The organism is Carnobacterium sp. 1290_CSPC, assembly GCF_001053265.1.
Classification (GTDB): Bacteria; Bacillota; Bacilli; order Lactobacillales; family Aerococcaceae; genus Aerococcus; species Aerococcus urinaeequi.
In genome coordinates, this window is the sequence record NZ_JVVG01000058.1 from 1 (window position 1) to 50,377 (window position 50,377).

Below are 50,377 nucleotides of genomic sequence, written 5' to 3' on the forward strand. Positions count from 1 at the left end.
AAGTGGAACAAGTCATGAGTGTTCCTAGAAACACGCCATTTTAATGGCGTTGTAGTTCATCAATAAGGGAATGGGTTGGATCTTGCGTGATTATGCGAAAACCAACCAAAATTGGGTGGAAAATTTCTTAAAAAACCATGAGAGTGACTTATCTAACTTAACCTGGCGCGAGGCCACAAAATACTTTTACGTAGAAAAAAACCAGATATAATGCCGTTTTTCAACGGGTAAGCCTTTAAATTATTATTAAAATACAAAATATGGTACAATGGTGATTAGAAGGCGCATGGTTAACTAGGAGGCTATATATGAGTATTAAAGTCACAGATGAAATGCAAGAACTAGTTGGAACTGAATTACGTCGTGGTACAAGTAAGTCGAGAATTGCATCATTATTAGATTTACCCTACGATGAGGCAGTAGAAGTTATTAATACTGTAAAAGAGTCTGTACGACCAGATATAGGAGACGAAATACGCTTCACCTTCCGTGAACGCAACATGGTAGGAAGAATTGAAAAATTATTAACAAACTCAGCAGTTGTTAAAATTTATTGGGATTATTCTGATGAAGAGATGCGAGAAATTTGCGAATCAAAAACAATTGTCAATTTTAAAGACATCGATGAGTATGTTAAAGTGCCTTCTAGCTAATACATACACGTATAAATAGTAAGAAAGAGAGTCGGGGTGAAAATCTCGGCTTTTTCTTTTTTTGTCCAATGACCATCACTAAAATGATGACGCATATGTGATGCAATGGGTATATAAAGTTTTTTGCTTGCTATCCATATTTCTATAAGCTAGGTGACTTGCTAATAGAAATAGCAATTTAGCAAAATTCCGGGTAAACTTTTATGAGGGATAAAAATGGAAAGATTTTTGACTACAAAATAAAAATGTATACGTCGCTATTGTTATTGGCATATATCTTGCTTATCATTTTATCAGCTGTATGGGTGACCAATTCACAATGTCAACCTTTCGCCAGTGTGTATATCGCTGCTAATATATCATATATCTGTATTGGTTATCTATTCTATCAGAAAGATTTTCTTAGCAAAAATCCGCAACAAAAATTTGTTGTGATGATTATTCTAGTGCAGCTTTTCCTCCATTTTGCCTTTGAGGCAATAGGTAATTTGTTTGCTATCTAAATAAGGCCAATTGATTGCCTTGTAAGCAACCAGTAATATACTAGAGAATATTGAAATAACAACAGGGATTTTAAAGGCTCTAAGACAAACATTTTTTTGTCTTAGAGCTTTTTTACGTATTTAGTTCTTTACTAGGAAAGCTAACTAGACTTTTGCGTGACAGAATCTTCTTTCTTCTTGTCCTTTATAGATAGCAGTATTTTTGAAGCTGATGATAGTAAGAAAATCCCAGTTTATTTTCTAGAGCAAGTAACCATCCGATTACCATCAAATCATTAGAATAAATAGTCGAAATACAATTTTTGTTTCACAAAAAATCAAGTTTTTAAGCGCCTGCCATAATCTTAAAGGCTTGAATACAAGTTTCGTAGCGCTTACAACGGATTTGTTTCTTAAAAATGAATAAACTAGTTTCGATAACTAGTTGACAAAGTTATATATATAATTTAATATCTCGTTATTGACTTTATTACATGTCAAACAAAATTAAACTTTATCGTATTCATAAATCGATATCCTTTTTATAGGGATAAGTGACCTAATATATGATTACGCAAATTATGGAGGAATATAAAATAATGACAACTTTTGAAAAAATCCAAGAATTAATCACTGAACAATTAGACTTAGAGGCTGGCGAAGTGAAAGCAACTACAAATATTCGTGAAGATATTGACGCTGACTCTTTAGACTTATTCCAAATCATTAATGACATCGAAGACGAATTCGATATCGAAATTGAAGATGAAGAAAAAATTAACACTGTTCAAGATTTAGTTGACTACGTAGAAGCAAACAAATAATTTCTGCCTACAAACTAGTCGATTAAGAGAGGAAGTAATCCTTTAGTGAAAACAGATTTTTGGGAACGCATAGGTGTTGAATACCCAATTATCCAAGGTGCTATGGCTTGGGTTGCCGATGCGGATTTAGCATCAGCAGTTTCCAATGCTGGGGGGATTGGTGTAATTGGTACTGGACATGACCGTGTAGACGTAGTACAAGCCAAAGTTGAAAAGATGCAACAATTAACAGATAAACCATTCGCTGTAAATGTCATGTTGTTAAATGAACATGTCGAGGAAGTGGTGGATTACATCTGTCAATCTGGTGTGAAGACAATTACAACTGGTGCTGGATCTCCAGGTAAATATATGGATAGATTCAACGCAGCGGGTATTTCAGTCATTCCAGTGGTCGCTTCTGTCGGACTTGCAAAACGTATGGAACGTGAAGGCGTGCATGGGGTGATTGTTGAGGGGATGGAATCAGGTGGTCACGTGGGGCGACAAACTACCATGGCTTTATTACCACAAGTAACAAAAGCTTTGGATATCCCAGTCATTGCGGCTGGTGGTATTGGTGACGGTCGAGGAATGGCAGCAGCACTTATGTTAGGTGCGGTTGGTATTCAAGTAGGGACACGTTTTGTTGTTGCAGATGAATCAAATGCCCATGATAACTTTAAAGAGCGTATCATTAAGGCAAAAGATATCGACACTGTATTAACTGGCGAATCTACTGGACATCCAGTCCGTGTATTACGGAACAAACTGACCAAAGAATATCTTAAAGTAGAAAAAGAAGAAGCAAGTAAGGCTAATCCTGATTGGGACAGACTTGAAGCGCTTGGATCAGGTGCTTTACGTCGTGCTGTTGTTGAAGGGAATTTAGACACGGGTTCATTTATGGCCGGCCAAATTGCCGGATTAGTGGATAAACGTGAAACAGTTTCAGAGATTATTCAATCATATATGACGGAATGTAAAGAAACAATTGCTGCTCGAGCAAGTGAATGGCTTTAAAGCTGAGAATTAAATTGACATATGTGAGCAGTGAGATGGTTTGTGCATTTCACTGCTTTTCTATTAAGAGGAGACGAACATGGCAATAGCTTTTTTATACGCTGGTCAAGGCGCACAGTATTCAGGGATGGGGCAAGACTTACTCAACCATCATCCTGAGATTGCAACTTACTTTGACAAAGCCTCAGAAGTTCTAGGCTATTCAATGAAAGACCTATGCTTTCAAGAAGATACAGAATTAAATCAAACAGAATACACACAACCCGCTATTTTAACCGTATCAACAGCCTTTGCAGCCCTTCTAAGGGAGGCAGGCATTACAGCCGACTACCTAGCTGGATTAAGCTTAGGCGAGTACACAGCCCTTGTTGAAGCGGGCGTATTGTCCTTTGAAGATGCGGTTGATTTAGTGAGCCATCGTGGTCGTTTCATGCAAGCAGCTGCGCCTGCAGGTGCCGGCAAAATGGTAGCCGTGATGAAAGCTGAACGCGCTTTAATAGAAGATATCTGCCAGCAAGTGCGCGAAGCTTCTGGTCAATACGTTGCACCAGCAAACTACAATACACCAAAGCAAATCGTAATCGGTGGTGACGCTTCGGCAGTAGATACTGCAGTTGCTAAGTTGACTGAAGCAGGCGTGAAGAAAATGGTGGAATTAAACGTTTCTGGTCCTTTCCACACGGCCTTATTATCACAAGCAAGTGACCAATTAGCTGATTATTTAGACAAATTTGATTTAAATCCATTAGCGGTACCAGTGATATCAAATACCACCGCTGTAGCTCATGTGGACGGGCAAGTGAAAGACTTATTGATCCAACAAGTGATGAAACCGGTCAAATGGTCAGATTCCATTGAATATCTTATTGCACAAGGTGTGGATACAGTCATTGAAATTGGCCCTGGTAAAACTTTATCTTCCTTTATGAAACAAATTAACAAAGAAATTAAAGTTTACCGAGTTGAAGATGAAGAGACCCTGCAGGCAACGATTGCAGGATTGAAAGGATAGCTTATGACAGAGAATACTCAAGAATTAAAGAAAACAGCCTTAATCACAGGCGGTAGTCGTGGAATCGGTGCAAGCATTGCTCATAAATTTGCAGACCAAGGCTACAACATTGTGATAGTTTCGCGTTCTGGCTCAACTGATGACCATATAAAAGCCTTAGAAAGTAAGGCTATCACTGTAAAAGATTTTAAAGGTGATGTTACGGATGCCGAATTTTCAAAAGAAATCATGACTTTCATCAAAGCAAATTTCCAAACCATCGATGTATTAGTGAATAATGCTGGTATTACCCGCGACACGCTACTAATGCGTATGAAAGAAGCAGATTTCGATGCAGTGATCGATATTAACTTAAAAGGGACATTCAATTTCATTCAAGCAGCTAGCAAACTAATGATGAAGCAACGTCAAGGTGCCATTATTAATATTGCATCAGTGATTGGTCAAATGGGTAACGTTGGTCAAGCTAACTATGCAGCTTCAAAAGCAGGGATTCTTGGTTTAACGAAGGCTGCAGCACGTGAATTAGGTATGCGTGGTGTCACAGTTAATGCCATTGCACCAGGCTACATTGAAACAGAAATGACAGATGAAATTCCAGAAAAAGCCAAAACGGCTATGCTGGAAAATATTCCTTTACAGAAACTTGGACAACCATCGGACATCGCTGAAGCCGTGTACTTCTTAGCTAACCAAAGCTATATCACAGGTACAACGCTTGATGTCAACGGTGGCTTGTATATGAATTAGGAGGCAATAAATATGACAAACAGAGTAGTCGTAACAGGTATGGGTGCTATTACACCTATCGGAAATGACGCAAAAACATTTTGGACCAATTTAAAAGCCGGCGAGCACGGCTTTGGGCCAATCACAAAATTTGATGCCAAAGATTTAAATGCGAAATTAGTGGCTGAAGTAAAAGACTTCAATCCAAAAGATTTCATGGACCGTAAAGAAGCAAAACGTATGGACTTATACAGTCAATACGCAGTAGCTGCAGCCATCGAAGCTGTTGCGGACGCGAATCTAGACGTTGAAAATGCTGACGTTGACCGTATCGGGGTTTACTTAGGTACTGGTATCGGTGGTATTCAAGAAATCGAAAAAGGTGTGTTAAAAATGCAAGATAAAGGGATCAAACGAGTGAATCCTTTATTCGTACCTGTTTCTATTTCAAATATGGGTGCTGCCAATATCTCTATGCACTTTGGCTTAAAAGGGCCAGCTTTAACTATGGTTACAGCTTGTGCTTCTGCTAACAATGCCATTGGTGAAGCTTTCCGTTATATTAAACATGGTTATGCAGATGTCATGATTGCTGGTGGTGCTGAAGGTGCGATTAACGAAATCGGTTTAGGTGGTTTCGACAACCTAACAGCGACAAGTGATTCAACTGATCCAAACCGCGCTTCAATCCCATTCGATAAGGACCGTAATGGTTTTGTGATGGGTGAAGGTGCTGGTATCTTGGTATTAGAATCCTTAGAATCAGCGCAAGCTCGTGGCGCAAACATCTATGCTGAAATTGGTGGTTACGGTTCTACTTCAGACGCTTACCACTTAACTGCGCCATCTGAAGATGGTTCTGGTGCAGCGAAAGCGATGTTAAACGCTTTAGAAGAAGGTAACATCGCTAAAGAAGAAGTTTCTTACATAAATGCTCACGGTACAAGTACTCCAGCAAATGATTCTTCTGAAACAGTTGCGATTAAACGTGCATTTGGTGAAGAATTGGCTTATAAAATTCCAGTTTCTTCTACAAAATCATCAGTTGGTCACTTACTAGGTGCTGCTGGTGCTGTTGAAGCCATTGCAAGTATCATGGCTATCCAAGATTCATTTATTCCAGCTACATTAGGCTACAAGAATCCAGATCCATTATGTGATTTAGATATCGTACCGAATGTTGGACGCGAACAAGAAGTAAACGTTGTTGTCAGCAACACTTTAGGTTTTGGTGGACACAACACAGTTATTGCCTTTAAAAAGGTTGGTGAATAAGGCTTGAAACACGAAGAAATTAAAGATTTAATCAGCCAGATTGATTCGTCTACGATTCAAGAATTTTCATTCCAAACACAAGCGGATTCTTTATATATTTCAAAAATTAAAGAACGCCAAACACAAACTGAAAACACTGTAAACACAAGCGCGAATCAACAAGCTACCACAAACGCAGAAGCTACACCTCCTGCAGTAGCCCAAGAGACGAAGAGTAAAGAAATCATAGCGCCTGCCACAGAAGCAGCAGCAACACCTAGTGCACCGGCCGCGCTAGCTGGCAAAACGATTGACAGTCCTTTAGTTGGTGTTGTTTATCTAGCTAAGAACCCTGATCAACCAGCCTTCAAGAAAGTAGGCGACAGCGTTGAAGCTGGTGAAACTGTTTGTATCGTTGAAGCGATGAAAGTGATGAACGAAATTCCAGCTGATATTTCTGGAACAGTCGTGAACGTCTTAGTTGAAGACGGCCAAATTGTTGAATTCGGCCAACCATTATTTGAAATTAGCGAATAATTATTCTAAAGGAGTATTAAAAAATGACTGAATATGCAGAACGTAAAGAACCTGTTCTAACAGCTATGCAGGTACAAGAAATCATCCCTAACCGTTTCCCAATCTCATTTGTGGACCGAGTGGATGAAATTATCCCAGGTGAAAAAGTTGTTGCCCGTAAAAACGTGACGATCAACGAAGAATTCTTTGTTGGTCACTTCCCAGGAAACCCTGTAATGCCTGGTGTTTTACAAGTAGAAACAATGGCACAAGTGGGCTCAATTCCATTATTATCTCAACCAGACTTTAAAAATAAAATCGCTTATTTAGCTGGTTTAAACAACGTGAAATTCCGTAAAAACGTTGTACCTGGTGACGTACTTGAAATCACAGTTGAAATTGTGAAATTGAAGAAACGTATGGGTATCGGTAAAGGAACTATCCGTAATGAATACGGCGAGGTTTGTTCAGAAGCAGAAATGACCTTTATCATTTCTAACGTAGATAAAGTCGACTAGTTTGCTGGTCCAACCTGAAATAGGGCGAACGGCATAGAATAAGAGGTATTTGATGATTAATAAAGTATTAATAGCGAATAGGGGCGAAATTGCCGTCCGCATTATTCGTACATGTATTGAATTGGGAATCGAAACAGTGGCTGTGTATTCAACCGCTGATAAGGATGCCCTACATGTGAAATTGGCTGACGAAGCAGTCTGCATCGGAGGGCCAAAATCAGTCGATTCTTATTTGAATATGCAAGCCATTCTTTCGGCAGCTGTGGTCACGAACGTGCAAGCTATCCACCCAGGTTTTGGTTTCCTAGCAGAAAACAGCAAATTTGCCAAATTATGCGCAGAAATGAATATTGAGTTTATCGGGCCAAGCCCAGAAGTGATTGACTTGATGGGGGACAAGCAAAATGCTAGAGATACCATGAATGCAGCCAAAGTACAGACCGTTCCTGGTTCTGATGGTATCTTGGAAAGTCCTGGAGCTGGAATTGAGATTGCCAAAAAAGTTGGCTACCCAGTCTTATTGAAAGCAACTTCTGGTGGTGGTGGTAAAGGGATGCGGATGGTATATGAAGAAAGCCATTTCGCAGATGCATACTATGAGGCATCACGTGAAGCAAAAAATGCTTTTGGTGATGATCGCTTATACATGGAGAAAGTTATTTTCCCAGCCCATCATATCGAGGTTCAAATCTTAGGGGATAAATTCGGCAACGTCATCCATTTAGGTGAACGTGAGTGTTCAATGCAACGGAACCATCAAAAGGTGATTGAAGAGACGCCAAGTCCCTTTATTACTGAAAAGACGCGGGCACAAGTGACTCAAGCAGCGGTTCGAGCGGCTGAGCAATTAAATTATGAATCTGCTGGTACCATTGAGTTTTTAGTGGATGCAGATCAAAATTATTATTTCATGGAAATGAATACGCGTATTCAAGTTGAACATCCAATTACGGAAATGGTTACGGGTGTTGATATTGTAGCTCAACAGCTACGGATTGCTTCTGGCTTACCTTTAGCCTATGAACAAAAAGACATTACCTTTACTGGTCATGCCTTGGAGTGCCGGATCAATGCAGAAATGCCAGAGAAAAACTTTATGCCATCTTCAGGTACGTTTGACTTTGCGCATTTTCCAGCGGGTGGTTTAGGTATTCGTGTGGATTCTGGTATTTATGCTGGCTACAAGTTGCCACCTTACTATGATTCTATGGTAGCGAAACTGATTACGCATGGTGATAATCGTCCACAAGCCATCAACCGTATGCTACGTGCGGTTTCAGAAATGACTATTAAGGGTGTGGCGACAAACCAACAATTCCAATACGACCTAATATTTGATGAGGCCTTTGTAAAAGGGAACTATACCAATGATTACCTGGAAGCTAAATTCTTACCTGAATGGGCGAAGAGTCATCAAGCATAAATTAGCACGAAAGAAAGTAGATGAATTATGGCATTAAAACGCAGAAAAGCATATATTCCTATGCCAGAGGAAGATCAAGCAAAATCGAGCTTGCCTACAGATCCAAATAACCAAGCCTTCGTGCCAGATGGCATGTGGCAAAAATGTCCGCAGTGTCACCAAACGATTCTAACGGATGACTTGGGTGCTGAAAAAATCTGTCCACATTGCCAATACCACTTTAGAATTTCATCTAGTGAGCGATTAGCAAACGTAGTGGACAAAGGCACTTTTGTTGAAATGTTTCAACTAAGGGATAACCGCAATGAAGATCCTCTTGGTTTTCCAAAGTATCTGGAAAAGAAAGAAAAAGCGCGCGCTACAACTGGTTTAGACGAAGCTGTCGTAACTGGTGTGGGCGAAATCTTCGGCTACCGAACTGCCATTGGTGTGATGGACTCATTTTTCATGATGGGGTCTATGGGGACTGGTTTAGGTGAGAAAATTAAAAACTTGTTCAACTATGCAACTGAACACCAGTTACCAGTCGTCCTGTTTACCGCTTCTGGTGGTGCCCGGATGCAAGAAGGAACACTGTCTTTAATGCAAATGGCTAAGATTTCCATTGCTGTTCAAAATCATTCTAAGGCTGGTTTATTATATATTCCCGTCTTAACTGACCCAACGACTGGTGGTGTAACGGCATCGTTTGCTATGGAGGGGGATATTACCATTGCTGAACCAGGGGCCTTAATCGGTTTCGCTGGTAAACGGGTAATTGAACAGACGATTAGACAACAATTGCCTGAAGGTTTCCAAACGGCAGAACACCAACTGCAACACGGTTTTATCGATATGATTGTTGAACGTTGGCGCCAAAAAATCGTAATTGCTGAGCTATTACAAATGCACGGTGTCGCTAAAGGAGGTGCTCGATTTGAGAGTTAGTATGAAACAATTATTAAAAACCGTTGAGCAACCTAATGCGAAAATTACGCAAAAAATCCCTGCAGAAGTGGTAACAGCTTCACGTGATATCAACCGATTAACCACGTCTGAATTGGCTAAGAAAATCTGTGACGTCTTTTATGAGATGCATGGTGACCGTCGTTATGGTGATGACGGCGCGATTGTTGGTGGTGTCGGACAAATTAATGGCCGCGCAGTTACAATTGTTGGAACTGAAAAAGGCCACTCGGTTCAAGAAAATATCAAGCGTAACTTTGGGTCGCCTCATGCTGAGGGTTACCGTAAAGCCATTCGTTTGTTTGAACAAGCTGAAAAATTCAACCGTCCGGTGATTACCATTGTTAATACTTCCGGCGCCTTTTGTGACGTTGAAGCAGAAGACCGGGGGATTGGACAAGCAATTGCTGAATCTATGCAAACAATGGCTGGCTTAACTGTACCAACTATCACGATTTTAATGGGTGAAGGTGGATCTGGTGGCGCGTTAGCCCTAGCTGTTTCAAATAAGGTATGGATGATGGAGAATGCCATGTATTCAGTCTTATCGCCAGAAGGGTTTGCAACAATTTTATGGAAAGACCCGAGTCGTGTACCTGAAGCTGCTGAATATATGAAATTCACGGCGCCTGACTTGCTGGATTTTAAGGTTATCGACCAAATTATCCCAGAGCATTACGGGAAAAAGGCTTTAGACCACGATGTTCAAGCACAATTGATTAAAGAAATGGTCTTGGAAGAATTTGACCAGCAATTGGCCATGTCAAAAGCAGATTTAATTGCTGCCAAAGAAGCACGCTTTAATCAATTCTAGTCAACTGACATCTTGAAAAAAACTACTATTGAAGGAAGGTGTGTCCTATGGTCGCATCTTCTTTTTTAATTATTGGATAAAAATTTTCATGGATATGATATTGTGATAAGATAGGCTTAGAAGGAAGGGCGTTTACAGCCTGCATTCCAACAGAAAATAAGATTTAAGAGGACCTACAATGAGAAACCAAGATAATGATTTTGAACGATCATTTAAATTAGATATTGAAGAAGCGATTCAGCGTATTAAAGCGGGCGAAATGAGTGAATCGCTTAAATTGTTGCTGATTGCCCGTAAGAAAAGAAAGAGTGTCGTTGATTTTAGAAATTATATCATCGGCGTTTTATATGAAGAAGAATTAGAAAATGATTTGGTGGATATTTTCTCATTATTGATAGAATTTTATGGCGAAGGGGTTATGGCTAATCCTGATTTAATCGATGTCGAGGCAGAAATTGACTGGAAGTCTTTCTACCAATTTGTACAAAAAGCTATTCAAGGACAAGTCAAATTGAACCTCCCTCAACATGGTCAAATGACACCTATTATGCAAATTATCATTGTGCCAGAAATGATGGAAAAGTTGGCCCAATTTGAGGCGACTTCAGATGATGATGCTAGTAATGTGGAGGTCTTACAAGGCCTACAAAAGTTATTCGACCAGTTAGTGGCCAGGGATAAACCCTTGACTATCCTTGAGAAGGCGCAGGTCAACCATCTGCTGGAATTGAGCGACAAGGTATCCATCGATAAATTGTTAAGTCTCTTAAATCGGGACCGGGATTTTGTCTTCCAATCGGATATTTTGCTTTATATTTTCCACCATCCACACGCAGACCAGGAAATTACTTTAACCAATGTCTACGATGAGACGACGACTATTTCACTCAGTGACTTATTTGAAATTGAAACCAATAGCCACTTCTTAGATTTGGTTTCCTATGTGGAGGAAGTTTATATCCATGAACCCTATCGAGTGGCCTATTTGATGGAGAATATTTATGATATATATACCGTCATGTACCCATTTGTCGATGATTTAAACCAAATTGACCCAGAAGATATGGTAGAAGCCATTGGCCAATTAATGGAAAATGGCGACCCACTTGCCATTGACAATCAAGTCGTACAAGATATTTATCAATATTGGTTTTATGAGTATATGCAGAACTTTGCGAGTTTTGAATAAGAAGATGTAATGGATGATTAAAGGGTGAGTGGATGTTAAAAATAGCCATAGACGGGTCAGTGGATGGGCAATTTGGGCCAGCAGGCGTTGGTATGGTCATTGTCCATGACGGGCAACAGCGACAAGAGAAATACCCTTTAAGTGGGGAAATGGACAACCATGAGGCCGAATTCCATGCCCTGCTATTATTGTTAGAAAAATTGCAGGCTGAAGGACTGAAGAATGAGTGGATCTTGTGTCAAACAGACTCCAAAATCGTCTTTGATGCCGTTAATAAGAGATTCCATAAACGCGACCCCTATAAAAGTTTGTTAAAGGCCATTTTAAATCAACTAGACCATTTTCCCATGTTTAATTTAAAATGGGTGCCGGACCAAGCCAATAGGGGGGCAGATAACTTAGCCCGTCAAGCCATGCACCAGGCCAAGAGAATAAGCAACCAGCAGGACTAATTAAGGGATAAATGCAGACCGTCAATCGCATAAACTGATTTTAAATTCGAATAACAGACACAAAAAAACCAGGTAGCAGGCGAATAAAGCCGTTTACCTGGTTTATTTATTATGATCGTAAATAACTTATTCTGCCTCTACTTTTTTAGGACGTGGTTTGCGCGCGCCCCAGTATTGGAATAGGTCAGTACGGATAGCCCCATTATATAATTTACGTTTCTTAGTAGCTTTCTCACCGTAGTATTCTTCAAAGGCTAAGTCAGACGTCAGGATGTATTTACTCCAAGTTTTCATTGGACGGTAAAGATCTCCCATTTGTTTGTATAACTTATGCACGTAATCTTCGTCATTCAAACGCTCACCATATGGTGGGTTGGCTACGATCACGCCGTATTCTTTTGTTGTTGTGAAGTCAGATAATTGCATTTGTTTGAATTCAATTTGATCCCCGACACCAGCTGCTTCTGCATTGGCTTTTGCGATTTCAATCATCCGGTGATCAATATCTGATCCCATGATATCTAATTGAATGTCATGACGGATAGCCGCTTTAGCCGCTTCGCGGGCTTTTGAATATTCGCGGTTATTGAAGATATCCCATTCCTCAGAAATGAAGGCGCGGTTAATCCCTGGGGCAATATTTTTCCCGATTAATGCTGCTTCAATGGTTAGGGTACCTGAACCGCATGTTGGATCGTAAAATGGCTTGTCAGGGAACCAGTTAGTTAATTTAACAAGAGCTGCAGCCATGTTTTCTTTAAGTGGTGCGCCACCTTTTTCAGTACGGTAACCACGCTTAAATAGGGAAGAGCCAGACGTATCAATAGTTATCAAGGCTTCGTCCTTGTGGATGCTTACTTCGATAGGGTATTTAGCGCCTGTTTCAGGTAGCATACCACGGCGGTGGTAGTGGTCGCTCAGACGGTTAACAATCGCTTTTTTCACGATTTTTTGCACGTTAGGAACAGAATGCAATTTTGAATTGACTGATTTACCTGATACTGGGAATTCTGCGTCCATTGGTAGAATGTCTTCCCAAGGGATGGCCTTAGTCGATTCAAACAATTGGTCGAAGGTGATGGCTTTGAAATCGCCCATGACGATTTTGATACGGTCCGCAGTCCGTAAGTTAATATTTGTGTGGGCTACGTCATCAAGACTTCCTTCAAAGCGGGCACGGCCATTTTCTACTTGGACCTCGTAACCCATGTCACGTAATTCTTTACCGACTAGGGCTTCAATCCCTGCGGCAGCTGTTGCGATAAGTGGATATTTTGTCATATTGTACTCCTTTTGGGTGGTAAGGCTTCGTCTTATATTTAAGACTATTTTACCATGATTTCATCTCAATAAAAAAAGGTTGGAAAAGAATCCAACCTTTTGCCTGTTTGTAAATTTCGATAAGCCATGTTCTGTTCCCCGATATTACAGGTTTAATACCGGTTCGGTAATCATCTGTCTACTAAATAATTAGTCTCTTATTCCGTTTGTTTCCAGTCAAAGAGCGCCCCTACCAATGTTTGGGTTGCTCGCTCGAGGGGTTTACCGCGTTCCATTCAACTACTTTCATAGTTGACTCGTCTCTGTGGCACTTTCAAACTTACTAGCACATAGTCCAAAGACCTTAGTGGGTTCAGTTGCCGTCAAATTAATGCTTTAGCTTATTTTTTCGCTAAACACGAACACTACAAGCGTTGCAGCTTGTGCGAGCATGGACTTTCCTCAAGTATAAATATATACCCGCGATTACCTGAAATTTACAACTTCTAATGATAACACGAAAGTGATCAAATGACTAGTTATTTTCAAAAATAATAGTATGATCTTTCGTATCGTCTTCGTTCTCTTCGCTAGCATCTACTGTATTTTCGGCTTTGGCGTTTTGGCCACCGAATACAGCTTTTTCTAACTTAGACAAGCGACGTAGAATATCGTAGTTGGTTGTACCTTTTGATTGAGGTACTGTTGTAGATTTTGAGCGTTGGTTAGTGGCTTGGCGTCCACTTTCACTTGTACCAGTTGAGTGTTTTGCACGTTCTAACTCATTCTTAAGTGAGGCAATTTCTTTTTCATATGACTCATAGTCACGAATAATTAAATCTAAGAATTCGTCTACTTCCTCTGTGTTGAATCCACGAAGGGCAGGTTTAAATTCTTTCTGTAAAATATCTTTTGTCGTCAAGTTACGATCAGCCATTTAAATAACACCTCATCATTTATATTTCTAAGTTCTATTATAGCATAGCTTTCATTATTTGTAATAAATGTAATATAATAATAGTTTAAGATTCTATCAAATTCAACAGCAAGCATTAGTCTAATTTAAACCATCAGAACATTGGCGCGGTAGTTATTTTCGTGTGGGTATATTATAATAATTAAAAAAGACGAAAGTGGGGAATCAACAGATGCAAACCGTATACACTTTTCTTGAAGAAACGTTAGAGAATAGCCATATTGATATTCCTTGGCGTTTATCCTATGTATCAGTATCCAAACAGGTGGTATTGCAAACATATCTGCCAGTGGTCGCCAATGAAGAAATCACTTTTTTAGACAAAAATAACCAGCCTTTAGAAGACATCGATTACTTAGAATTGAAGTTTATTTTTACAGCTGACCACCGTGTTAATGAAACAGAGAGTGGGATTTTTATCATTCAACCAAAAGACACTGAACACTTTCAAAAAGGGCACTTAGATATTCTAGCACAAGAAATTAGCCATCTTTTATATGAAGCCCGCTTGCAAATTAAAGAATTAATTAAAGGGGAAAGAATGGCGGTTGATTTGAAATGGCAAGCAGAAGAAATGGACCAAATGATCACAACAAGGAGAGCCATTAAGCGCTATGACGATAGCTTATTATATTTAGGAGATGATACGAATGACTTGGTATGAGTTAATAATTGAAACAGACAATAAAAGTGAAAACCTATTAACCGAAATTTTGTGGGGCTTAGACTCTGCTGGGGTGTCCATCAAAGACGAGCAAGACTATATTGACTGGTCAGATGACGGCTTTGGTTCAGTGAAGAATGACCAGCCGGCACCAGGGTCATATGAAGTTCACCCGGTAGTTTTAGGTTACTTTTCAGATGATAAAAATATCGAAGACATCATCTCTGAAATCAAAACCTACCAAGCAAACTACAATAAGGAATTAGCGGCAGATCAACAAATTGTCATCCATGACATCCGCTATAGTCCCCTAGAAGATAAGGACTGGGAAACAGCTTGGCAGGCTTACTATGAACCAATCCATGTATCGCGCTTTATGGATATTGTGCCAATTTGGGAGAAAGACGATCAAGTAGCTGATCCGAAGAAAACCACTTTATTCCTAGATCCAGGTATGGCCTTTGGGACCGGTTCACATGAAACCACTAAGCTGGCATTACGTTTACTGGAAATCGCTATGGCTGGCGGGGAAGATGTCATTGATGTGGGGACTGGGTCTGGTGTCTTAGCCATCGCTGCGAAGAAATTAGGCGCTAATGACGTCGCTGCTTATGATTATGATGGGTCAATTTTAGATATTACCCGCAATAATTTTGCTTTAAATGACGTAGAAGACGCTATTTCCGTTGCCCAAAACAACATCCTAAACGACATCGATACTCAAGTGGATATTATCACAGCCAATATCCTATTTGAAATCCTGGAACCCCTGATCCCGCAAGCTTACACTAACTTAAAAGCAGATGGGCAATTGGTGCTATCAGGTATTTTCCATGACAAGAAAGACGACATGTTGGCCTTACTTGCCGCCAATGATTTTACCGTTGAAATCGTTATGAACATGGGTGAATGGTACGGTATTTTAGCCCATAAAGGAAAAGATTAAGATGCAAAGATACTTTATCGAAGAGGAAACCGCCCAATTAAATGACCAAATTGAGATGGATAAAGACGCCTACCATCATATGATTAACGTTATGCGGATGCAGATTGGGGACCAGGTAATTCTAGTCACCCAAACTGAACAAGTATTTATCGGTGAACTTGTTTCTGATGAAGGGAAAAGTGCAGTCCTTCGCCTAGTTGAATTGCGGGAAGAAAATAAAGAAATCCCGGTCGAAACCACACTCTTTGTCGGCCTACCTAAGGGAGACAAGCTTGATTTAATCGTACAAAAGGCGACCGAATTAGGGGTCCGTCATATTGTGCCAGTTGCCATGCGGTATTCCGTCACTAAATGGGACCAAAAGAAAGCGGGCAAAAAAATTGACCGTTTGAAAAAGATTGCCAAGGAAGCTGCTGAGCAATCTCATAGAACTTTTGTCCCAACCGTCGAAGAATTGCATAGTGTTAGCATGTTAAAAAATAGACTGGGCGAATTTGACCAAGTTTGCGTGGCTTATGAAGAGGTTGCCAAGTCGGGTGAAGCGGCCCTTTTGGCAAAGACTTATGCATCGCTAAAAGCTAAGGACCGTATTGCCTTCATTACCGGACCTGAAGGGGGCATTCATCCAGATGAAATCGTCGAATTCACTGACGGATTCGACCATGTGCATTTGTGCGGGTTAGGGCCACGGATTTTACGGACAGAAACAGCACCCTTATATTTATTATCAAGTCTGTCATTTGCAACAGAACTATTAGGTGACTAACAAAGGTTTGATAGGGTTTCTAGTCCATTTATATGGTAAGATAGGAGAAATATACAATCTAAATATTGATGCCAACCATATAAGTTATATCAAGGAAAGTAGGTGGTAACATGCCAAATAAAAAGAATTATACAAAAGCAGAAGTTTTAGCCTTATGTGCTAGCTACATGTCTGAAGCGAGGGTGGACTATGTCCAAAAGGCAGCAGACTTTGCTGAACGCGCACATATTGAGCAAATCAGAAAATCAGGCGAGCCTTACTTTGTCCACCCAGTTCAAGTAGCAGGTATTTTAGCCGAATTGAAAATGGACCCGGATACAGTCATTACTGGGTTCTTGCATGATGTTGTGGAAGATACCGGTATCTCATTAGACGATATCGCCTACTTCTTCTCACCGACAATTGCCACCCTAGTAGATGGCGTCACCAAATTAGGGAAATTTAAATATAAATCACATGAAGAGCAATTAGCTGAGAACCACCGTAAAATGTTGTTAGCTATGGCCAACGATTTACGGGTCATCATGGTGAAATTAGCCGACCGTTTGCATAATATGCGGACGCTAAAATGGCATAAGCCAGAGAAGCAAGTGATTATCTCTACAGAAACGTTAGAAATTTACGCTCCCCTAGCTGACCGTTTAGGTATGAACCAGATTAAATGGGAACTAGAAGATACAGCACTTCGCTATATGGATCCAGAATCGTATTACTCAATCGTTCAATTAGTAGATTCAAAACGCGACGAGCGGGCAGAATTTATTCAAACGACAATTGACGAATTGGAATCACAAGTAGAGGGAGCTATTACTGGTAAGTTTGAAATTTACGGTCGACCTAAACACATTTATTCTATTTACCGGAAGATGAAAGACCAAGGCAAAGAATTCGACCAGATTTTTGATCTGCAAGCTATCCGGGTGTTAGTGGAATCTGTTCGTGACTGTTATGCAGTACTTGGGATTGTCCATACTAATTGGAAGCCATTGCCAGGCCGATTTAAAGACTACATTGCCATGCCAAAAGCCAACATGTACCAGTCAATCCATACGACGGTTGTCGGTAACCAGCCAAGTCCAGTAGAAGTGCAAATTAGAACCTACGAAATGCACGAGGTTGCTGAGTACGGGGTTGCCGCGCATTGGGCTTACAAAATGGGTAACCATGAAAAGGTGGAGGCTTCACCTTTAGACGCCCAGCTAGATTGGTTTAACCAAATTGCAGAGTTGCAGGACGAATCTAAAGATGCCACCGATTTCATGGAAAGCGTGAAAGAGGACATTTTCCAAGATAATGTCTATGTATTCACCCCAACTGGCGACGTGACTGAATTACCAGCGGGTTCCTACCCATTAGACTTCGCTTACTCAATTCACTCAGAAGTCGGGAATAAGACGATTGGAGTTAAGGTTAACGGCAAGATTGAACCTTTGAATTACCAATTGAAAAATGGTGACATCGTGGAAATTCTAACGTCACCGAATTCGGCAGGTCCATCGCGTGACTGGGTAAACTTGGTGAAAACTTCGCGGGCCCGCAACCGTATCAAACGATTCTTTAAATTGAAGGACCGTGACCAAGCGGTAGAACAAGGTCGACATGCCCTTGAAGAAACCCTTGATAATCTAGGTTTCAAATTAAAAGATGTCTACAAAAAAGAGGATATCAGTAAAACATTAGACCGGTTCAACTTCTCGACTGAAGAAGACTTGTTTGCGGCGATTGGCTTTGGCGAATTATCATCAACTGCAGTCGCTAACCGTTTAACTGAGCGGGAACGCCGGTTACGTGCAGCTGAGAAGAACAGGGAATCTGTTGAAGAGACCCTGAAAGAATCAGGCGAACAGAAGAAACTCAGCAAGACTCAAAAGCAATCTAGTCATGTGCGCCGTAAAGCTTCTAAATCTAGTTCTGGTGTCATTGTTGAAGGTTTGGATTCACTCCTAGTCCGTCTAGCCCATTGTTGTAATCCTGTACCAGGAGACGATATTGTGGGGTATATCACTAAAGGGAGAGGAGTTTCCGTCCACCGCAGAGACTGTAAGAATGTGCAGGTCCCTGAGGATGAACAAGACCGCTTGATTCCAGTTGAGTGGGAAGATGCCAGCAAGAATGTGGACAACCAATATGAAGTGGAAATTGTGGTTGAAGGTGAAGACCGGTCTGGCTTCTTAAATGAAGTGCTACAGATCATTACACCGATTGCCGGATCAGTCACTAATATTAACGGGAACGTGAACCATGACGATAACTCTGTTAAAGTGAGACTACGTTTTGTCATCCAAAATGTCAACCAACTGGATAAGGTTATCGACCGGGTGAAAAATATACCGGATGTTTATTCGGTTGCCCGTGCTAAAGAATAAAGTAAAAATTGATAGTAATGAGCAATTTAATGGAGGGTTTGGATGCGAATTATCGTGCAAAGAGTTAGCCAAGCTAACGTTGCCATCGATGAAAAAGTTGTTGGTGAAATTAATAAAGGGTTTGTGCTTTTAGTAGGCGTTCATGATGATGACACGGTGGAAACGGTGGCATATATGGCTAGGAAGATCGCTAATATGCGGATTTTCGCTGACGAGGATGATAAATTGAACCTAAACATCGACCAGGTGTCAGGTGAGATATTATCTATTTCGCAATTTACTCTTTATGCCAGAACTAAAAAAGGTAACCGCCCATCATTTATCGATGCCGCCAAACCAGACCATGGCGATAAAATGTATCAACTATTGAATAAAACATTACGCAATGAGTATGGGTTAAAGGTTGCTGAAGGTGAATTTGGTGCCGATATGCAGGTATCACTAGTCAATGACGGTCCAGTGACCATCATATTAGACTCGGATGAAGCTTAGAATGAAGCTCAATTAGATTAATTAGATTAAACAGAAAAAATACCGATTGCTAGAGAATTTCCGGCAATCGGTATTTTTCTTATTTTGGCATCAATGCCTAAAAATCAATTATTGGTAGTAAATCACTAAAGCGTTGTAAATGGCGTCGGCAACTTGGTTCCAGTATTCTTCTTGACTGAATACGGCCACGTCACTCGGTGTTGACATGTATCCAAGTTCTAGTAGGACACCTTCGCCAGCTAAGTCCCGGATGACTTGGAAGTCACCGAATTTAACACCGTTAGATTCTAATGGTAATTGTTCCATTAATTGAGCTTGAATCTCTTGGGCTACTGGGATGGAATCATCGCCGTAGTAGTAAGCTGTTGTGCCGGATGCACCTGTTGATTCAATTGCATCATAGTGGAAGGAAATCAATAGGTCAGCATTTGCTTGGTTGGCTGTATATGGAATATCAGCTAAAGCAACATCTGAATCATCATCTCGGGTTAAAATCATATTTACGCCGGCTGCTTCAAGTTTTTCCTTAACGGTTAGAGCAGTTTGTAAGGTGACTTCTTTTTCATATAGACCGTCTGTTACAGCACCTGGGTCGATACCACCGTGACCTGGGTCTAATACAATGGTCCGGCCAGCTAATGTACTGGTTGCTTCCGCTGCTTGTGCCTTATCTACCATGGCAGTTGAATCAGTTTCTGATAACCAGTTAACGATATAACCCTCTGTACCATCGACTGAACGTACATGGTAGTATTCATTTTCTTGACCAAGGTAGGCAAACTGTTCGTTCAAGGCACCTTTAACTAAGATTTCCGAATCTTTATTGGCTTCGCTACGAATATTTACGCCATCAGCAGTTGCTTTGACAGTGAAGTCGTAATCAGATAGAAATTCATCGTAAGTTGATTGTTCTTCTTCTGTAATTTCAGTATCTTCCTCGTAGGCAATTGTTCCTGGTGTCACATCGATTTCTGTTTGTTTCACCCAACCAATTTCACCAGAAAGTTGAATTTGGGCCCAACCATCCGCTTGGTGTAAGATTTGGTATTTTGAATTCTTTTCGGCAGATGTTAAGACCGTCGCGTCCTCTGAGTTTTCTTCGTAGATTTGAATATCATCTATTAAGGTTGTGGCAATGAAATCAGAGGAATCGATATCTTGGTTATCAGCTAACCAAGTTGGTATCCAACCTACTTCATTGTTATCGAGTAGGACATAGTACCAATTATTTTCTTGTCTGAGTATTCGATAAGGATTATTGCCGTCAAGTTGGTCTTTAATATCATAAGTTATCCCAGGTCCTTCACGAAGGTTGACAACATTGGTAGACAGTTCTTTATAGGATGCTTTGTTGTATTGATACAATTGTAATGAGGAGAAACCAACGATTCCTGTTACAAAAATAAGGTAAAGTAGATAGACTACTTTATTTTGTTGGAAGTGGTTCTCAAAATGTTCTGTCAATTCGCTTACACCTCAGTAGTCCACCGGAAATTCCGGTAGAAAAAGTTTATATTTTAACTAAAATTTGGCATTATTATAATTCAGTTTACCTTTCTTGTGATAAATGAACAACTAGAAAATATACTATCTTGACACTTTTTTTGTTTTGATATAAGATAAGGGATGAATGATCCAATGAAAGAGCAAGAATAATTGTCGACATTTCTAGAGAGAGCTAATGGGTGAGAATGCTCAATGTCATTTATTTGCAAACACTCTGGAGGAGAATAGTGCAAAGCTATTCCGTCACGCACGTTACGCGTCGAGCAACAGCCATAGCTGTTGAAATTAAGGTGGTACCACGAAGTTAACTCGTCCTTATATTCCTATTGTTGGAATGTAAGGACGTTTTTTTATTTTTATTTTTAAAGGAGGGTTATTGTGATTCAACGACCAAAAGGGACTGCAGATATCTTACCTGAAGATATGAATCTATGGCATTATATAGAAGAAACTGCCAGAAGAGTTCTAGACCAATATCGTTATTTTGAGATTCGTACACCCATGTTTGAAAGTTATGAATTATTTTCCCGTAGTGTAGGAGAAACAACAGATGTAGTGTCTAAAGAAATGTATGATTTTTATGACAAGGGTGACCGTCATATTGCTTTGAAACCTGAGGGGACAGCACCAATTGTCCGGGCATATGTGGAAAATAAATTATACGCACCTGAACAGGTGAAACCTTATAAAGTCTATTATATGGGACCAATGTTCCGTTATGAAAGACCACAAAGTGGTCGCTTACGCCAATTCCATCAAATCGGTGTTGAAGTATTTGGTGAAGCAAATGCTGCCAAAGATGTAGAAACGATTGCTTTAGCAATGGATCTATTTAAATCGCTAAATATCCAACATATCAAGCTAGTGATCAATTCATTAGGGGACACCAGTTCGCGTCTTGCTTACCGCCAAGCTCTAATAGACTATCTAACACCATTTACGGATGAATTATCTGAAGATTCGAAAACACGTCTACATAAAAATCCGTTACGTGTATTGGATTCAAAAGATAAAAAAGATATCGAAATCGTGGCCAATGCGCCGTCAATCTTGGATTACCTTTCTGAAGAATCAACTAAACGCTTTAATGATGTGCAATCTTTATTGACAGCCTTAGGTATTGATTTTGAAATCGATCCAAATATGGTACGTGGTTTAGACTATTACCAAGATACAATTTTTGAAATCATGTCTGAAGACAAAGTCTTTGGGGCCCAAACAACAATTTGTGGTGGGGGTAATTATGACGGCCTAGTTCAAGAGATTTCAGATGGTAAAGAATCTGCTCCAGGATTTGGTTTTGGTTTAGGAATCGAGCGTTTGATCTTGTTGATGAAGGCGCAAGAAGTTCAAGTACCAGACATGCATGAGCTTGACGTTTATGTGGTGAATATCGGAGACGGTACGGATGAAGCAGCGATGAAAATTTTACAACACGTGCGTCACGCTGGTTTTTCAGCTGACCGAAACTTCTTTGGTGCCAAACCTAAAAAACAATTTAGAGACGCCAATAAATTAGGCGCAGACTTGGTTGTTACTATTGGGGAATCTGAATTGGAAAATAACCAAATCACGGTTAAACATATGACCTCTGGTAATGAAGCTGCCTACCCGCTAGAAAAATTTGCGGATGATTTTGCAAGCATTTACCAAGAATTAAACCAATAATAGTTATTTTTAAAATAGAGATACGAAACAAAAGAGATTTAAAATAAAAGGAGCTGCATATAATGCAACGTAGTGTGTATTGTGGAAATGTGTCTAACGAATTCGTTGGACAAACTGTAACATTAAAAGGATGGGTACAAAAACGTCGTGACCTAGGTGGGGTAATCTTTGTTGATTTACGCGACCGCGAAGGTATCGTTCAAGCTGTATTCAACGTGGAAAACTTAGGCAACCAATTTGCTGAAGCTGAACGTTTACGTTCTGAATACGTGATTGAGGTAACTGGTGAAGTTGTGTTACGTGGTGAAGGATTGGCGAACCCGAAAATTAAAACGGGTGACATTGAAGTGATGGTTTCTGATTTAACAATCTTAAACATTTCAAAAACACCACCATTCCCAGTTGAAGATGATATTGATGTAAACGACGAAATTCGTATGAAATACCGTTACGTTGACTTACGTCGTCCAAAAATGGCGAACAATATGAAATTGCGTCATCAAGTAGTATCAACAATCCACCGGTACTTAGATGATCAAGAATTTATCGAAGTAGAAACACCTTACTTAACAAAATCTACGCCAGAGGGTGCGCGTGATTACTTAGTACCATCTCGTGTACATCCAGGTGAATTCTATGCTTTACCGCAATCACCACAATTATTCAAACAATTGTTGATGTCTGCAGGTATGGACCGTTACTACCAAGTTGTTCGTTGTTTCCGTGATGAAGATTTACGTGGAGACCGTCAACCAGAATTTACGCAAATCGACTTAGAAACAACTTTCTTAACACAAGAAGAAATTCGTGATTTAGTAGAAGGTATGTTGAAAACAGTTGTGAAACGTACTAAAAACATTGATATCACTGAAAACTTCCCAATCATTACTTATGACGATGCAATGGCCCGGTACGGTAACGACAAGCCAGATACTCGTTTTGGTTTAGAATTAGTGGAAATTTCTGATATCGTTGACCAATACGAATTCAAAGTATTCAACCAAGCAATTGAAAAAGGTGGCATCGTTAAAGCTATCAATATCAAAGGTGCCGGTGACAACTACTCGCGTAAAGACTTGGACAACTTAACACCATTTGCATCTACATACGGGGCTAAAGGTGTGGCTTGGATCAAAGTCACTGACGAAGGTTTATCTGGTCCAATTGGTAAATTCTTTAAAGACAATCCTGCACCATTAATGGACCGTTTACAGGCTGAAACTGGTGACGTCTTAGTGTTCGTTGCAGATAAAGAATCAGTTGTAAACCAATCATTATCTGAAATCCGTTTGAAATTCGGTCGCGAATTAGACTTAATGGACAAAAACCAATTCAACTTCCTATGGGTAACAAACTGGCCATTGCTTGAGTATGATGAAGATACAAAACGCTTCAACGCAATGCACCACCCATTCACTATGCCTAACGAGGAAGACGTGGATAAATTAGCTGAAAACCCAGAAGATGTATACGCACAAGCTTACGATATCGTTTTAAATGGTTATGAAATCGGTGGTGGATCATTACGTATCTACCAAAAAGAAATGCAAATGCAAATGTTCAAAGCTTTAGGCTTTACAGAAGAATCTGCAACTTCTCAATTTGGTTTCCTATTAAATGCTTTAGACTACGGTTTCCCACCACACGGCGGATTAGCTTTAGGTCTAGACCGTTTAGTAATGTTATTAGCTGGTGAAGAAAACATCCGTGAAGTGATTGCCTTCCCTAAAAATGGTCGTGCATTTGACCCACTAACAGAAGCACCAAGCCAAGTATCAGAACAACAATTAGAAGAATTATCATTATCAGTCACTACAATTGATTTTGATTAAGTATAAAAAAATGGCCTCAGGGCCATTTTTTTAATGATCATCGTAAACTTGAAGTGTCATATCTAACAATTTTGAAGAGTAAATATATGTCGTATGGTAGAATATACTTAGATATATATTTACTTTTTTATTTGGAGGAGGATTAAGTTAATGAGTAAAAAATCATGGATATTAGCAATTGTTGCTGTTATTATCCTCGCACTGGGTGCATTTGGTAGCCAATTGACCAGCCAAACCAATGTCAATAATCTGCTTTCTGAGGGATCAAATGTGTTTTCAAGCGCGCAAAATATTATTGAAGTAGGGGACACAAACCGTCAGGTGGCGGTGTTAGAAGTCAATGGAACGATTGCAGACAACTCTGGGTCAGGTTCTTTTTCTGAAGGGATGGATTACCAAGGTATCCTAGATTCTATTGAAGAAATTAAAGAAAATGATGACGTTCAAGCATTATTATTAACCGTCAATTCACCAGGTGGTGGGGTATATGAGAGTACAGAATTATATAATGCCTTACTTGACTTAAAAGAAAGTCGTGAAATCCCAATTTATGTTTCAATGGGGCAAATGGCTGCTTCTGGTGGTTATATGATTTCAATGGTCGGTGATCAAATTTATACAGATAGTGAAACCACTACTGGTTCAATTGGTGTCATCATGCAAGTGCCGAACTTCTCAGGCTTTATGGAAGAGCATGGTTTAGCTATGGATACCTACAAATCAGGGGCATTGAAAGATATGGGTTCATCATTTAGAGGTGCTTCTGATGAAGAAAAAGACGTCTTAAATTCTTTCATTCAAGAGAAATACAACCGTTTTGTTGAGATTGTAGCGAATGGCCGCGGGTTGTCAACTGATGACGTGAAAAAATTAGCTGATGGCCGCATTTATTCAGGAAGACAAGCCGTTGAAAATGGTTTAGCTGACCAAATTGGTTACGAAGAAGATGCTTTAGCAGCTTTAAGAGCTGATAACAACTTGGAAACAGCTACCGTTGTAGACTACTCACCTACATCTGCTACTTCATGGTTGACTGATTTTATGTCATTATTAGCTGAGAAAAACTTATTTACTAGTCAATCAGAAACCAATACAGCGGATGAAATGACGCAAATTTTAGAGGTTTTAGAAGATACCTCAACACCTCAATTCTATTACATGTACGGAGGTGAATAAGATGTTTAAACGCCGTAAAAACGCTAAGGATAATCAAGATAGTGTTGAATTGCCGAAGCTAAATGAACGTCTTTATGAAGGGTCAGTAGAAACAGATTTTAAAGAAAAATGTCGTGAACGCAAAATTAAATCTTTGCAAGCTTCACCACAAGAAATCTTTTCAAATTATCGCCGTAACCTAGAAGCAGATATTGCTTCAGGATATGCTCGTAATCTATATGGCGGTTTCTGGATTCGTTTAGTTGCCTTCTTAATTGATTTACTGATGGTATACGCCTTACGTTTACTAGTCACGGGTGTCTTAAATGCAGTAACACAAGGCGCTTATAGCACCTTACCTGCTGCAGTAACTTTCCTAGTCGATCAATTCGTCTTAATTGCCTACTTTACCTTGTCCACATTCTTTACCAATGGCCAAACGATTGGTAAAGGGTTACTAGGCCTTCAAGTTGTAACCAACAAGCAATATAAATTATCCTTTATGACATGTTTACTTCGTGAAGGTTTAGGGAAAGTGATTTTAACGACAATTCCGTTTTTAGGTTTGATGGTTGTCTTCTCAAACAAGCGTCAAAATTTCATGGATTACTTTACAGATACAAATGTCATTTCATTAGGACAATTTGCTATGTTGTTTGAAGAAAATGCGATTTAAAATTGACAAAAGGTGTAGCTGAAACGCTACACCTTTTGTGGTACTTTAGCTAATGAAAACTGTGCCGCTTCTCGCACCCATTGAATAACTCTTGATTTTTTTGTTAGGTGCGTTATAATAATGAGAAATAAATGAAAACCTTTAACTTGCGTCCAGAGAGACGAAGAAGGCATGACACGTCTAGTTTTAACCGAATGGGGAAAGACTACTTCTTTTTGCGCACGCAAGTAGGGAAGTAGTCTTTTTTTCTTACTTAAGCAAATAATGGAGGTCATACCATGGTAAAAGTGATTATGAATGAAAAAGAAATTGGCCGCGCTTTAACACGTTTGTCTCATGAAATTATCGAACGATACAAGGGTATTGATAATTTGGTGCTTGTTGGGATTGAAACGAGAGGTGTTCCTTTAGCTGAACGTCTAGCTGCTAAAATTGAAGAAATTGAAGGAGTTGTTCCTGTCGAAAAAATCAATATCGATGGTTACCGTGATGACGCAGAAGAAGCTATTCAAGTGGCAAAAAAAGGGACAGATTTAACGGGTAAAAAGGTCATCTTGGTAGATGATGTTTTATATACTGGCCGGACAACACGCGCTGCTTTAGATGCTTGTGTTGACCTAGGTCGTCCAGCTGAGATTGCCTTAGCAGTTTTAGTTGATCGTGGACATAGAGAATTCCCAATCCGTGCAGATTTTGTCGGAAAAAATATCCCAACTGCTCGTGAAGAAGATGTAGTTGTGGCTTTAAATGAAGTAGATGATAAAGACGAGGTTTTAATTAAATAGACGTAGTGTATTACTTTAAGTGGGTCCGAGAGGCTACAAGTGATTTTTCTATGTGAACTGGTTTATGTAGAACCAGTGTATTCACCTAGCGAAGTGCTTGTAGACATGGATCTACAAGCACTTTTTTCGATGAAAGTAGGTATATGAATGCGACATTTCTTATCCGTAGAACAATTTACCAATGAAGAATTTATGAGGTTAGTGAGGAGAGCGTCTGACTTTAAACATGGACGAGACAGTTTTAAGAGCGACCGAACGATCGTGAACATGTTCTTTGAAAATTCAACGCGAACCAAAATGAGTTTTGAGATGGCTGAACACAAAATTGGCATGCATCGGATGAACTTTGACCTGACAACGTCATCCGTTAATAAAGGGGAGTCTCTATACGACTCAGTCTTGACCATGCAAGCAATCGGTGCCGACGTTGTGGTTATCCGCCATCCTGACGCTAACTATCCTGACCAACTGGTTAACCTTGATGTGCAGGTGGTAAACGCGGGTTCAGGAGCAGGTCAACATCCCTCCCAATCTTTACTTGATATCATGACCATTTACGAAGAATTCGGTGACTTTAGAGACTTAGATATCGCCATTATTGGTGATATCATGTATTCAAGGGTAGCCGTTTCCAATATGATGATGCTAAATCAATTAGGGGCGAATGTCATTTTTGCTGGGCCAAACCAATACTTTGATAAGCGCTATGAAAAATATGGTGAGTGGATGTCAGTTGACGACGCTGTGAAAACGGCCGATGTCGTGATGATGCTGAGAGTTCAATTGGAACGCCATCCAAACGGGGACAAGCCTTTTGAAAAGGCAGACTACCATGAACAATTCGGTTTAACGCGAGAACGATTCCAAACCATGAAAGACCACGCCATTATCATGCACCCAGCACCAGTTAACCGGGACGTTGAGATTGCGGATGAATTGATCGAGTGCGAGAAGAGTCGGATTGTGTCACAAATGTCCAACGGGGTTTATGCACGTATTGCAATTTTGGAATGGGTATTGAAAGGAAGATATGATGAGCTTAATAATCACAAATGGTAAACAGGTTACAAAAGATAATCAACTAGTAGATGTTCATTTAAAAATTGACGGCAAAAAGATTGTCGCAGTTAGCGAGCAATTAGATTTCGACATTGCGGATAATGACCAAGTTATTGATGTGGCTGGGAAATTAGTCACTACAGGATTGACAGATGTGCATGTTCACTTCCGCCAACCCGGTTTTGAAGATAAAGAAACGATTTTAACTGGTAGTCAAGCAGCAGCACGTGGTGGTTTTACCCGAGTGGCAGCCATGCCTAATTTGAATCCTGCACCTGATACACCGGAAAAATTAACAGCGATTCAAGAATTGATTGATCAAGATGCAGTCATTGAAGTCTTACAATATGCGCCAATTACAGGTAACCTAAAATCAGACAACTTAGTCGACATGGAACATATGCCAGAAGCCTTTGCTTTTACCAATGACGGGTTTGGGGTTCAAACTGCAGGCACTATGTATCTGGCTATGAAAGAAGCAGCACGCGTAGGTAAACCAATCGTTGCCCATACGGAAGACGAAAGTCTGTTGTTCGGTGGCGTGATGCATGAAGGTATTAAAAACAAGGAATTAGGGTTACCTGGTATCTTGAATGCAACCGAGTCAAGCCAAATCGCCCGGGATATTCATTTAGCGGAAGAAACAGGCGTTCATTACCACGTTTGTCATGTGTCAACAAAAGCCTCTGTTGCTGCCATTCGAGATGGTAAAGCACGCGGTGTGCATGTGACAGCTGAAGTGGCACCTCACCACTTAATCTTAAATGAACTTGATATTCCTTCAGATGATGCAACTTACAAGATGAACCCACCTTTACGCGGAGAAGTAGACCAAGCAGCTTTATTAGAAGGGCTTTTAGACGGGACTTTAGATATGGTCGCAACTGACCACGCACCCCATACCTTAGCTGAAAAGGCGAACGGTTTTATGCATTCACCATTTGGGATTGTGGGTATTGAAACGGCCTTCGCAGTGATGTACACAAATTTTGTAAAAACTGGCATAATGTCGCTAGCATTTTTATTAGAAAAAATGGCAACTGCGCCGACTGAAGTTTTCGGCTTAACACCTGCAACGGTTGCAGTTGACAGCCCAGCCAATATTGCAGTTTTTGATCTAGATCAAGCATATACAATTGATCCTGCTGACTACTTGTCAAAATCACAAGTGACACCATTCAACGGTGAAGAAGTGTACGGTATGTGCACATTGACCGTATTCCATGGGGAAGTTGTTTACGAGCAAAAATAATCCAAGTAAAACTTATTGAAGGAGGCTATTATGTCACGTTTAAGTGTGAAATTACCAGGTTTAGAATTGAAGAACCCTATTATGCCGGCATCAGGCTGTTTCGGCTACGGTGAAGGGTTCGCGGACAAATATGACTTAAGTATCTTAGGGGCTTTAGTGGACAAATCGACAACTGTTGAAGTGCGAAAAGGGAATCCAGATCCACGCTACTTCCACTCTGGCGAACGTATTTTAAATTCAGTTGGCTTAAAAAACCCAGGTGTTGAAGGCGTCCTAGCAGAAAAATTACCCTATTTAGCCCAATTTGATGTGCCTATTATCCAAAGTGTGGCAGGTAAAAACGTAGAAGACTATGTAGAAGCTACAAGAGCCTTATCACAGCCTGAAAATGTTAAAGCAATAGAGTTAAATATATCTTGCCCGAATGTTAAGTTAGGTGGTCTACAATTCGGGACAGATCCAGAAGTAGCCGCCGATTTAACAAAACAAGTCAAAGCAGCAACAGACTTACCTGTATATGTAAAATTAACGCCAAACGTTACGGACATTACAGCAATTGCCAAAGCGGTAGAAGGTGCAGGTGCAGATGCTATCGTCATGATTAATACGATTACTGGTCAAACATTTGACTTGGAAACAAGACAACCTATTTTAGGTGGCGTGACAGGCGGTTTATCAGGCTCTTCAGTGAAATATGTGGCCCTACGAATGGTTCGTCAAGTAGCCCAAGTGGTGGATATTCCAATTATTGGAGTAGGTGGGATTGAAAGTATCGACGATGTTTTAGAAATGATTATTGCGGGCGCAACAGCAGTCCAAGTTGGGTCAGCTAACTACGCGAACCCAATGGTTTGTAAGGAAATCATCGAAGGCTTGCCAACACGTATGGATGAATTGAATATTGAATCTATTGAAAAATTAGTCCAAGAAATGAAAATGATGATCAAACAATAAATACTTGAAAAACAGCGCTCATGACAATCATGGCGCTGTTTTTTTATTTTATAGTGTTATTTTAAGCTGAGTGGTTTCGCTCTCACCCTGGGTAGTCGGGTTTGAGCCTCAAGACAGGACTGCATTTCAGTTTAATTTGTAACTGACTTTGCACATCTACTGCCTTAAACTTCCAATGTTCCTGTCTGAACGTTGGCTCTCTCACCCTGGGGTGTTTCTTGAGTTGAAGAACATGATGATTAAGGTGGCTGTTTCTTCGATTGACCGGTCAGCGACGTTGATGACTGGACAATTCAACTCTTCGTATAGTTTGTTGGCGTAGGCCAATTCTTTTTCAATGCGGGCATCATCTGTATACAGACTGGCATTTTCAATCCCATATGACCGCATACGTTCGCGACGGAATTTATTTAAAACATTGACGTCATTGGTCAAACCAATAATTTTTGACCGCTCAATTTCATAAATAATATCTGGGATTCTAGATTCTGGGACCAGCGGCAGGTTGGCCACTTTATAACCCATATTCGCAAGATACATACTTAATGGGGTTTTAGACGTTCTAGAAATCCCTAATAAGACGATATCCGCATCGATAAAGCGTTTGGGTTGTTGACCGTCATCGTTATTGACCGCAAACTCTAAGGCCTCAATTCGTTTATAGTATTCATCGTCAAGTTGGTGGCGAATACCCGGTTTTCCGGACGGTTTCACATTTGTTTGACTCACAATCTGATCCATTAATTTGTCAAGGACATTCAAGTAGAAAATCCCCGCCATTTCACAATAATCTTCCGCAATTTTATTAAGGTCTTTATTGATGAAAGAAGCAACGATGGATGCTTTTTCAATTTTTGCCTGTTTTAAAATAGGTAGCAGCATGTCATCGTGTTGTATGAAAGGGTAATTAGTGATATCAAATTCAACGGATGGAAATTGAACGGACACGCTTTGGAAAATATCATTCACTAGCGACCCAACTGCATCCGAAATCAGGAAATATTTTGGCTTTTGTGGTGTGTCTTGGCTCATCTTTTTGCCTCCAATAATCTATATATTAAGTTTATTCTATCATATATAATGTGTAAGAAAAATCGAAGACAAAACAATTTGAATTCGAAACAAAAAAATGATATATTATTAATACGAATTCGAAATATAAAAGCTTAAAAGATATTTCATTAAAAGGGAGCAATAATTATGTCAACAGATTTATTAGGTATTCACCACGTAACTGCTATTACTTCAAGCGCGGAAAAAAACTATCAATTTTATGCAGGTGTTTTGGGCATGCGTTTGGTTAAGAAAACAGTTAACCAAGATGATATTCATACTTACCATACCTTCTTCTCAGATGATGTAGGAAACGCGGGTACAGATTTAACATTCTTTGACTTTCCGGACGTGCCAAGTGGTTACTATGGTACAAACTCAATTTCTCGTATCGGTTTACGTGTGCCAAATGATGCAGCCTTAGCTTACTACGAAGAACGGTTGAAATCATTTGATGTGAAGACTGAAGAAATTAAAGAAGTTTACGGAAAGAAAGTTTTACGTTTTGAAGATTTTGACGGTCAACGCCTACAAATCTTCTCAGATGAAAAAAACGAGGGTGTTGCACCTGGTAAACCTTGGAAAAATGGTCCGGTCCCAGAAGAAAAAGCGATTTACGGTTTAGGACCAATCGAAATTTCAGTATCTTACTATGAAGACTTTGGAAAAATTCTCGAACAAATCTATGGCATGAAACAATTGTCAGACGATGGCCAAGAAGCCCTATATGAAGTAGGCGAGGGTGGTAACGGTGGTCAAGTTATCTTACGTAAAGACTTAGTGACACCACCTGGATTACAAGGATACGGTGAAGTTCACCACGTATCATTTCGTGTCGCTGACCACGATGCCATCCAACATTGGGTCAACAAGTATCAACAAATCGGTCTACCGAGTTCAGGTTTAGTCGATCGTTTCTTCTTTGAAGCCCTATACGCACGTATCGGTGACATCTTGATTGAAATCTCAACTGATGGACCAGGTTTTATGGGTGATGAACCATATGAAACGTTAGGTGAATCATTATCATTACCGCCATTCTTGGAAGAAAACCGTGCGCATATTGAGTCGCAAATCCGTCAATTTGATACAACACAGCCCAATGATTATGGCTTCAAATCGTAATCAATCCGTGTTAGAATAGGTAGGAACTGGAGTGATAACTATGAATTTTGTAGATGAGTCCATGCAAGTCCTACACGAAGCTGGTTTTAAATATACCAAGAAACGTGCTGACATGTTAAACGTCTTTGATGAAGAAGGGGCCTATTTCCTGAGCGCCAAAGAAGTGCAGCAACGATTAGAAAACTTATATCCAGGTATCTCATTCGATACCATTTACCGGAACCTAAAATTATTCGAAGACCACCACTTCCTTGAAACCTCTGAAGTCAACGGGGAGATGGTCTTTAGAAAGCATTGTGATCCACATTTAGGACACCACCATCATTTTATCTGTACAAATTGTGGCAAGACGATTCCAATCAATTCTTGCCACATGACATTCTTTGCTGATCAATTACCAGGTTGTGAAATTGTCAGCCATACCATTGAATTACAAGGGCTTTGTAGTGAATGCCAGTAAGATAAATCTTTCGGAAAAGGAGCTAGAGACCATTTCTAGCTCTTTTTTCGTAGGTAAAATCGCAGCAAATTTGGCTAGCATTTTTCTGGTAAAGACTTGGGACATTTTCCCTTAGGAATACTTAAGACATATCCACTTGTAAATAATACAATTCTCAACAAATTTGCCTTAGGATAATTGACTTTATAAATATAATGGCGTATAATTCACTAGAACGTTTTTTCAAGTATGAAAGAACGATTTGTAGTAACGAGGGGAGGGAAATGTCATGTCAAAAACTGTAGTTCGTAAAAACGAATCACTTGACGACGCTCTTCGTCGCTTCAAACGTTCAGTTTCAAAATCTGGCACAATACAAGAAGCACGTAAACGTGAATTCTACGAAAAACCTTCAGTAAAACGTAAGAAAAAATCTGAAGCGGCTCGTAAACGTAAATTCTAATCGTTTACCTTGCGATAAAGGAGGCGGATCATGGCGTTATTAGACCAACTAAATACCGATATGAAGGTAGCCATGAAAGCTAAAGATAAATTTAAGTTATCTGTTATCCGTATGTTAAAAGCAGCAGTTCAAAATGCTGAAATTAACAAGGGAAGTGCATTGTCTGAAGATGAAGAAATTGAACTTTTGGCTCGCGAGTTGAAGCAACGAAAAGAGTCGGAAGCAGAGTTCCGTCAAGCAGACCATGTAGAATTAGCAGATAACGCAGTTGCTGAAATTGCGATTATCGAAGAATACTTGCCTGCACAATTATCAGAAGCAGAATTAGACGAGGGTGTCAAACAAGTCATTGACGAAGTTGGCGCTACATCTATGAAGGATTTTGGTAAAGTCATGCAAACTGCTGTGGCCAAATTTAAAGGTCAAGCGGATGGTAATGCAATCCAAACAGTAGCAAAAAAATATTTAGGTTAATGAATCTAGATCTGAGAGGGAAGTCTTCGGACTTCCTTTTTTGTTGGGCAAAGAATCGGTTCTTACACTTTAAATGAGAAAATAATTAAAAATAAATTAAAAACAATTTGCAATCACATCTTGTTTTTGATAAATTGTAGTTAGCAATTTGAAAGGAGTGACAACAATGCGCCAATTTAGAATATCTTCCAAATATATCATGCATGCTGGCGTATTTGTTGCGTCTCCATTTAATTCTGAACAAGATTTATTATTATTAGCTAAGTAGGATTCTTCTCTAGGAGAGTCCTTTTCCACGTGAAGCGGGCTCTAGCTAATGAAACGGCGGCCTGTTGACGGCCGTCGTTTTTTTATTAGCTGAGGGCAAAGTCGTCAAGAATAGTAAAAGTCTGGAAGTTGAGTGGAGCCTTTTTTCAAATCAATAAGATCTTAAAAGATAAAGGAGCGATTTTGATGGATTTAGGATTAAAAGGTAAAGTAGCAATTATTACTGGGGCAAGTAGAGGTATCGGATTTGAAACAGCGAAAACACTAGCTGAAGAGGGTGCACAAGTTGTGATTACAGCCCGCCACGAAGACCGATTAATTGAGGCACAAACAGCCATTAAAGAAGCGACAGGGGTTGAAGTGGATTACGCAGTAGCTGATGTCACAGATTTACCTGCTGTCCAAAAGGCGATCGCGGACACGGCATCCAAATACGGGACTATCGATATCTTAGTCAATAATGCGGGTGGCCACAGAGCGGGCTCATTTGAACAAGTAGATAATGACACATGGCGATTCGACCTAGAAATTAAAATTATTGGTGTGGCCAATTTTACCCGTGAAGTATTGCCTTATATGCGTAAACAAGCTTCAGGTTCAATTATTAGCGTGGTTTCAAATTCTGGTAAGACACCAGGTCCAAAGTCTGTACCAACTTCACCAGCTCGTTCAGCTGGTTTAGCTGTCATTAAAGAATTGAGTAAGGAGTACGGTGAATACAATATTCGGGCAAATGCGGTATGTATTGGTTATATCCGAAGTGAACAGGTTGAAAAGATGTGGCAAAATGACCCAGAAAATCCAACTTGGGAAGAGTTTTCAAAACAAAAAGCAAAAGATACGCATACGCCAATGGGCCGTGTTGGTGAAACAACAGAAGCTGCTAAAGTGATTAGCTTCCTTGCTTCAGATGCCGCCTCATATGTGAGTGGTGCAGCTGTCAATATTGATGGTGGCGCATCAGACGCTATGTAATTCTAAGGAGAAAAAAGCTTATGATGGATCAAGAAATTATTCACGCTAGTAAGACACTATATCAAGCAGATAATGAAAAAGTGCCGGTACAATACGGGAAATTTGGAATTGTCAATGAAGAAGACGGCTACCGAGTGCAACAAGCTGTGTTAGATTTAAGAAAAGAGGCTGGTGAAAAAGTTGCAGGTTATAAAATTTCCTTGTCAGCAAAAATTCAGCAATCATTTTTTAAGACCACAACGCCTTTATACGGCGTCATGACGGACAAAGGCGTCTGGGGTTCGGATATGGACCTGAGCAAATTTATGGGTCCTTTGTTAGAATTTGAAATCATATTCAAGGCTGAAGAAAGGATTTCGTCTGACGATTCAGTGGAAACCATTATGTCTAAATGCAAGGTGGCGACAGGATATGAAATCCCTGATTGCCGGTATGACGATTGGTACGGGAACATTTCAAAATTTGAATTGATTGCCGATGGGGCAGCCAATGCAGGTGTAGTAGCTGGTGAATACGTCAAACGGACTTATCAAGAAATTGATGACGTGATGGGGACAGTAACAGTAGATGGTCAACCATACACCCAAGGTTCTTCAAAAGAGGTGATGGGTCACCCAGCTTATTCAGTCCAATGGTTGGCACAGAAATTGGCTGAAACAGGCAAAGCTATTGAGCCGGGCATGTTTGTGGCTTCAGGTGCCGTTAATATGCCGAAAGTTATTAAACCAGGCGTTTATGTTGGCCAATTTGAAGGTCTACCTCCAGTTACGCTAAACGCTAAATAAAGGCAAAATAAAATCAAAAAAGCATTTGCTATTCCGAGATTTAGGAAAGCAAATGCTTTTATTGTCTATTTGACTTATTGTGATTTAATAGCCTTTTTCTTTTGAAACGACATTGACTGATAAATCGCCATCTTTTGTGTAAGCTGTTAAGTTAGCTTGGAATATCTTGTAAGTTTCAATTGCAAAGTGTTCTACTTGACCAGTCATATGTGGCGTCACATCAATCTTGTCATGGGCCCAGAAAGGGTGGTCTGCTGGCAACGGTTCTTCTCTAAAGACATCAAGGGATGCATAGGCAATGACACCTTGATCAATAGCTTCAATTAAGTCCTGGTCTACAATGGCTGACCCACGTCCCACATTAATAAATAAGGGTTGTTTTTCTTGACGACCGAAATATGTAGCATCAAAGACGTTTTGTGTGGCGTCTGTTTCTGGTAGGACGTTGACGATGATATTGGCATCAGTCACTTGTTTAAAGCCGTCCGCTGTTTTCACCGTTTGATTAAAGTAGTCTACATCGCTGCCTGACGTATTCACACCAACAGTTTTTAAACCGAATGCTTGGCCGATACGGGCGATTTCTTTTCCTACATTACCGGCACCAAACACGACCATTTTCTTTTCAGGCAAAGACATGTGTTGGGCATATTCCCAATGTTGTTTTTCTTCACGTGCCTTATAAATATGTAAACTCCGGTAGTAGTTCAAGATGTAACCAAAAACGGTTTCTGCGATTGGTATCGCATGAATCCCACTCATGTTGGTGATTTGAATCTTTTCATCAGCGACGATTTCTTTAGGTAGTTGATTGATGCCAGCGAATTGGACTTGGATCCAGCGAAGGCTGTTATAACCATTTGCTGCATATTTTTCAGCTAAATCAGCATCCCAGCCATATTGAATTTCAATATTGGGGAAGTCTGCGTCGGTCAACTCGTCCGCCATTTTCACCTGATAATCACTTGCTAAGTCTTTGATATCATCGATTTGCCAATCCTTTACAAGGTTTGCAATGGCTAATATTTTTTGCATAGTGTGTGCCTCCCTAAAACGTTTTCTCTATTGTATCATTGATTGGTTGACTTGCGAAAACAAACACTTTTTTTCGGTAAAAGGGCTAAGCATTCGAAAATTCACGACCTGTGATTCGTATTTATGCCAGATTTTTGCTATAATTTATTTAATACGAAAAGGGGGAAGTTTTCATTTGACAGAATCTGCAATCAGTAAAAGTGTAGCCTTGATGAATCCAGCATTAGCCGTACAACTATTTGGTACTGAGGACCGTAATCTTTCTTTGATTGAACAAGCTTTTGAGGTGCAAATATTTGCCAGAGATGAGCAAATTGAAGTAACCGGACAAGAAGCGAATGTTGCCCAAGCGATTGATTTACTGACAGAATTACAAGTTATTCTGCAATCAGGTATCACAATCGGTGACCGTGATGTGGTTACTGCGATTAAAATGGCAAAGAATGGGACTATTAAACACTTTGTAAGTTTATATGAAGAGGAAATTGGCCGGACCTTTGAAGGGAAAGCTATTCGAACAAAAACTGTAGGTCAACGTCAATATTTACACGCTGTCAATAAACATGCCATTACTTTTGGGATTGGACCAGCTGGTACCGGGAAAACTTTCTTAGCAGTGATGATGGCCGTTCAGGCTTTAAAACAAGGACGGGTAAAACGGATTGTCCTTACGCGTCCAGCAGTTGAAGCAGGGGAAAGCTTAGGTTTCCTACCTGGTGACTTGAAAGAGAAGGTAGATCCGTACTTACGACCAATATATGATGCCCTATATACTATTTATGGCCGGGAGCATACTGAACGCTTACTGGAACGTGGCGTGATTGAAGTGGCACCACTTGCTTATATGCGTGGTCGGACTTTGGAAGACGCTTTCGTCATTCTTGATGAAGCACAAAATACAACGGTTGCCCAAATGAAGATGTTCTTAACACGTCTTGGTTTCGGGTCTAAGATGATTGTCAATGGAGACAAGACACAAATTGATTTACCTAGAGGTGCTAAATCCGGGTTAATCGATGCGGAAAGACACTTGCAGGGGATTAAAGATATCGACTTTGTGCACTTTACAGCGACTGATGTTGTTCGTCACCCGGTGGTGTCAGCAATCATCAATGCCTATGCCAATGAAGATAAGGGTAATTAACGATAGACAAGGCAAAAAGAAAAAAGGTGAAAAAGTGTTAGATTTAATTTTTGAAGATAAGACGAATGGGCTTTCTAGTAAAGATAAAGAGATGTTGCATGAATTGTTGGATTTTGCAGCAGATTATTTGAAACTTACTGGAGAAATTGACTTATCTTTGACCATCGTGAACGATGCAGAAATTCATGAAATCAATAAAACTTATCGCAACATTGACCGTCCAACTGACGTGATTTCTTTTGCGATTGAAGATTTAGGTGAAGATGAATTAGCAGTTATGGGCTTGCCAGAGGATATGCCACGTGAATTGGGCGATCTTTTTATCTCGATTGATAAAACACGCGAACAAGCAGCTGATTATGGCCATTCTTTTGAACGTGAACTAGGCTTTTTAGCTGTCCATGGATTCTTGCATTTGAATGGTTACGACCATTTGAATGAAGCAGATGAAAAGGAAATGTTTGGCCTACAGAAAGAGATTTTAGATGCTTATGGACTTAAAAGAGCGTAAACAAGTACCAAAACCACCAAAAGTGGATAAGAACCATAATTTTTTTGAATCAATGGGGTATGCCTTAAGTGGGATAAAATTTGCCTTTATCCATGAACAAAACATTCGTTACCAAATTTTGGGGTTGATTTTAGTCATGTCGGCCGCTTGGTTTTTTGCTTTGTCCATTGAAAAGTGGTTAATTTTAATTTTAACCTGTGCTATTGTGATCTGTATGGAGATTACCAATACCATTGCTGAGTGGATTATTGATTTAGTGACCGACAACCAATACCATCCCATTGCAAAAAATGTGAAGGATGTAGCGGCTGGTGGCGTACTGATTTCATCTACAATGGCTGTAATTGTTGGCTTGCTAATTTTTGTACCTGAGATTTTACTTTTTTTCAAATTAACATAAAAATAAGGGAGACTATTCTTGAATATAGAAGATTTTAATATAAATGATTTTGACAACATTGAGGATTTAGAAAAATTACTAGAGGATGACGGAGACCAAGCTGAAGATGACTTTGATGGTTATAAGTCAGGATTTGTAGCCATCGTTGGCCGTCCTAATGTTGGGAAATCAACCTTTTTAAACCGCGTTGTGGGGCAAAAAGTAGCCATTATGTCTGACAAGGCGCAAACGACGCGTAACAAAATCCAAGCGGTTTATACAACAGATGAGGCGCAAATTGTTTTCATTGACACACCAGGTATTCATAAACCTCATAATGAGTTGGGCGAATTTATGAATAAATCTGCCTACCAATCACTTGAAGAAGTAGATGCTATCTTAATGTTGGTGAATGCGGAAGAACCTATTGGTCCGGGTGACAAATTTGTCTTTGAAAAGATTAAAAACTACAAGACTCGTAAGTTCTTGGGTGTCAATAAAATTGATAAGGTATCCCCTGAAGCCTTAGCGGACTTTATGCAAACTATTCCAAGCCCAGAATCTTTTGACGGGATTATCCCACTATCTGCTTTAAACGGCAATAATGTGGAGACCTTGATCGATACCCTAGTTGGTTTATTGCCGACTGGACCACAATACTATCCATCTGAATTTATCACAGACCATCCAGAATACTTTGTGGTTTCTGAATTAATCCGTGAACAAATTTTATTAAATACGTATGAAGAAATCCCACATTCAGTTGCTGTTCAAGTAGACTCCATGCAAAAAGATGAACTGGACCGCGTGCATGTGTATGCAACCATTATCGTCGACCAAAAGAGTCAAAAGGGGATTATCATTGGTAAGGGCGGTAAGATGATCAAGAAAATTGGTGTTGAAGCCCGCAAGGAAATCGAAAATTTGCTTGGGTCTAAAATCTATTTAGAACTTTGGGTGAAAATCATCAAAAACTGGCGTAACAACAAGGCTAACCTAGGTGACCTTGGCTACAACCATAAAAACTATAAGGGTTAATAAACGCATCGCTAACAAAATGGCATCATATTGACATGCAAAACGAAAGGGGACGAGACCATGCGAAAAGACCATTACGCGCGTTTCGATGGGATTGTCCTTTTTACGCGGAAATACAAGGAAAAAGACCTGCTAATTAAAATATTCACCAAGGAATTTGGTAAGCGGATGTTCTTCATTAAGAATATTCAACGGCAGAATAATGGTTTAAGGGAAATTGCCTTTCCCTATATGCGAGCCTCTTTTGTGGGAACCATCAACGATAAAGGTTTTTCCTTTCTTAATGATACGGACGATGTTCTATTTCCAAAGGCAACGATCTCAAATATACAAGCCAATGCCTATGCAGCCTACATGACAGGGTTGACCGATGCCGCCTTTGAAGACTTCATTGAAGAAGACAAGGTGTTTAACCTGCTCTGGCAAGGTCTAGGCAAAATAGAAGCCGGTGTCGATCCGTCAGTCGTGGCCAATATATTTGAAATTCAGTTGCTGCCGAAATTCGGGGTGGGCCCTAACTTTAGGTCATGTGCTATTTGTGGCCGTGATCAAGGCCGTTTTGACTATTCCATGCAATATGCTGGCGTTTTATGCGAACAACATTTTCACATGGATGATAGGCGTCTCCATTGGTCACCACGGGCAAGTCATTTTATTCGACTGTTTAGTCAAATACCATATGACAAACTAGGTCAAGTGGACTTACAGGCGACAACAAAAACTGAAATTCGGCAAGCCTTGGATGATCTTTACGAAGAGTATGTAGGGATCCACTTAAAAAGTAAGCATTTTATCAGCCAGATGGAAACTTTCGTCAATCCGCTTGACGACAAAAGAGAAAAAAAGTATGATAATAGCTGAATAAAAGAAGTGCAGTGAAAATACTAAGTAAGAAGATGTAGATTCCAAAGCGAAGCCGGATAGTGGGAGCGGCTGGATTGAAACCTTGTGAAGGCATATTGGAGCACTTAACAATAAAGCGCTGATGGATTTTATCCGTTAGAAGTAGGGTGGAACCGCGAGATAATCGTCCCTATGTGTTTGTTTTTTTCAAATACATAGGGGTTTTTTTGTGTCTTCTGATGTATTTGACCACTATCATAATAGAATAAAAAATGAGGAAGTGAACATCTTGGCAACGAATCAAAAAACATTTCAAGATATAATTTTAACTTTACAAAACTACTGGGCTGAACAAGGTTGTTTAGTTTTAAATGCTTATGACACAGAAAAAGGTGCGGGTACCATGTCACCTTATACTTTCTTGCGTGCAATTGGTCCTGAACCATGGAACGCTTGTTACGTAGAACCATCTCGTCGTCCAGCAGATGGTCGTTACGGTGAGAACCCTAACCGTTTATACCAACATCACCAATTCCAAGTGGTGATGAAACCAAACCCAGATAACATTCAAGAATTATACATCGAAAGCTTGAAACAATTAGGAATTGACCCATTAAAACATGATATTCGTTTTGTAGAAGACAACTGGGAAAACCCATCACTTGGCTGTGCCGGTTTAGGTTGGGAAGTTTGGTTAGATGGGATGGAAGTCACTCAATTTACTTATTTCCAACAAGTTGGTGGTTTAGAATGTAAACCTGTTACATCGGAATTAACATATGGTTTAGAACGTTTAGCTTCTTACATCCAAGAAGTAGATTCAGTTTACGATATTGAATGGGTTGAAGGCGTTAAATACGGTGAAATTTTTGGTCAAGCAGAATACGAGCATTCAGTTTACTCATTCGAAGAATCGGATGTAGATATGTTATTCTCTGCCTTCAATAAGTATGAAGCTGAAGCCTTGAAACAAATCGACAACGAATTAGTCCACCCAGCTTATGACTACATTTTGAAATGTTCACATGCATTTAACTTACTAGATGCTCGTGGTGTGATTTCTGTTACTGACCGTGCAGCTTACCTTGCTCGTATCCGTAACATGGCCCGCCGTGTAGCTAAAATGTTTGTGAAGAAACGTGCTGACTTGGGTTACCCATTGTTAGACCGTGAAACAGCAGAAGCGTTATTGAAGGAGGAAAAATAATGAGCCAACATACATTTTTATTTGAAATTGGTTTGGAAGAAGTACCTGCTCAATACGTACGTAATGCCGTGAACCAATTAAAATCACTAGTAGAAAACTTTTTATCAGACAACCGTTTAACTTTTGACAATGTCGAAACATTTGCGACACCTCGCCGTTTGACTGTACGTGTTAATGGTTTAGCCGACAAGCAAACAGACTTTTCTGAAGTAGCTAAGGGACCTGCTAAACGTATTGCCCAAGATGAAGAGGGTAATTGGACCAAAGCTGCCCAAGGTTTCGCTCGCGGTAAAGGTGCCTCTGTTGAGGATATTTACTTTGAAGAAGTTAAAGGTGAAGAGTATGTTTTCATTAATATTTCGGAACCAGGTAGCCAAGCGGCCGACATTTTACAAGATGTGGTTTCAGTTATCGACCAAATGTCATTCCCTGTTTCAATGCACTGGGCGTCTTATGACGTTAAATACATCCGTCCAATCCACTGGATGGTTGCCTTATTAGATGACCAAGTCTTACCGTTAACATTCTTGAATCTAACAGCTTCAAATATCTCTCGCGGACACCGTTACCTAGGTTCTCAAGAGGTTGTGATTGCGGACGCTAATGCTTATGAAGCAGCCTTGGCAGATGAATTTGTTATTGTAAACCAAGACGAACGAAAAGCATTAATCGAACAACAAATCGAACAATTAGCGAGTGAAAACAAATATCAAATCGATATCGATGCTGACTTACTTGAAGAAGTTACCCAAATTGTTGAATACCCAACTGCCTTTATCGGCAACTTCGACGACAAATACTTAGCGTTACCGGATGAAGTATTGATCACTTCAATGAAGAACCACCAACGTTACTTCTATGTTAAAGACCAAGCAGACAAATTGTTGCCATTATTCTTAGCTGTTCGTAACGGTAACGCTGAACACTTAGACAATGTCCGTAAGGGTAATCAAAAAGTCCTGACTGCACGTTTGGAAGATGGTTTCTTCTTCGTCAATGAAGATAAAACCAAAACAATTCAAGACTTCCAAGACCGTTTAGCTAAGGTAACTTTCCATGCTGAAATTGGTTCCTTACAGGAAAAAATGGCCCGTACTGGTCAAATCGCCAAATATCTAGCCGAAAAATGGTCTGGTCAGTTAGCTGACGTCCAAACCGGAGACATCACTCGTACCGGTGAAATCTACAAGTTCGATTTAATGACCGGTATTGTGGATGAATTCTCAGAATTACAAGGGATTATGGGTGAAAAATATGCCTTAGCCTTTGGTGAAGCACCTGCAGTTGCTACTGCTATTCGCGAACACTACATGCCAATTTCTGCTGAAGGTGAATTACCTGCTAGCCAATTGGGTAAATTGTTTGCTGTGTCAGATAAACTAGATTCAGTGATTTCATTCTTTAATATTGACCGAATTCCTTCTGGTTCAAACGATCCGTTTGCTTTACGTCGACAAACATCAGGAATTGTGCGTATTCTAATCGAAAATGAGTTAACTTTTGACTGGAAAACTGATATCATTAGTATCTTGCAGACTGTTTATGGAATTGAAGACCAAGAGCGCCTAGTTGAATTACAAACAGCTTTAAGCCAATTTGTAAATGATCGCTTGAAAGCTATCTTAAGTGACCAAGAAATTCGTTATGATATTGCGGATGCTGTTTTGCAAAGCCGTTCAGCGGATATCTTAAGAAAACTAGCGGCAAGTAAAGTCTTACAAGCAGCTAGTGAAAAAGCGTCATTTAAAGAAACGCTTGAAGCATGGAACCGTATTTTGAACTTGGGTGCGAAAGCCCGTGAATTAAATGTCCAAGATGTTACAATAGAAGAAAGTCGTTTTGAATCTGATTCAGAAGCTGCATTATTCAATGCCGCCAAAGGCTTAGAGATGACAAATGACATGCAGGACAACTATAATCAACTTGAGGCTTTAACACCAGTTATCACTGAATTCTTTGATAACAACATGGTATTTGCTGAAGATCAAACAGTACAAAACAACCGGTTAGCCATCTTAAGCATGATTGCGCAAGCCATTTTAACGCTTGCTGATACAAGCCGTATTAACACGAAATAAAAGCAAAAATAAAAGAAATTGAAAGGAGGGGTAACATATGTCAACATTTTTTGATTATGCCAAGATCTGGGTAAAAGCAGGTAAGGGTGGCGACGGTATGGTTGCCTTTTTACGAGAAAAATATCGTCCAGACGGAGGTCCAGCTGGAGGAGATGGCGGTCGCGGAGGCGACATCATCTTCAAAGTTGACGAAGGGTTAAGAACCTTGATGGATTTCCGTTACAACCGACACTTTAAGGCGAAACCAGGTGAAAATGGGATGCCAAAAGGTATGTACGGTCGTGGTGCAGAGGATATGTATGTCGCTGTACCCCCTGGAACTGTTGTCAAAAACTTTGACACTGGTCAAATTATTGGTGATTTAGTGGAGAACGGTGAAGAGCTCATCGTTGCACATGGTGGTCGTGGTGGCCGTGGGAACATGAAATTTGCGACCCACAACAACCCGGCACCAGAAATCGCTGAAAATGGTGAACCAGGTGATGAAATTACCCTACAACTAGAATTGAAATTGATCGCGGATGCTGGATTAGTCGGTTTCCCATCAGTTGGTAAATCAACCTTACTATCTGTTGTTACAGCGGCAACACCTAAAATTGGTGATTACCACTTTACAACAATTACACCGAACTTGGGTGTGGTAAATACCCGTTCACATGAATCTTTTGTATTAGCCGATTTACCAGGGTTAATCGAAGGGGCTGCTGACGGTATTGGTTTAGGGTTCCAATTCTTACGCCACGTTGAGCGTACTAAGGTGATTTTACATGTAATTGATATGGGTGGTTCTGAAAACCGCGACCCATTTGACGACTATGTAGCTATCAACAAAGAATTAGATAATTATGATGATAATTTGATGTCTAGACCAACGATTATCGTAGCCAATAAAATGGACATTCCTGAAGCAGAATTATATATTGAAGAATTCAAGGAAAAACTTGCAAGTTATTTTGCAGAGAACTATCCAGACTTAGAATTGCCAGAAATTTTCCCAATTTCAGCTTATACTAGAGAAGGCTTAGATCCTTTAATGGACCATACGGCTGAATTGATCCGTTTAGAAGAAGAGCGCATTGCTGAAGAAGGTAAACAAGCGTCTACTGAAACAGTGGTTTATGAAATTCCTGAAGACGAAGAGCCACCATTCTATGTAGGCCGTGAATCTGATGGTACCTTCTACCTATACGGTGACAAGATTGAGAAAACATTCAAGATGGCGAACTTGGAATATGATGAGTCGGCATTACGATTTGCTCGTCAGTTGAAGAATATGGGTGTTGATAAAGCCTTGGCTGCACGTGGTGCGAAACAAGGGGATATTATCCGTATTTTAGATTACGAGTTTGAATTCCAAGAATAGTAGGTGCGACAAAAGTCGTTTAGAATTGACGGGCCGGATCAAAAGCCGAACAATTACTATAAAAGTAATTGGCGTATTTTGGGAAGCAGCGGATAATTCTGACTTTGGGCGCCTGATATCATGAGGATTGTTGGTGGGAGGGTGACACTTCAGTCTCAAACCCATCGAAAGACGAGCGCACATTGAACAGGGAGACTTGGATTTAATGTGCGCTCTTGATTTTTTACGAATATATATAATAGAAATGAGCGAAAAAAAGTGGAGATAACTTTTTTGGGAACAGGTGCTGGCGTTCCGAGTAGAAGTCGTAATGTGACAAGCATCATGTTAAAATTATTAGACGAAAGTAATGAAATGTGGATGTTTGATTGTGGGGAAGCAACGCAACATCAAATTATGAAAACCACATTGAAACCGCGTAAAGTTACTAAAATTTTTATCACGCATTTACACGGAGATCACATTTTTGGCTTGCCAGGATTCTTATCTTCAAGAAGCCATCAAGGCGGGGAAGCTCCGGTGACCATTTATGGACCTAAAGGGATTAAAGCTTATATTGATAACTTTCTTAAAGTTACCCGTACGACCTTAGGATATGATCTAATCATTCAGGAGTTAGCCGATGAAGGAATGGTCTTTCAAAATGACCAATACCAGGTCATCTATAAGACTTTAGACCACGCCGTTCAGTCTTATGGCTTTAGAGTCATTGAGGCAGACCAAGTAGGGGAGTTGTTGATTGATAAGGCTAGGGAAGCGGGCGTACCAAATGGGCCTTTACTAGGTCAATTAAAACAAGGTAAGTCCATTACTTTAGAAGACGGTACCCAGTTAGATGGTCGTGACTTTATTGGACCTGACAAAAAGGGCCATATTGTAACCGTCCTAGGTGATACCCGTTATAACCCAAATGCGGTAGCTCTTGCTAAAGATGCGGACTTTTTAGTGCATGAAGCGACCTTTGCTGCTGGCGAGGAACGAATGGCACGTAATTACTACCATTCAACCGCTAAACAAGCTGGTCAGGTGGCTAAGGAAGCCAATGTCAAGAAATTATTACTAACCCATATCTCAGCTAGATATGTAGGAAAAGCCTCACAACAACTGGAGGCAGATGCCAAAAAAGTGTTTGTCAATAGCCAAATTGTAAAAGATTTTGATTCAATCAGTCTCGGATAAGTAGCCACATTTATAGGAGTGATGAAAATGTCTCAAACATACACAGTCATTACAGGTGCATCTTCTGGAATCGGTCAAGCTTTTGCTTATAAAATGGCCAGCGAAGGTAGAAATATCATCATCAACGGTCGGAATAAAAAGCGGTTGGACGAAACAAAGAAACAGGCCAAAGAATTAGGTGCTGGACAAGTTTTAGCTTATACAGCCGACTTAGTGACTGGTGATGAAGCCGAGAAATTCGCCCAATATTGCTTTGACAAAGGACAAATCGAAAATTTTGTCCATTGTTTAGGCTTCGGTGATTTTTCAACAATTAGTGACCAAGCTTATACGCAAATCGCAAAACTGACCCATACAAATTTATTATTAACCATGTTTCTTTCAAAACGCTTTGCTGCTGGGATGTTACACCAAGATACGAAAGCCAATAACATCACCTTAATTGCGTCAGTTGCTGGCTTAATTCAAACGCCTAAATCAGCTGTCTACGCAGCCAGTAAAGCGGGCGTTCATGCCTTTGCTAACGGCTTAAGACAAGATTTATGGTCAACCAAGATTAAAGTGACTTGTATCTTGCCTGGTCCAGTTGACACTGCCTTCTTTGATATCGCGGATAAAGATGGGTCATACTTTAAAAATGTCCAATCTTTTGCCACCACACCAGAGATTGTTGCTGACAAAATGGCAACCGCGATTGAACGTGGCCAGTTTGAGGTAGTCGTGCCATTTTACTACGACATTATGAACCGTCTAATGAGATTGGCGCCAAGCCTAGCCTATCGCTTGATTCATATGAGCTATGAAAAAGGCCAATTTAGAGACTAATTTTCTACGAAACTTAGAAATGAGGACAAATTTTGTTGCAATCAGTTTATGAATGGATAGAACCTGAATACTTAGGCAATGCAGATGATACAGCTGCAGCCTTTATCCAGCAGCTAGCTGAAGACCTATCCTTACCAAAGATGGTCGTACAGGTCATTTATGATAAGGGCTACCAAACACCTGAAGCGATTCAAGCTTTTATCGCTAAAGAACCCGTATTTCATGATCCATTCTTATTAAAAGATATGGAAAAGGCCGTTTCAAGACTACAACAAGCGGTTGAAGATTATGAAGAGATTTTAATCTACGGGGATTATGACGCAGATGGGATCACTTCAACGACTATTTTGTATGAAACCCTAGAAATGCTTGGGGCCAATGTATCCTTCTACTTACCTAACCGGTTTGAAGATGGGTACGGACCAAACAAGGATGTCTATGCTTATTACATCAAGAAAGGGACCCAACTAATCCTGACTTGTGATAATGGGGTAGCAGGACACGAAGCCGTAGCTTACGCCAAAGACCAAGATGTTGACGTGATTATCACGGACCACCATGAAATTGGAGACAGCTTGCCGGATGCCTATGCCATCGTCCATCCACGCCACCCAGAAGGCCAATATCCTTTTGGTGATTTAGCAGGTGCTGGAGTCGCCTTGAAATTGGCTACAGCCTTACTTGGTGAAACGCCAAGTGATTTACTGGATGTTGCCGCTATTGGCACTGTTGCTGACTTGGTATCATTAACTGACGAAAACCGAGTTATTGTGGCATCTGGTTTAGACCAAATGAAGCATACCGAGCGGTTAGGCTTACAGATGTTCCTTGAAAAAGAAAGCATCCAGCCAGACCAAATCGATGAGCAAACGATTGGTTTTATTCTGGGACCAAGATTAAATGCTTTAGGTCGTTTAGGCGATCCAAACCCTGGTGTGCGGTTCTTAACCTCTTTTGATGACCAAGAAGTTGGTGAACTGGTTGAGTTACTGGACTCAGAAAATAACGCCCGTAAAGCCATCGTTGATGAGATGGTGACTGAAGCGGAAGCTTTAGTTGACGGCGAAAGTCAATTACCGCAAATGATTATCTTGGGCCAAGAAGGTTGGCATGAAGGAGTCCTTGGAATTGTAGCCAGCCGTTTGGTTGAAAAATACCACCGACCAACCATTCTACTAAGTAAGAATACTGAAAATGGCAGCTATAAAGGCTCTGGCCGTTCGATAGAAGGGATTGACCTTTTCCAAGTATTACAAGCCGGTAAAGACTATGCGGACAAATTTGGTGGTCATGAAATGGCCGCCGGGATGACTGTAGCTATTGACCAGTTTGAAGCTTGGAAAACAGCCTTATTAGATCGTATGGCTGAATTTTCAGCGGTATATACTCAGCAAACACCGCTGAAAATTGATGGGATAATCGGGATTGCAGACATCACTCTTGAAAATATCAAAGCCCTTGACCCAATTAAACCCTTTGGTACCGATAATCGACACCCCTTGTTTTTAATAAAGGACGTCCAATTATCACAAATCCAATTGATTGGGAAGGACAAGAATACTTTAAAACTGACAGTAGCAGATGCAGATGTCAAAACAAGTATGATTGCTTTTAAATCTGGTGCCTTAGCCAAACAATTAGTAGCGAACGAACCAATCGATGTGGTGGTTACCTTGTCCATCAACGCATGGAACGGAAACCAATCACCGCAAGCTCAAATCAAGGATATTCGCCAGTCTAGTAAAAGTATTTTTGACTTGCGAAATATGCGTGAGCGTGATCAAATCATGTCAATTGAAAATGCCACTTATGTCTTTGAAAATGCGCCGTTTTTCAAGGCTTATAAAGACGAAATCCCTTTCACAAGTGAAGCCATCATGACCAGTGAGATTGATCAAATACTTGAAAAAGGATCAGCATTTGCTAGTAAGAATAGCTTAGTTATTTTTGATATTCCAAAGGACTTATCAGCAATTAAAAACCTGATAAACCAGGCGGCAATTGATAATATTTATATCTATGCTTATTCTGCGGTCAATGCCTACATGGTTGGAAAGCCAACCCGGCAAGAATTCGGCCAATTATATAAATACTTACAAGGCCACGGAACAGTTCCACTGGCGGGTAAGGAACAGGCATTGGCAGACTTCTTCAAAATTTCTAAAGTGAAACTTGATTTAATGGTGAAAGTCTTAGAAGAAGCGGAATTGGTTAAATGGCATAATACAGATTTAGTGACCTTACCGGTAAATGAAAAGGTAGACTTATTGGCTACTCAAACCATGGCCGATTGGGAAACCCAAATCAATAATGAACGACTCTTACGGTATAATGATGTTACGATGATTAAAAATTATTTCTATTCAGGAGGAAAATAATGGATTTTAAACAATATGTTGCAGACGTACAGGACTTCCCAGAGAAAGATATTTTATTTAGAGATATCACGCCTTTGATGGGGAATGGCCCAGCCTTCCACGAAGCAATTAATGAAATCGTGGAATTTGCACGTGAGAAAGATGTAGATGTGGTTGTTGGACCAGAAGCCCGCGGATTTATCGTTGGTTGTCCAGTTGCTTATGCATTAAATATTGGCTTCGTTCCCGCACGTAAAAAAGGTAAATTGCCTCGTGAAATCGAGTCAATCGATTACGGTTTGGAGTACGGTCAATCAACCCTACAAATCCATAAAGATGCGATTAAACCAGGCGATAAAGTCTTAATTGCAGATGACTTATTGGCAACTGGTGGTACCATCGAAGCTTGTGTATCATTAATTAAAAAATTAGGTGGCGAAGTTGTCGGTGCAGCCTTCTTAGTAGAATTAGATGAATTCAAAGCCAGAGAAAAAATCGCTGGTACTGACGTATTCTCATTGATGCACTACTAGTATGAAGTAGTAAAATAACAGAAAACATGACCAAATCCCTATAGGGCGAAATTTGGTCATGTTTTTTTGCATAAATAATGGTTCTTTTACAAATAGTGTTGGTAAATAATTTTAAAGCACACGAATACGTTTTT

The 50,377-nt window shown here is 40.1% G+C and carries 50 protein-coding genes and 1 other RNA gene; 45 read left to right on the forward strand and 6 right to left on the reverse strand.

The features are described from left to right. Window positions 1-58 precede the first annotated feature (58 nt). From AC973_RS09650 to AC973_RS05000, 14 genes are all read left to right on the forward strand, one after another. Window positions 59-211, forward strand: coding sequence for a DNA alkylation repair protein (locus tag AC973_RS09650; protein ID WP_286131753.1), 153 nt, complete (start codon window positions 59-61; stop codon window positions 209-211). A 97-nt stretch (window positions 212-308) separates the two neighbouring features. Continuing rightward, on the forward strand, window positions 309-653 hold the full coding sequence (locus AC973_RS04935) for a hypothetical protein (protein ID WP_003142778.1): 345 nt from the start codon (window positions 309-311) through the stop codon (window positions 651-653). A gap of 1,081 nt (window positions 654-1,734) precedes the next feature. After that, the gene (locus AC973_RS04945; protein ID WP_003142776.1) at window positions 1,735-1,959 is read left to right on the forward strand and encodes an acyl carrier protein; all 225 of its coding nucleotides are present in this window, start codon (window positions 1,735-1,737) and stop codon (window positions 1,957-1,959) included. 45 nt (window positions 1,960-2,004) lie between these two features. Continuing rightward, the gene (locus tag AC973_RS04950) at window positions 2,005-2,961 is read left to right on the forward strand and encodes a nitronate monooxygenase (protein WP_048728054.1); all 957 of its coding nucleotides are present in this window, start codon (window positions 2,005-2,007) and stop codon (window positions 2,959-2,961) included. A gap of 79 nt (window positions 2,962-3,040) precedes the next feature. Beyond that, window positions 3,041-3,973 carry an ACP S-malonyltransferase gene (gene fabD, locus AC973_RS04955; RefSeq protein ID WP_048728058.1) on the forward strand — a complete coding sequence of 311 codons (933 nt, stop codon included), beginning with the start codon at window positions 3,041-3,043 and terminating at the stop codon, window positions 3,971-3,973. A gap of 3 nt (window positions 3,974-3,976) precedes the next feature. Continuing rightward, the gene (gene fabG / locus AC973_RS04960; protein WP_048728060.1) at window positions 3,977-4,723 is read left to right on the forward strand and encodes a 3-oxoacyl-[acyl-carrier-protein] reductase; all 747 of its coding nucleotides are present in this window, start codon (window positions 3,977-3,979) and stop codon (window positions 4,721-4,723) included. Window positions 4,724-4,735: 12 nt separating this feature from the next. Beyond that, window positions 4,736-5,977, forward strand: coding sequence for a beta-ketoacyl-ACP synthase II (fabF, locus tag AC973_RS04965; protein WP_026465985.1), 1,242 nt, complete (start codon window positions 4,736-4,738; stop codon window positions 5,975-5,977). A gap of 3 nt (window positions 5,978-5,980) precedes the next feature. After that, window positions 5,981-6,493, forward strand: a complete 513-nt coding sequence (gene accB, locus AC973_RS04970) for an acetyl-CoA carboxylase biotin carboxyl carrier protein (RefSeq protein WP_048728063.1) — start codon at window positions 5,981-5,983, stop codon at window positions 6,491-6,493. Between the two features lie 23 nt (window positions 6,494-6,516). Next, a complete protein-coding gene (fabZ, locus tag AC973_RS04975; RefSeq protein WP_003142766.1) occupies window positions 6,517-6,990 on the forward strand; it encodes a 3-hydroxyacyl-ACP dehydratase FabZ in 474 nt (157 codons plus the stop codon). A gap of 52 nt (window positions 6,991-7,042) precedes the next feature. Then, window positions 7,043-8,413, forward strand: a complete 1,371-nt coding sequence (gene accC / locus AC973_RS04980) for an acetyl-CoA carboxylase biotin carboxylase subunit (protein WP_048728066.1) — start codon at window positions 7,043-7,045, stop codon at window positions 8,411-8,413. 27 nt (window positions 8,414-8,440) lie between these two features. Next, window positions 8,441-9,340, forward strand: a complete 900-nt coding sequence (gene accD / locus AC973_RS04985) for an acetyl-CoA carboxylase, carboxyltransferase subunit beta (RefSeq protein ID WP_048728067.1) — start codon at window positions 8,441-8,443, stop codon at window positions 9,338-9,340. Window position 9,341: 1 nt separating this feature from the next. After that, complete coding sequence (gene accA / locus AC973_RS04990; protein WP_048728068.1) at window positions 9,342-10,172, forward strand: carboxyltransferase subunit alpha; 831 nt, start codon at window positions 9,342-9,344, stop codon at window positions 10,170-10,172. Between the two features lie 178 nt (window positions 10,173-10,350). Then, window positions 10,351-11,361: a hypothetical protein gene (locus tag AC973_RS04995; protein ID WP_048728071.1), complete on the forward strand. Its 1,011-nt coding sequence runs from the start codon at window positions 10,351-10,353 to the stop codon at window positions 11,359-11,361. 32 nt (window positions 11,362-11,393) lie between these two features. After that, the gene (locus tag AC973_RS05000) at window positions 11,394-11,813 is read left to right on the forward strand and encodes a ribonuclease HI family protein (RefSeq protein WP_048728073.1); all 420 of its coding nucleotides are present in this window, start codon (window positions 11,394-11,396) and stop codon (window positions 11,811-11,813) included. A 126-nt stretch (window positions 11,814-11,939) separates the two neighbouring features. Here the strand turns inward: AC973_RS05000 and AC973_RS05005 are convergent, their stop codons facing one another. The 3 genes from AC973_RS05005 to gpsB all read right to left on the reverse strand — a co-directional run bounded on the left by AC973_RS05005 (window position 11,940) and on the right by gpsB (window position 14,010). Next, window positions 11,940-13,094 carry a THUMP domain-containing class I SAM-dependent RNA methyltransferase gene (locus tag AC973_RS05005; RefSeq protein WP_026465993.1) on the reverse strand — a complete coding sequence of 385 codons (1,155 nt, stop codon included), beginning with the start codon at window positions 13,092-13,094 and terminating at the stop codon, window positions 11,940-11,942. 115 nt (window positions 13,095-13,209) lie between these two features. After that, window positions 13,210-13,571, reverse strand: an RNA gene (rnpB, locus tag AC973_RS09525) — RNase P RNA component class B. 37 nt (window positions 13,572-13,608) lie between these two features. After that, window positions 13,609-14,010, reverse strand: coding sequence for a cell division regulator GpsB (gpsB, locus tag AC973_RS05010; protein ID WP_026465994.1), 402 nt, complete (start codon window positions 14,008-14,010; stop codon window positions 13,609-13,611). Window positions 14,011-14,221: 211 nt separating this feature from the next. Here gpsB and AC973_RS05015 point away from each other — a divergent pair, with 211 nt between their 5' ends. The 5 genes from AC973_RS05015 (at window position 14,222) to dtd (ending at window position 19,283) form a co-directional block, all read left to right on the forward strand. Then, window positions 14,222-14,713: a hypothetical protein gene (locus AC973_RS05015; protein ID WP_048728078.1), complete on the forward strand. Its 492-nt coding sequence runs from the start codon at window positions 14,222-14,224 to the stop codon at window positions 14,711-14,713. Continuing rightward, window positions 14,700-15,659 (forward strand): 50S ribosomal protein L11 methyltransferase, encoded by a 960-nt coding sequence (gene prmA / locus AC973_RS05020; RefSeq protein WP_048728081.1) that lies wholly within the window; start codon window positions 14,700-14,702, stop codon window positions 15,657-15,659. The genes AC973_RS05015 and prmA overlap by 14 nt, the downstream gene beginning before the upstream one ends. A 1-nt stretch (window position 15,660) precedes the next feature. Beyond that, window positions 15,661-16,425, forward strand: a complete 765-nt coding sequence (locus tag AC973_RS05025; protein WP_048728084.1) for a 16S rRNA (uracil(1498)-N(3))-methyltransferase — start codon at window positions 15,661-15,663, stop codon at window positions 16,423-16,425. A 110-nt stretch (window positions 16,426-16,535) separates the two neighbouring features. Then, the gene (locus AC973_RS05030; RefSeq protein ID WP_048728087.1) at window positions 16,536-18,791 is read left to right on the forward strand and encodes a RelA/SpoT family protein; all 2,256 of its coding nucleotides are present in this window, start codon (window positions 16,536-16,538) and stop codon (window positions 18,789-18,791) included. 42 nt (window positions 18,792-18,833) lie between these two features. Beyond that, entirely contained in the window at window positions 18,834-19,283 is a 450-nt protein-coding gene (dtd, locus tag AC973_RS05035; protein WP_048728089.1) for a D-aminoacyl-tRNA deacylase, read from the forward strand. A 108-nt stretch (window positions 19,284-19,391) separates the two neighbouring features. Here the strand turns inward: dtd and AC973_RS05040 are convergent, their stop codons facing one another. Further along, window positions 19,392-20,747 (reverse strand): N-acetylmuramoyl-L-alanine amidase, encoded by a 1,356-nt coding sequence (locus AC973_RS05040; RefSeq protein ID WP_048728092.1) that lies wholly within the window; start codon window positions 20,745-20,747, stop codon window positions 19,392-19,394. 417 nt (window positions 20,748-21,164) lie between these two features. Here AC973_RS05040 and hisS point away from each other — a divergent pair, with 417 nt between their 5' ends. From hisS to AC973_RS05080, 8 genes are all read left to right on the forward strand, one after another. Further along, a complete protein-coding gene (gene hisS / locus AC973_RS05045) occupies window positions 21,165-22,457 on the forward strand; it encodes a histidine--tRNA ligase (RefSeq protein ID WP_048728095.1) in 1,293 nt (430 codons plus the stop codon). A 59-nt stretch (window positions 22,458-22,516) separates the two neighbouring features. Continuing rightward, complete coding sequence (gene aspS / locus AC973_RS05050) at window positions 22,517-24,289, forward strand: aspartate--tRNA ligase (protein WP_026466002.1); 1,773 nt, start codon at window positions 22,517-22,519, stop codon at window positions 24,287-24,289. A gap of 150 nt (window positions 24,290-24,439) precedes the next feature. Next, complete coding sequence (gene sppA / locus AC973_RS05055) at window positions 24,440-25,465, forward strand: signal peptide peptidase SppA (RefSeq protein ID WP_048728099.1); 1,026 nt, start codon at window positions 24,440-24,442, stop codon at window positions 25,463-25,465. Between the two features lies 1 nt (window position 25,466). After that, window positions 25,467-26,120 (forward strand): RDD family protein, encoded by a 654-nt coding sequence (locus AC973_RS05060; RefSeq protein ID WP_048728102.1) that lies wholly within the window; start codon window positions 25,467-25,469, stop codon window positions 26,118-26,120. Window positions 26,121-26,398: 278 nt separating this feature from the next. Further along, entirely contained in the window at window positions 26,399-26,905 is a 507-nt protein-coding gene (gene pyrR / locus AC973_RS05065) for a bifunctional pyr operon transcriptional regulator/uracil phosphoribosyltransferase PyrR (RefSeq protein ID WP_003142739.1), read from the forward strand. A 147-nt stretch (window positions 26,906-27,052) separates the two neighbouring features. Further along, window positions 27,053-27,964 (forward strand): aspartate carbamoyltransferase catalytic subunit, encoded by a 912-nt coding sequence (locus AC973_RS05070; RefSeq protein WP_048728105.1) that lies wholly within the window; start codon window positions 27,053-27,055, stop codon window positions 27,962-27,964. Next, window positions 27,939-29,216 (forward strand): dihydroorotase, encoded by a 1,278-nt coding sequence (locus AC973_RS05075; protein WP_048728106.1) that lies wholly within the window; start codon window positions 27,939-27,941, stop codon window positions 29,214-29,216. The genes AC973_RS05070 and AC973_RS05075 overlap by 26 nt, the downstream gene beginning before the upstream one ends. A 30-nt stretch (window positions 29,217-29,246) precedes the next feature. After that, window positions 29,247-30,170, forward strand: a complete 924-nt coding sequence (locus tag AC973_RS05080) for a dihydroorotate dehydrogenase (protein ID WP_048728109.1) — start codon at window positions 29,247-29,249, stop codon at window positions 30,168-30,170. A 201-nt stretch (window positions 30,171-30,371) separates the two neighbouring features. Here the strand turns inward: AC973_RS05080 and AC973_RS05085 are convergent, their stop codons facing one another. Further along, complete coding sequence (locus tag AC973_RS05085; RefSeq protein WP_048728111.1) at window positions 30,372-31,202, reverse strand: pyruvate, water dikinase regulatory protein; 831 nt, start codon at window positions 31,200-31,202, stop codon at window positions 30,372-30,374. A 168-nt stretch (window positions 31,203-31,370) separates the two neighbouring features. On the opposite strand from AC973_RS05085, the gene AC973_RS05090 reads away from it, so the two are divergent. The 6 genes from AC973_RS05090 to AC973_RS05115 all read left to right on the forward strand — a co-directional run bounded on the left by AC973_RS05090 (window position 31,371) and on the right by AC973_RS05115 (window position 35,751). Further along, window positions 31,371-32,348, forward strand: coding sequence for a ring-cleaving dioxygenase (locus AC973_RS05090; RefSeq protein ID WP_048728114.1), 978 nt, complete (start codon window positions 31,371-31,373; stop codon window positions 32,346-32,348). Between the two features lie 40 nt (window positions 32,349-32,388). Further along, the gene (locus AC973_RS05095; protein ID WP_048728115.1) at window positions 32,389-32,808 is read left to right on the forward strand and encodes a Fur family transcriptional regulator; all 420 of its coding nucleotides are present in this window, start codon (window positions 32,389-32,391) and stop codon (window positions 32,806-32,808) included. A gap of 268 nt (window positions 32,809-33,076) precedes the next feature. Beyond that, complete coding sequence (rpsU, locus tag AC973_RS05100; protein ID WP_003142732.1) at window positions 33,077-33,250, forward strand: 30S ribosomal protein S21; 174 nt, start codon at window positions 33,077-33,079, stop codon at window positions 33,248-33,250. 30 nt (window positions 33,251-33,280) lie between these two features. Continuing rightward, entirely contained in the window at window positions 33,281-33,724 is a 444-nt protein-coding gene (locus AC973_RS05105) for a GatB/YqeY domain-containing protein (protein WP_016897393.1), read from the forward strand. A 453-nt stretch (window positions 33,725-34,177) separates the two neighbouring features. Then, a complete protein-coding gene (locus tag AC973_RS05110; protein ID WP_048728117.1) occupies window positions 34,178-34,966 on the forward strand; it encodes an SDR family NAD(P)-dependent oxidoreductase in 789 nt (262 codons plus the stop codon). 20 nt (window positions 34,967-34,986) lie between these two features. Further along, window positions 34,987-35,751, forward strand: a complete 765-nt coding sequence (locus AC973_RS05115; RefSeq protein WP_026466012.1) for a 2-keto-4-pentenoate hydratase — start codon at window positions 34,987-34,989, stop codon at window positions 35,749-35,751. Between the two features lie 84 nt (window positions 35,752-35,835). On the opposite strand, the gene AC973_RS05120 is transcribed toward AC973_RS05115, so the two are convergent. After that, window positions 35,836-36,786, reverse strand: coding sequence for a phosphoglycerate dehydrogenase (locus AC973_RS05120; RefSeq protein ID WP_048728119.1), 951 nt, complete (start codon window positions 36,784-36,786; stop codon window positions 35,836-35,838). Between the two features lie 175 nt (window positions 36,787-36,961). On the opposite strand from AC973_RS05120, the gene AC973_RS05125 reads away from it, so the two are divergent. From AC973_RS05125 to AC973_RS05180, 12 genes are all read left to right on the forward strand, one after another. Beyond that, window positions 36,962-37,930, forward strand: coding sequence for a PhoH family protein (locus AC973_RS05125; protein ID WP_048728122.1), 969 nt, complete (start codon window positions 36,962-36,964; stop codon window positions 37,928-37,930). Beyond that, window positions 37,911-38,441, forward strand: a complete 531-nt coding sequence (gene ybeY / locus AC973_RS05130; RefSeq protein WP_048728125.1) for an rRNA maturation RNase YbeY — start codon at window positions 37,911-37,913, stop codon at window positions 38,439-38,441. Before AC973_RS05125 ends, ybeY begins: the two co-directional genes overlap by 20 nt. Continuing rightward, window positions 38,422-38,841 carry a diacylglycerol kinase family protein gene (locus AC973_RS05135; RefSeq protein WP_225968935.1) on the forward strand — a complete coding sequence of 140 codons (420 nt, stop codon included), beginning with the start codon at window positions 38,422-38,424 and terminating at the stop codon, window positions 38,839-38,841. Before ybeY ends, AC973_RS05135 begins: the two co-directional genes overlap by 20 nt. 18 nt (window positions 38,842-38,859) lie before the next feature. Then, complete coding sequence (gene era, locus AC973_RS05140) at window positions 38,860-39,858, forward strand: GTPase Era (RefSeq protein ID WP_016897385.1); 999 nt, start codon at window positions 38,860-38,862, stop codon at window positions 39,856-39,858. Window positions 39,859-39,918: 60 nt separating this feature from the next. After that, the gene (recO, locus tag AC973_RS05145) at window positions 39,919-40,719 is read left to right on the forward strand and encodes a DNA repair protein RecO (protein WP_026466015.1); all 801 of its coding nucleotides are present in this window, start codon (window positions 39,919-39,921) and stop codon (window positions 40,717-40,719) included. A gap of 262 nt (window positions 40,720-40,981) precedes the next feature. Further along, window positions 40,982-41,908, forward strand: a complete 927-nt coding sequence (gene glyQ, locus AC973_RS05150) for a glycine--tRNA ligase subunit alpha (RefSeq protein ID WP_026466016.1) — start codon at window positions 40,982-40,984, stop codon at window positions 41,906-41,908. After that, window positions 41,908-43,986, forward strand: coding sequence for a glycine--tRNA ligase subunit beta (glyS, locus tag AC973_RS05155; RefSeq protein WP_048728130.1), 2,079 nt, complete (start codon window positions 41,908-41,910; stop codon window positions 43,984-43,986). Before glyQ ends, glyS begins: the two co-directional genes overlap by 1 nt. 37 nt (window positions 43,987-44,023) lie before the next feature. Then, a complete protein-coding gene (gene obgE / locus AC973_RS05160) occupies window positions 44,024-45,349 on the forward strand; it encodes a GTPase ObgE (RefSeq protein ID WP_048728132.1) in 1,326 nt (441 codons plus the stop codon). 258 nt (window positions 45,350-45,607) lie between these two features. Next, window positions 45,608-46,528, forward strand: coding sequence for a ribonuclease Z (gene rnz, locus AC973_RS05165; protein WP_048728135.1), 921 nt, complete (start codon window positions 45,608-45,610; stop codon window positions 46,526-46,528). A 27-nt stretch (window positions 46,529-46,555) separates the two neighbouring features. Further along, complete coding sequence (locus AC973_RS05170; protein ID WP_048728138.1) at window positions 46,556-47,353, forward strand: SDR family NAD(P)-dependent oxidoreductase; 798 nt, start codon at window positions 46,556-46,558, stop codon at window positions 47,351-47,353. A 32-nt stretch (window positions 47,354-47,385) separates the two neighbouring features. After that, window positions 47,386-49,731 (forward strand): single-stranded-DNA-specific exonuclease RecJ, encoded by a 2,346-nt coding sequence (recJ, locus tag AC973_RS05175; RefSeq protein WP_048728141.1) that lies wholly within the window; start codon window positions 47,386-47,388, stop codon window positions 49,729-49,731. Further along, window positions 49,731-50,243 (forward strand): adenine phosphoribosyltransferase, encoded by a 513-nt coding sequence (locus tag AC973_RS05180; protein ID WP_048728144.1) that lies wholly within the window; start codon window positions 49,731-49,733, stop codon window positions 50,241-50,243. The genes recJ and AC973_RS05180 overlap by 1 nt, the downstream gene beginning before the upstream one ends. Window positions 50,244-50,377 lie beyond the last annotated feature (134 nt).

Bases quoted from the DNA above. Each gene is read 5' to 3' on its own strand.
- AC973_RS04935 (WP_003142778.1), top strand. From the start codon at position 309: ATGAGTATTAAAGTCACAGATGAAATGCAAGAACTAGTTGGAACTGAA.
- AC973_RS04945 (WP_003142776.1), top strand. From the start codon at position 1,735: ATGACAACTTTTGAAAAAATCCAAGAATTAATCACTGAACAATTAGAC.
- fabD (WP_048728058.1), top strand. From the start codon at position 3,041: ATGGCAATAGCTTTTTTATACGCTGGTCAAGGCGCACAGTATTCAGGG.
- fabG (WP_048728060.1), top strand. From the start codon at position 3,977: ATGACAGAGAATACTCAAGAATTAAAGAAAACAGCCTTAATCACAGGC.
- fabF (WP_026465985.1), top strand. From the start codon at position 4,736: ATGACAAACAGAGTAGTCGTAACAGGTATGGGTGCTATTACACCTATC.
- fabZ (WP_003142766.1), top strand. From the start codon at position 6,517: ATGACTGAATATGCAGAACGTAAAGAACCTGTTCTAACAGCTATGCAG.
- accC (WP_048728066.1), top strand. From the start codon at position 7,043: ATGATTAATAAAGTATTAATAGCGAATAGGGGCGAAATTGCCGTCCGC.
- accD (WP_048728067.1), top strand. From the start codon at position 8,441: ATGGCATTAAAACGCAGAAAAGCATATATTCCTATGCCAGAGGAAGAT.
- accA (WP_048728068.1), top strand. From the start codon at position 9,342: ATGAAACAATTATTAAAAACCGTTGAGCAACCTAATGCGAAAATTACG.
- AC973_RS04995 (WP_048728071.1), top strand. From the start codon at position 10,351: ATGAGAAACCAAGATAATGATTTTGAACGATCATTTAAATTAGATATT.
- AC973_RS05000 (WP_048728073.1), top strand. From the start codon at position 11,394: ATGTTAAAAATAGCCATAGACGGGTCAGTGGATGGGCAATTTGGGCCA.
- AC973_RS05005 (WP_026465993.1), bottom strand. From the start codon at position 13,094: ATGACAAAATATCCACTTATCGCAACAGCTGCCGCAGGGATTGAAGCC.
- gpsB (WP_026465994.1), bottom strand. From the start codon at position 14,010: ATGGCTGATCGTAACTTGACGACAAAAGATATTTTACAGAAAGAATTT.
- AC973_RS05015 (WP_048728078.1), top strand. From the start codon at position 14,222: ATGCAAACCGTATACACTTTTCTTGAAGAAACGTTAGAGAATAGCCAT.
- prmA (WP_048728081.1), top strand. From the start codon at position 14,700: ATGACTTGGTATGAGTTAATAATTGAAACAGACAATAAAAGTGAAAAC.
- AC973_RS05025 (WP_048728084.1), top strand. From the start codon at position 15,661: ATGCAAAGATACTTTATCGAAGAGGAAACCGCCCAATTAAATGACCAA.
- AC973_RS05030 (WP_048728087.1), top strand. From the start codon at position 16,536: ATGCCAAATAAAAAGAATTATACAAAAGCAGAAGTTTTAGCCTTATGT.
- dtd (WP_048728089.1), top strand. From the start codon at position 18,834: ATGCGAATTATCGTGCAAAGAGTTAGCCAAGCTAACGTTGCCATCGAT.
- sppA (WP_048728099.1), top strand. From the start codon at position 24,440: ATGAGTAAAAAATCATGGATATTAGCAATTGTTGCTGTTATTATCCTC.
- AC973_RS05060 (WP_048728102.1), top strand. From the start codon at position 25,467: ATGTTTAAACGCCGTAAAAACGCTAAGGATAATCAAGATAGTGTTGAA.
- pyrR (WP_003142739.1), top strand. From the start codon at position 26,399: ATGGTAAAAGTGATTATGAATGAAAAAGAAATTGGCCGCGCTTTAACA.
- AC973_RS05070 (WP_048728105.1), top strand. From the start codon at position 27,053: ATGCGACATTTCTTATCCGTAGAACAATTTACCAATGAAGAATTTATG.
- AC973_RS05075 (WP_048728106.1), top strand. From the start codon at position 27,939: ATGAGCTTAATAATCACAAATGGTAAACAGGTTACAAAAGATAATCAA.
- AC973_RS05080 (WP_048728109.1), top strand. From the start codon at position 29,247: ATGTCACGTTTAAGTGTGAAATTACCAGGTTTAGAATTGAAGAACCCT.
- AC973_RS05085 (WP_048728111.1), bottom strand. From the start codon at position 31,202: ATGAGCCAAGACACACCACAAAAGCCAAAATATTTCCTGATTTCGGAT.
- AC973_RS05090 (WP_048728114.1), top strand. From the start codon at position 31,371: ATGTCAACAGATTTATTAGGTATTCACCACGTAACTGCTATTACTTCA.
- AC973_RS05095 (WP_048728115.1), top strand. From the start codon at position 32,389: ATGAATTTTGTAGATGAGTCCATGCAAGTCCTACACGAAGCTGGTTTT.
- rpsU (WP_003142732.1), top strand. From the start codon at position 33,077: ATGTCAAAAACTGTAGTTCGTAAAAACGAATCACTTGACGACGCTCTT.
- AC973_RS05105 (WP_016897393.1), top strand. From the start codon at position 33,281: ATGGCGTTATTAGACCAACTAAATACCGATATGAAGGTAGCCATGAAA.
- AC973_RS05110 (WP_048728117.1), top strand. From the start codon at position 34,178: ATGGATTTAGGATTAAAAGGTAAAGTAGCAATTATTACTGGGGCAAGT.
- AC973_RS05115 (WP_026466012.1), top strand. From the start codon at position 34,987: ATGATGGATCAAGAAATTATTCACGCTAGTAAGACACTATATCAAGCA.
- AC973_RS05120 (WP_048728119.1), bottom strand. From the start codon at position 36,786: ATGCAAAAAATATTAGCCATTGCAAACCTTGTAAAGGATTGGCAAATC.
- ybeY (WP_048728125.1), top strand. From the start codon at position 37,911: ATGAAGATAAGGGTAATTAACGATAGACAAGGCAAAAAGAAAAAAGGT.
- AC973_RS05135 (WP_225968935.1), top strand. From the start codon at position 38,422: ATGGACTTAAAAGAGCGTAAACAAGTACCAAAACCACCAAAAGTGGAT.
- recO (WP_026466015.1), top strand. From the start codon at position 39,919: ATGCGAAAAGACCATTACGCGCGTTTCGATGGGATTGTCCTTTTTACG.
- glyS (WP_048728130.1), top strand. From the start codon at position 41,908: ATGAGCCAACATACATTTTTATTTGAAATTGGTTTGGAAGAAGTACCT.
- obgE (WP_048728132.1), top strand. From the start codon at position 44,024: ATGTCAACATTTTTTGATTATGCCAAGATCTGGGTAAAAGCAGGTAAG.
- AC973_RS05170 (WP_048728138.1), top strand. From the start codon at position 46,556: ATGTCTCAAACATACACAGTCATTACAGGTGCATCTTCTGGAATCGGT.
- AC973_RS05180 (WP_048728144.1), top strand. From the start codon at position 49,731: ATGGATTTTAAACAATATGTTGCAGACGTACAGGACTTCCCAGAGAAA.